The following is a 44,404-nucleotide window of genomic DNA, read 5'->3' as shown; positions in this document are numbered from 1 at the left end:
AGACATTCCTGAATCAATAATTGAGATCAATATTATTGATTATAACATTTAACACATAATTTCAGGAATGCAAATCCAATATCGAATATTTTGCGATTTTTTAAGAAAATACTGCAAATACAAAAAAGAGCATTCAGCCGCCCAAAAAACGCCCCGAATACCGCCGGATGCCCCATTCTCTGCAGGAGCCTGAACTGAAATTACATGAAAACATCAATTTCAACTAAAAAAATACAAGCTTGAGATTGCAAGATTCATGCTTATGTGTTATCTTGTAAAAAGAAACCATCTTCTTAAATAAGGAATAAAATCTCTATGCGGCTGGGTGTTCTTGAGCGATCGGCGGATAATCCTGCTCTGCAGTATCGGGAATACCGCCGCGTCAGGAACGAATGGGTGGAGCAGGAGGCGCCCGGCAGCACTCGCCCGGAGGAACCGGATTTTCTCTGCTTTCTGACGCATTCCCCCAAAACAGTGGTTTATGATATTTCCCTGCCGGCTTCGCTGAGGCGGAGTGCGGAGCGCGAGGTGCTGTTCGGTGAGCTGGCGGCGCGGCTGCCGGTTCCGGCGGAATCGGTCTGCTGGTTTTACCGGAATTGCGGCAACGGCCTGTATCGTGTGTGTGCCGTGCACCGGGAGGAGATCGTCCGGCAGCTTGAATTCGCGGCCTCCCGGTCGCTGAAATTCGACGCGCTGATACCGGCGGCGCTGGCCGATACGCCGGAAACCATTCTGCAGGCGATTCCGGGAGAAGCACTGCCGGGAAAGTACCGGCCGGCTCGCTGCCGCAACCTGAAAAAGCTCTACTTCGCTCTGCTTGCGCTGACGGTCGTGCTCCTCGGCGTGAGCGTCTTTCGCCGCTATGACGATTTTGCCGGAGAACGCAGGAAACTTGCCCGGATTCGCTCCCTGTGGGAGAAGGAGCTGCGCAGTGAACGGCGGCGGTTCGGAGAGCTCTCTTCCGACCGGGAGCTTCTTGCTGCGCTGCGTGCCGCGAAGCTCAATACGCCGCCGGTTTCTCCGGTACTCACCCGGCTGACCGGCGAACTGCCGAAAACGATGTGGGTGACCAGTTATTCGCAGAACTACGACTCCGCCGACCTGACGCTCTCCGCATCGAAGGACGAACCGGGACTTTACAACCAGATCGGGGAAAACGGAAATTACGCCATCGTGAACCTCCGCAAAAGCCGCGGTTACAACGATACGGTATCCTTCTTCGTCAAACTCAGGATCAAGCACTGATGGACGCGCTTCCGCAAAATTGGAAACCATACCGGCCGCTGATTCCGGCGGCGGCGCTGCTGGCTGCGGGAGGCTGGCTGCTCTTCGGCTCCGGCGGGGAACTGCCGTTCACGTCGGAAGTGATCGGCAGTGAATGCCGTCGGCTCGAAGTTCTGCGGAAAAACATTCTCGAGCTGCGCGAACAGAACCGGCAGCTTGAGGCGGAAATCCGGCCGCTGGCGGCGATCCGCGCCGGAGCGGCGGCGGGAAAAAAGGAGGCTGCCGCCGAAAAGCTGCGCGAGTCGGTCGAACGGATCGCGGCGGCTTCCGGAGCAACGGTCAGTTCCCTGCGCGAGATCCAGCATCTGCCGGCGGCGGAGGTCTGGAATGTCTGCATCCTGAGCTTTTCCGCGGAGTGTTCGATTTCCGGTTTGCAGGAGTTTCTGGCCGGTGTCGACAACCATGAACCGCGTCTCTACTGGAGGAACCTGACCTTACGCCCCGACAATACGAATGCACCCGCCAAAGTCATGCTTGACGGGCAGCTTGCCCTTCTGCATATACCGGAGGAGGAGGAATGAAAACCCGCTGGATCGTCCTTCTCGCCGACGGACTGCTGGCGCTCGCGCTGGCGTTCGCTCTGCTGGCACTGGCCTCCGGCAAACCCGCTCGCACGGGTGAAACATTCGAACTGCCGGCTTCTCCGGCCACGGCCGGCGTCGGACGCCACGGCCCCATCGCCGCGGAACTGTCCGGCGGCAACCTGTTTCATCCGCTGCGCGGGGCCGCGGTTCCGGCGGAGCAGGAGAAAGCCGCGGCCAAACCCTCGGCGCGTCCTCCGGCGGCGGGGAAGTTCGAGTTGACCGGGATTTTTTCATTCGGGGATGCGCGTGGAGTGATCATTACAGGGGCGGAGCAACCGCAGGCTGCCGGCAAAAAGCCGGTCAAGCCGAAGCAGCTCTACCGGGAAGGTGATCCGGTCGGCGGCGGTTATGTGGTGCGGAAGATCGAAAAGGATCAAGCCGTCCTGATGCGGGGAAGTGAAAAGACAGTATTGCTTTTACATAAGAAACAGGAGAAAAAGCCTTGAGCAGATTCAGGAATGCAGTTTGCCTGCTGCTGTGCTACGCGCTGATCGGTCCGTTGTTCTGGGGATGCGCGACTTCCCCGAAAGATCCTTCCAGACAGGAGCGGGAGAAGCGGGAAGCTGAAAAACGGCGGAAAGAGTGGTTCAGAAACGCGGACGGCAAGCCGATTTCGGAACAGCGTTCGATCGAACACGAACTGCTGACGGAAGATTCGTCCGCCTTGTCGGACCGGAAAAAGCCGGAGAATCCCTATCCCATTTACACGGAGCGTGAAAAAACGGAGGAACCTCCTGTCACGCCGCCGGAGGAGCGTTTCGACGGCCGGGAGAAAATCAAGGCGGAATTCGACTTCAACGGCGCGGCGGTTGCAGACGTCATTCCGGTCTTTGCGGAACTGCTGAAGTTCAACTACCTGCTCGACGGCAAACTGAACGGCACGGTGACGCTCTCTTTGAAGGACGAGCTGACGCGCCGGCAGCTCTGGGAACTGTTCCGGCAGGTGATGCAGACGTCGAACATCTACCTGACAAGGCAGGACAACATGATCCATTTCCGCCCGGTGGAGGCGATCGCGCAGGCAGCGGCGGGGGATGGCGTGAGTTCCGATGCGGAAGTCGCGCTGTTCCGGCTGAAGAACATCGGGGCCAAGGAGACCGCTTCGCAGATCGGGCAGTTCCTTTCGCCGGGGTTGAAGCCGGTGGAGCTTGAGGAGCGCAATCTGCTGCTGGTGGTCGATACGAAGGAGAATCTGCGCAAGGTGCGGCAGATCGTCGCGCAGCTCGACCGTCCGCTGCGGCAGGGGTGGGCGAAGATGGTGATTCCGTGCCGGAACATCGATGCTTCGCGTCTGGCGAAAGAGGCGGCTGACGTGCTGCCGGTGCTCGGTTTCCCGGTCGCGCTGAACAGCGACAAGCCGCGCCCGGAGGAGATTCAGCTTACGACCGTGGAGCGGCTGCAGATCATCGTCGCCTCGGCCGCGAACTATGAGGCGCTCGAAGAGCTGGGCCGCTGGATCAACATCCTCGACCAGTCGGAGACGGGCGACCAGGAGCGGATGTTCATCTACAACATCCTGAACGGCAACGCCGAGGAGCTGGTCAAGGCGCTGGCGGTGATGTTTCCGGTCGAGGGGGAAACGCTGACGGCTTCGACCGGCAGTTCGGGCGGTTCATCGTCAAGCGGGAGCGGCGAACTCTTTTCGTCCTCCGCTTCCGCCTCGACTTCCCAAACGACGACGCAGTCCGGCTCCGTGAAATCCGCCGCGAAAACCGGCTCCAAAGAAGAGGGGCCGGCCAATCTCTTCGAGGTTCCGGTCAAGGTGTTCGCGGATGCGGTGAACAACCGGCTCATCATCCGCACGAAGCCGCGCACCTATACGATGATCAAGGCGCTGCTCGGCAAGATCGACACGATTCCGCCGCAGGTGCTGTTTCAGGTGCTGGTGGTGGATGTTTCGCTGAACGATTCGGTCAAGTTCGGCGTGGAGTTCATGATGAAGGGCGGTACCGGGAACGTCACGACGCAGGGCGGCACGAATTTCTCCGGACTCGCGCCCGGCAGCGGCCAGGACTCCCAGAGCGGCGGGAAGTTCTGGGTTTACAATCCGAAGAACCCGAATCAGAAATTCGGTTACATCAACGCGCTGGCCGGCAAGACCAACGTGAAGGTCATTTCGAGTCCGCAGGTGCTGATCGCATCGAACAACGAAGCGAAGATCAGCGTCGGCAGCAAGGTGCCGATCGTGAATTCGGAGATCACGAATACGCAGTCGATCATTACGAACAACACCGACGCCTCGACGAACCTCGTCCGCAACATCCAGTATCAGGACACGGGCGTGATCCTGAAAATCACGCCGAAAGTCACGCGCGGCGGCCGGATCGCGATCAAGCTCGCGCAGACGGTTTCGGAGGCGGATTCGAATACGGTTTCCGACATCGATTCGCCGGTGATCAAGGAGCAGATCATCGAAACCGCGATGTCGCTGCGCGACGGGCAGACCATCATCTGCGGCGGCATCATCAGGGAGAAAAGCACCGACAACCTCTCGACGCTGCCGGGTCTCGGAGGAATCCCGTTCCTGCGCAGACTGTTCGGCGACACCGACATCTCGACCGACCGCACCGAAATGATGATCCTGATCACCGGTTATATCGTCAGCGAGGATTCTCACCTCGAGGAACTCGTCAAGCGGTATGAACAGGCGGTCGATGCGCTGATCGATTTTCAGACTCCCGCCGGGCAGCGGAAGCGCAAGATCGATCAGAACAAGGGGCTGGTGGAGTCATGGTTCATCGAATAGAGGAACTGAAACGGGCCATTCAGGAACGCTGTCCGGAGTACGGCGAACTGTTGGCGGAGGGCATGGCCCCCGCCGATGCCGACCGGACGCTCGCGGAACGCGGCGCGGTCAGCGAAAACGACCTGCTGGCGATCTACAGCAGAGTTCTGGGCGTGGAGCCGTTCGACGAAGAGAACTTCCGGCAGCCGGAGCGGTTCGACGGCATCAGCGAGGAATACCTTGTCAATCAGGAGCTTCTGCCGTACCGCTGGGACGATGAAACGTTCGAGCTGCTTGCCGCATCGCCCTACGAGTGGGAGCGTCAGGCGTATGAGCTCAACGCATTTTTCGGCCGGCAGGTCACCTTCAAGCTCGCCCGCCGCAGCCTGATCGAGCGGATGACCGCGAAGGTCTATCAGGAGGCGGAGGAGGAAGAGGGGCGGCACTTTTCCGGCGACGACGAACACAAGCTCCGGCAGCTGGCCGGGGAAGCGAAGATCGTCCGGCTCGTGAACGAAATGCTGTCGCAGGCGCTCGAACGCAATGCGAGCGACATCCATGTGGAGCCGGAGGAGACGCAGCTGGTGATCCGTTTCCGCATCGACGGCGTGCTGCATGAGTACCTGAGTCTGCCGCTGTCGGACTACCCCGCGATCGCGTCGCGCATCAAGCTGATCGGCGCGCTGAACATCGCCGAAAGCCGTCTGCCGCAGGACGGGCGCACGAATTTCCAGATCGGCCGCCGCGAGATCGACATCCGCATCAGCACGATTCCGATCATGAACGGCGAGAGCATCGTGATGCGCCTGCTGCGCAAGGATGCGATGAAGTTCGACCTGCGCGAGCTCGGCATGAACGAAACGCTGCTCGGAAAGTTCGAGGAACTGATTTCGATTCCGCACGGCATCCTCCTCGTGGTCGGGCCGACCGGTTCCGGCAAGACCACCACGCTTTACAGCGTGATGCAGCAGCTGAACGACCGCAAACGCAAGATCATCACGGTCGAAGACCCGGTCGAATACCAGCTTCCCGGCCTGAGCCAGATGCAGGTGAATCCGAAGATCGGGCTCTCGTTCGCTTCCGGGCTGCGCCACATCGTGCGGCAGGACCCGGATGTGATCCTGGTCGGCGAGATCCGCGACCGTGAAACCGCCGATATCGCGATCAATGCGGCGCTGACCGGGCACCTCGTGCTTTCGACGCTGCACACGAACGACGCGGTCGGCGCGATCACGCGGCTGTCGGATATGGGCGTTGAGGGATTCCTTGTCGCTTCGGCGCTCTTCGGCGTGCTTTCGCAGCGGCTGGTGCGGCAGGTCTGCCCGCACTGCCGCGGCGCCGGAAGCGGGCCGGCCGGGCGCTGCCGCAACTGCGGCGGCAGCGGCTACCGGGGACGGACCGGCATCTACGAACTGCTGCGGATCGACGACGAGCTGCGCGGCGCGATCGTCGCGAAGCGTCCGAGCGGCGAAATCAACGAGATCGCGCGCCGCAACGGCATGATCCCGCTGCTGGAGGACGGACAAAGCAAGGTGGAACAGGGAATTACAACCGAGGCGGAACTACTCCGCATCGCGGCGGGGGTGTAGCGCGATGCCGAAACTGCGTTATGCCGTCCTGACCGCCGGGGGAGCCCGGAAAGAGGTCGCGGTCGATGCCGCCGACGATGCCGCGGCGCGCCGCCGGCTGCGGCGGCAGGGGCTGATCGTGGTCCGCGCCCTCGGGGAGTCGGCAGGGAAAGCCGGGCGTTTCCGGCTGCGGCGCACACCGCGCTTCGACGTCTACATATTTACGAGCCGCCTTTCCCCGCTGCTGGCGGCGGGGATTCCGCTGGAACACGGCCTCGCGGTGCTGGAGGAAGGCGGCCGCGAGGAGGAGCGCAATGTCGTGCAGCGGCTGCGGCGCGGCCTTCACGAAGGCAAAAAGTTTTCGCAGCTCACGCGCGAGATGCCGGAGTGTTTCCCGCCGCTCTTTTCGGGACTGATCGAAACCGGCGAGGAGTCCGGCTGCCTGCCGGAGGTCACGCGCGAGCTGCGCCGTTTCCTGAAAGAGAGCAAGGAGTTCCGCGAATTTGTGCTTACCAGTTCCATCTATCCGTCGATCGTTGTTTCGGTGACGCTGCTGGTGATCGTGCTGCTTTTCACGGTGTTCATTCCGCGCTTTGCGAAAATTTTCGAGGAACTCGGGCGTGAAATGCCGTTCCTGACCCGCACGATGCTCGGAGTCGGCAACTTCATGCAGTCGGTCTGGTGGATCTGGCCGCTGCTGATTTTCGGGCTTGTGCTCCTGTACCGGAAAAGCCGGCGGCCGGGGCGGCTGAAAACCGCGAAGGATCGGCTGCTGCTGCGGTTGCCGCTGCTCGGCGGAATCATCACGGCTATCCAGACCGGTCGTTTCCTGCGCACGCTCTCGATCATGGTCAAAAACCACGTGCAATTGCTCCCGGCGGTGCGCATTTCACGCAAGGTGATCGAAAACGACCTGATCCGCGACAGTTTCGCGGCGGTGGAGGACCGCCTGCGCGGCGGCAGCCGGCTGTCGGCCATTCTCGGCGCGAGCCCGTATATGCCGCAGGGGAGCATCGCGATGCTGAAGATCGCCGAGGAATCCGGCGAGATCGGCGAAATGCTTGAACGCATCGCCGAGGAGTCGGAGGAGGATATCCGGGTGCGGGTCAAGCGGCTGCTCGCCTTCCTCGAACCCGGAATCATCCTTGTGCTGGCCGGGGTCGTGCTGCTCGTGGTGCTTTCGATCTTTCTTGCGATCATGGATATGAATGTCATCAAATAAAGGAGGTATCTCTATGAATTCCAAATGTTTCACCATGATTGAAATGGTCGTCGTGATCGTGATCATCGCGACGCTGGCGGCGGTCGCGACGCCGATGTACTTCAACTATGTGAAAAGCTCGCGCGCCGGCGCCGCGAAGATGCAGATCGGCATTTTCGAGCAGTGCATTTTCGACTACCGCGTCCATATGAAAAAGCTCCCGGCTTCGCTGGAGGATCTGGTGAAGAACAACTCCGGCAGCAAGCGCTGGAAGGGGCCGTACCTGAAAGGCGGCGTGATTCCGCAGGACCCGTGGGGTAACGACTACATCTACAAAAAGCCGGGCGACCACGGCGAATTCGACATCATCAGTTACGGCGCGGACGGCCAGCCCGGCGGCGAGGACGAGGACGCCGACATCGGCAACTGGACCGTCGTCGAGGAGGAATAACCCGTTGCGCCGCAATCGCTACACGCTTGTCGAGCTGGTCACCGTCACCGCAATTCTGCTGGTCGTGCTGGCGGTCGGAACCGCGCGGCTCAGCGTCGAGCTGCTCGACGGCGGGCCGTATCAGAAGGCCGAACAGCTCCGGCGCATCGCGGCGCTCTGCCGCCGGCAGGCGGCCGCGACCGGCAAGACGTGCGCCGTCGAGTTCGATCCGGCGAGGCGGAGGCTGTTTTTCGGGAAGGAGCAAGTCACGTATCCGCAGGAACTTCGCATTCTGCGCAACGGCGAGGAACTTCAGGAGCCGGGCGTTGTGCTGCGCTTCTTCCCGGACGGCGGCGCGGCGGAGACCGCGCTCGCTTTCGAGCGCGACGGCGAAACGGCGACGTTGCGGATTTCCCCCCTGACCGGGAGCATCGTGATCGATGAAACGGAATAAGTTCACTCTGCTTGAGGTGCTTGTGGCGCTGGTGATCCTGACGCTCGGCATCGCGGGACTGCTCTGGCAGTTGTCGATTGCGGCGAACCGCGCGGCGCGCAATGCCGAAACCTGGGAGCTGACGCACGACCTGACCTCCGCCGCCGAATATCTGCTGCTGCACGGACCGGAAGCGGGGCTGAATGAGACGCTGTTCTCCGGCGAATTTGAAATCGCTTACCGTTATGAAGATCCGCGCCTTCCGGCCGATACGGAAACCCGGTTCGGGCAGAAGCGGCTGCGCACACTGGTCGTCGAAGCGTCCCGGGAGGGGGAAGTACTTGATTCGCTGCGGCTTGACTGCTGGGTAAAGGAGCGTTCCGATGGCCGTTAAGCGAACTTTCACCCTGCTTGAGATCGTTCTGGCGCTGGCGATTTTTTCGGTGATCGCGACGCTGGCCGGTTCAATCCTCTTTTCGAGCCAGCAGGGGTGGAGTGTGGTCCGGGAGAGTTCGGCGGAGCTGGAGACGCTGCAGCGGCTCGACCGGATCGCCGACACGGCGTTCCGCAACGCGATTCCGTTCCACTGGCCGGACGAAAACAACCGGAATGTGCAGCTGTTCCGCGGCAAGCCGGCCTTTCTGCGCCTCGCATATCTGCACCGGGTGAACGACCCGGCGGAGGGCGGGCTGCGTTTCCTCGAACTCAGCCGGGAGGAGTCGGAGCTGGTTGCGCGTTACCGCCGTTATCCGATCATCGCCGACCATGACGGAGAGTGCCGGCGCGAGGTGATCGCCTCCGGGGTGCGGCGCCTCGCGTTCTCCTATGCGTTCCGCGAAAACGGCGAAATCGCATGGCAGCCGGAATTCGATGCGGAGGCGGCCGAAACGATTCCCGCCGCGATCCGCATGGATGTGGAGTTTGAAAATGGGAGAAAGGTCAGTTTCCTGCGCCGGACCGCCGGAAATTCCGCGGTTTCAAGTTACGGCAAATTCCGGGAGGAAACCTATGGCAGGCGGTAGGAAACGAAGGGAACGCGGCGTCGCGCTGGTCACGGTCATGGCGCTGATCGCTTCGGTCGGCGTTCTGGTCGCCTCCGCCGTCGCGATCAGCCAGTATTCGGCGGCGGAAACCGATACCTTTGCTTCCTTGCAGCGTTCCGCGCTCGAAGCGGAAAGCGCCGCCAACCGGACGCTGTGTCTGCTGCTGGCCGACCGCGCGAAGAACGCCGACCGCAGGCTCGGGGCGGAAACCGACGGGACCGCAGAGCGTTTTCTCGCCGACGGGACGGAACACACCGTCACGGCGGGCGAACGGACGGTTTCGGTGCGGATTTTCGACGCGGTCGCCGGACTTGACCTCGCCGGGCGCAATCCGGCGCGGCAGCTCACGAATCCGAAACTGGCCAAGGACGAACCGCGCGAAGAGTTGATCGCCCGGCTTGAAGATTACGCCGACTCCGACGATCTCGCGAAGCCCGGCGGCATGGAGTCGCAGCACTACCGCAGTGCGGGCGTCCCGGTGCTGCCGCGCAACCGCCCGCTGCAGTTCCGCGAGGAGCTGCTGTGGCTGCCGGGAGCCGGGAAGCTCTATTTGCCGTCCGAAAACGGCGTGCTCGACGCGATCCGCCTGATTCCGCCGGAAAAGCTGCGCGCTCTCACCGGGCGGCCGAACCTCTACGCAACTCCGGCCGCCGTGATCGCCGAGCGGTGCGCGCTGACGGCTGAGGAATCGGAACAGCTTCGGAATGCGCTGGATCTGTGGCGCAAAAAACGGCTGCCGCTTGCCGAAAGCCTGCCTCCCGGCCTTGCCGGAAAGCTGGAGATGAACTTTTCGACCCGCGAGAGCGGCGCCTATACGATTCAGGCCGACGCCTCGTCGCCGGAAAATCCGGGCGTGCGCCTCAGAGTGACCGTCCGCCCGGTGACGGGAAGCCGCAGTTTCGAGTATTACGAATTCTTTTCCTATTAACAGCTCGTAAGGAGTGTAACATGATGAAATGGATGCCTTCTGCAATAGCCGCGATTCTGGCGGCTGCGGCGGCAAACGCACTGGAGATTCCCGCCGAAGTCCGGCTCCTGTACGCCGACGAACGGCGGCAGAATCCGGGGATCTATGAGGTCGTGCCGAAATTTGAATTCCCGGAGCGGAACGGATTGGTCCGGGTCGATGTGCTGGTCTCGAGCAAGACGGAGGATGGGCGCTGGGTTTTCCGCAACCGGCTCGACCGCATCTTCCTGAAGGATGGAAAAATCGATGCCGTGCGCAGGCCGGGGGCTCCCGGCGACTTCTGGAGCGCGGCGCTGGCGGCGGAGAAGTTCCTGTACGCCGACTCCGGCGAGCAGGGAAAGAAGCTGTCGTTTTCCGAACTGGACGGCACGCCGTGCGCTCCGCCGGCGGGAAACGGCTGTCAGGCTGAAATGCGTACTCCCGGACGCTATCTGTTTCCGGTTCCGGGCGGCCGTCCGCTGTCGGGAATCTCCCCGGAAACCGTGGAGAAATTTCGCCGCCTCCCGGCGCGGGAGGAGGCCGCCTGGCTCCGGGAGCGTTTGCGCACCCTGCCGCCTCCGGCGGAAGCGGTCAGCTTGCTGAAACGGCTTGACGCCGTTGGAGAATTCTCCTATCCGTTAACTGCCGGAGAGCGCGAGGGATGGCGGAAACTGCTGCTTGAGGAACGGCTCGGAGTCATGCCGCGCCGGTTGCTCCAGCAGCGGTTGTTCCAGGCGAATTTCCTGCCGCACGAGGAGTTCGCGGCGGAACTGCTGGCCGATCCGCTGCTCGGCAGCAGGACCGCCGAAGCCTTCGCGGAACGCAATCGCCCGGCTTTTGAAACATTGATCCTGAGGTGGAGCAGCCAACCCGATAAACAGGAAACGGCGCTGCGGTATTCGGAGTATATGGCCGACAACGCGGATTACCGGAACCGGATGCTTTCCGCCTTCCGGGAACCTGCTCCGGAACAGCTTTCGCACCTCATCCCGCTCTATGCCGGAAAACCGGCCGCAGACGGGAGCCCGGAACTGAAAAAGCTGTTGCGGGAAACGCCGTATTCGGGGAATTTCCGCCTCCTCTGCCGGGTTGCCGAATGGTGCCTGAAAACCAGGCCCGCCGCCTATGCGCCGGAGATCAAAGCCCTTCTGCGCCGGGAACGCAACAATCCCGACCTGAAGCGCAGCGTGCTCTACCCGCTGCTGCTCGCCTCGCTCTGCAAGGCAAACGACCCGGAAGGCGCCGCAGAAGCAATCACCTACCTGAAATCGCTGAAAGATCCGGCGCAGATCGAAAACGCCAAACGCATCTGGGGAAAAGGAATGACCGGTCCCGTCACCCTCGACCGCATCATCCGGGAACTTCAAAAGAAAAGGAGTTTACTTTGAGAGATTCTCTTCCGCAGTTTTTTACAGCAACTGGAAATGTATTACGGTTTCTACTGTATGTTAAATAGTTTGTGTACGGCGTAAAGGATGATTTGCGCAAACTGTCGGTGAATGGGAAAATCAATTATAAAAAGCCGTTTGGCCGGTCTTTCGGTTATTTCTGTCATTTGATATTCGTGGAGTAGCGATAGGTTCTGAACAACAGAAATAAAGTACAGATTTTCCGGTGTATTTTGAGATGCAGCAGTATCGTGCGAAAGTACGCCCAAATCTGCCGGACGACAGATGCGTCCGGCAAATTCAGGCGTTCAATTCTCTTTCGCAACAACGCGAAATTCAAAAATTCACCGGGATCATTCCTGCAAATTGAAGTGTTCACAGTAGCGGTTGAATAAATGCCGGGCAGCCTGGTAACATGAATTCGGACTCATAAAGTGCGAGAATTCAAAAGTAATGGCTTTTGCAATTCCGGCAGCTTGAGCGGCCTTTAACTTCAGCAACATTTTCTCCCATTTGATCGGCAGGAATTTGATCGGCATGTCACGATCGAAGGATTCACAATTGGTCCAACATTGCATCCCGTGAAGATCAGCCAGCTCCCGATTGGCACTCAGAAAATCTTTCAACTCGGAAAAATCGCAATATCCATCCTGAAATGCAAGAATATCAACCGCATCCTGAATTCCGGAAAGAATATCGTTCCACTCTCTGGCATGTTCTTCAACCGAAATGCTTCTATCCTTGCGGATAATATCGCTGTTGAAAGCACTGATCGATTTCATTCCGTCAACGTAAGGAGAGATCATCACCGGCAAATTGCCGGAGAGTTCCTTGCACAGTCTGCCGATCTGCGCATAAATGTCAACGGTTCCACACATTTTTCGGCTGATTTCCTGGGTCAGATACCAGCCTTGAAACGCTTTGCGGTGTCCGTATTTCTCCCAAACTTCATTGATGACGGCGCGATTGATTTCCTGTTCCCGGAACGGGTCGCCATTTTTCCAGTAATATCCGGAATCGTACGTTCCCATGAAAAACTTCATCCCGTAACGTTCCGCCAGTTCCAGGAAAAGATCCACCAGATCCAAAGGCGGCAAATACCCCAGGCACTCACGGGCCAGCACTTGCGATGGATAAGTCATCCATCTGCGAAGACCGCAGCGGATCAGAATTACCGTGTCGATTCCAATCGAATGCATCCGCTGAAAATCAGCCTCCCACTCTTTCCTGCCCCAATTCTGATGCGGGATATCGTATGAAATTTCATCGAGAAAAGTTCCAGTTATTTTCATATTCGTCTTTCTTCTTGTGTTGAGAAATTTAAATTTATGATCCCATGTTTCATAAATTCCGGTATATTCGGTTTCGTGTAAGCTGGTTCAATACGGGACCGAAAAATCGTTTCCGGCCCCATAGCGGAACACATTAAGACGCCGGGCCGTACGATTGAGTGCAACCATACTCCAAGCCTGTTCGCCGGCTGTGCCGAAACGCCGTTCCGGTGCTTCAGGACTGTTCCGGTAACAGAGTGAGGAGAGGAACGATACTTCGGGATAGCCGTGATCAGAATGAACAGCATCAATATGTTCATGCCCGCAGAGCAGTGCGATTAGTTCTCGAGGTCCCTGGCGAGAAAAATCCGCCTCAATTTCATGGATCAGATCATTCGGATCAAATAGAAAGGCTTCCGGCAAAACGTCCTCAGCTCCAGTCCGACAGCGTCCTCCCGTTTGAAATGCGTGAAAAATCTTCATCAATGCCGGCCCGTTTAAAACGAAACCAAGCGCCATATGGCTGACCGCCAATATGCCCCACTGTTCAGAATCCGGCACATTCGAAAAGTTAAGTGCTTTATGGACAATGAACTCAAGTTGAGCCTCGGAAAAACCATGGTGGTTGATGCTGTAATATTTAAGTTTTCCGTTCGGACCTGTTTCGAGTGGAAGATCAATGGCGTTCAGAATCAACAATCGTACTTTCTGATCCGGAAAATCCAGATAATAGCAATTGCTGACTTCCGGAGCAGCAATTGCTCCTGCCGGCAACCCGTCCGGTTGAACAAGATTTTGCCATTCCGGACCGGAAATTGCTTCACTGCCATCCGGAGCATTGTCTCGACAGAAATAGGTATTGTCATCGTGATTGCCGATCACGAACAGTACCGGGAGCCCCGAACTGCGCAATGCTTCCGCACTCAGAGCAGCTTCGCGGCGACTCTGTACTTTAGGGCGATTGCCATTGCTCATATCACCGACGTGAAGCAGAAACCGTGCGTTGCATGATTTCCCAGCCGCAGCAAAAGCATGCATATGCGCAAGTGCATTCGCACCATATTCGGCCAAGTTGTTCTTCTCTTCGAAGTGGGTATCGGCGATCAGACCAAACAGTAACGTGTTGTCATTTCCGGTATTTTTTCGTACCCGGCTGCAGAACTCATTCATATCGTTTTTCCCATTATTCAACCACTGCTTCCGAATATACAAAATCGGCGAGGTTTCCGCGATGATCGGAGGACCATCTCCCGTCTTTCGGGCTTGAGACCGGATCGGCGGTTGGAGTAAGGTCCCGTTCCCCATGTTTGATCATTCCCTGTGGCCCAAGCAGAATTACACGTTCAAGCTTCAGCTTCCCGGGATGGTAGAAAATAAAGTCGATCCGATCGCGCTCATCTGCCTCCGGAGCCCAGGAAAGCCGGCCTGCACTGACCGCAGAGTTGTCACAAGGATAGGTAAATCCCGGGTGTGTTACGGGATTGGGATATAATTCCCGGTAGGAATCACGAAAACCGTTTTTTTCCAATAAAGCGGTCGAATGCCAGGAGATTACAGTTCCATTGTGGTCATATAAGTTCTTCGTTTCCTCTCCCCAATCCCGCCAAGAGGGTTCATTAAAATCCCCTCCCAGAACAACTATGTCTCCAGCCGCAATGTGTGCCCGGGCATCGGCTGTAATCGCCCGGATCGCCTCCGGACGACCAGAAGCAAGATTCATCGCAACAATTTTTTCCAGATCGGTCACCGGTTCGAACAACTTTTTCCAAGTTTCGCCGCTGTATCCTCGCGGCAGATAACAGGCGTAGTTGCGGTAATTCAGATGAACACTGTAAGCGACGATTTTTTGTCCATTGTCAGGATTCAGCACGGCTTTGTACGCGGATGGAAGCAATGCCTCCTGAACAATTGGAAAGCGTGAGATCACCTGATTGGCCCCATCGAGGCGGCTGCCGTAATATTGAAGGTCTGCACTTTTCAGTTGTGCGAGCAGATCGTCAACAATCCGATCTTTCACGCATTCACAGAGAAAAACGATGTCGGGGCGATGTTTTTTGATCTCATCGCCAATCATTACGCGAGCGCCGGGTACACCGTAGCCGCTGTTCCAAACATTCAATTGCATGACGCGCAGTGTCTCTGCCCCAACAGAAAGCATCTGTGCCATCAGCAGGATGCACCAGAATTTTCGCATTGATAACCCATAAAATACTTTTACCATGGATAATCCGTTTTTTTATCTTGCCGCCTTTTCCCGGAGCGTTTTTTCGATCGCAGCATGAAGGTCGCTTCCGCGATCTTCATGCTGTTCCCGATAATCAGCACCTTTCCAAATTCTCCGGCTCCAACACCCGCCGCAAATAGAGCGGCTCAAACCAGTAACAGCTACGTTCCAAGCATGCTTCCTTCTTGTTATCACATAATACAAAACGACTTTCGTTTTTTATTTTTCGTTTTGCCGCATGTATTTTAACAACACGCGCCTGCGGGGCGTATCTCCGATTCGCGTTCTGTCATTTTTGTCAGAACCAATTTCAGCGTCCCAACCATTGTATTCGCGATAAGCATGATAAGTCCAATCCCAGCCGTTTTCTTCAAAAATCGAAATAACGTCTTCAAGCCACTTTTCCGCATTCGGCGCCCAGCGAGCGACACCAAATTCGCCAACATAGATCGGTACATTATATTTGTTCTGGAAGTCGATAACCGGCTGCATGATTTGTTTGAGCTTCTCCCGGTTCCACTCCTCTCCGGCAATGTGACCGGGATACAGAACGCCATCCGGTTTGCCCACCACTCCCTGATGCGTGAACGTGTTCGGATAGTAGAAGTGGAAGCTGTAAATCATATTCGGCTGGTTGATCGGCACCAGCGTCCGGAATCCTTCCGGTCCACCCCAGTCGGTCGATTCGACAATAATGGGAGTCTCGGGATCTACTTCACGGATTGCTGCTGCAATTCTGGCTGCAAGTCGATTCCAGTCGAGGCCGCCGTCGGTTTTGTAGACGTAATTTTCATCTCGTGGTTCATTCAGCAGATCGTACCCCCAGATGACCGGCTCTTTGCCATATTTTGCCGCAATTTCCCGCCAGATGTCGACGAGAAGCTGCTGATCTTTCGGTTCCCAGCTCAACTGATTACGCAACAGTACATCTGTACTGGTTCCGGGACCGACGTGCATGTCAATCAGAATCTTGATCCCGTATTTGCGGGCAAGCGGAATGAGTTTTTCCAATTCAACGAGTTTGTTTTCGACAATTTTTCGGAATCCTGCTTCAGTCGTGTGATCCAATCCGTTGTTCAGGCCGATCTGGAAGCGGATCAGATTCGCATTCCAGACTTCTTTCAACTCCCGGATCGCTTCTTCGGAAAGATCATTGCCGGACATGACACCGCGATATTGCGTCCGCTTCTGCCGTGGCAACTGTTTTTCAAGTCGTGCCGGAACCTTCAAAGCCGGAGTGAGAAGCACCCGTACCTCATCAATCCAGACAGTGCCGGTCGTCCCCTGCAGACCAAGATTCAGATACGCCTTCGTTGCCGTGGCCGGAACATGCCAGTAGCGTGAGAACTTCTCCCAGTTGTAGGTCCCGTATTTCTTGGTCTGATCAGGATAGGAAGTCGTTCCGTCATGGGTGACGGAAAGCATCAACTTGGGCCCCAGGTAGCTGCGTGATGATTCCTTGACCTGATCTGCTTTCATCCAGCCTTCGACCACTACGCCACGTCCTCGAAGTTTGTTAATATCAAGCGGTATATAGGTCAAATGATTTCCATTTGGATCCGTACTATGGAATTTCAAACAGCCGGAATTATTGATTCCGCCATCGGACTGCCAAGTCATATCCGGATTTTTGCTCCATTTTGACACCGCGTCCTTGCGATTGAAGTCTGCCTGGAATACGACTTCTTCGACAGCGCAAGAGAGCAACGCCGAAAAAACAGCCAGAACAAGCAGTATTTGTTTCATTTTTCTCCTCAGTAATTACCGTAGAAGTTCCAGGAAAACAGCGCATCACGATCCCACCAGTAGCGCTGGACATCTGCTCTTTGCACCCATGCAACATGACCGTCAAAAAAACCGGCATTCAGACCGTCGCCATGACGATAAGCTGCGTTTCCGGTACCTACATTATTATAATTTTCCCCTGTATAGCCGTCGAATTTGTACACCATCGAATCAATGGCATCCATCCAGGCGGCAGATTTGGTCGGAGACTTTAAACGCGCGAGATTCCAAGCTTTTCCCTGTGCCATTTCGCCAGACGGATAACAGGTAATGCCATAAGAAGCGGCCGGGCAGTGTTTCGTCCAGTTCTCAACCGGTCCCAGTGCTGCGACCGAATCCGGACAGAGCAGCCCCGTAGAAAGTGTCTGATCCATGGAAACATTGCTGTTGGCACTTTCCGGTTCCGTCGTTCCACCCAATATTCCACGCCATTCGATAACCCGATACCAGCTCGGGTTTGCGACAGGTACCCAGTAGTTATTGTTGTTCATGGAGTACTGGATTCCTGCTTGCGTATACTGTTTGAGTACGCCGACACAAGTTATTTTCTTGGCGGTGGCCCGCGCCTTATTCAATGCCGGAAGCAGCATCGACGCAAGAATCGCGATAATGGCAATCACCACGAGAAGCTCGATCAATGTGAACGGTTTGCGCATAATACCGGGTATGTGAAATGAAACAGCATTGCCGCCCGGTGAAAAAAGCGCGGTATGCGCCGCGCAGCGGATGTGAACGGACTGCACGGTTCGGCGGCAGCCGAAGCGGGCAGCGAGGAGCAAGTGCGACGAAGGTGAACGCAGCGGAGCGAAGGCCCTCTGCCGCAGCCCGCGAAGCGGGCGGTGAAGAGTTGGCTGCCGCAGGCGGACAAGTAAGGAGGACAAAGTCCTCCGCCGCGGGCGGTAAGGGCGCAACCCACGGGAAATGAAAGCCCGGCACAGAGTAAGAAATGGGGGTGCGGGGGAAATGTATTTCCCCCGCGAATCCCGCGACAATGCAGACGGACGAGTCCAGGAAACAAAAACGGAACAATTCTGCCGCCAGAGGCCGAATAAATTCATTCAACAAAAAGGAATTATATCATGACAGACCATACAAGGAAACTTCACATACCCGGTATTATGCGTAATTACAGTCATATTGTGGCATATTCACCAGAAGTTCGATCAGAATAAAAGGCCTGCATTTCATTTTCTTCTCCAGCGGTCTTCGCATTTCCTCCGAAAAATATCCTTCAGAAAGATTTTATCCGGCATTAACGACGCTGTCTTCCGATGCGAAGCTCCACGGCAGCAGCAGCGGCTCTATCAGCTGGACCGGTTGCGCAGGAAATTTCCCCGCAGTAAAATCAAGCATGGTCCGGAAAACCCGGTCGGCTATCTCCTCAACCGGGTGGCGCAGCGAAACGTGAAATTTTTCGTCCTTGAGAACGGAAGCCATCCCGTCAACACCGGCGGAACGGTAAAATCCGGGTTCGCGCGGCGCAACCTCCTCCAGCCGGCGCCGGACCTGAATCGCAGTGAAGTCGACCACGTGCCAGACCGTATCAAGCTGAGGCTGCTCCTCCAGCAACTTCAGCAGAGCGGCGCCATACGCTTCAGTTGCGATATTTTCATCCTCGGAATTGAACAGAACCAGAGGTTTCTTTCGTTCCGCAAACCGATCGATAATTCCCCGTGTGCGGTCATGAAAGCCGCGGTAAACCGTACAATTGCCACTGACGCAGGCAATGACGTTACGATTGCGGTCAATCAAATAATCGGCAGCCATGCAGCCGGCCAGATAATTATCCGTACAGATCGTACAGGCGGCCGGCGAGTCTCCGATATCGTCAATCTCTATCACATTCGGCATTGCCCGAAGCCGCCGGTCCAATGCGGGAATAATCGTCGCACTGCGGACTCCGGCCAGGAGTATTCCGTCAAAAGAATCGAGAACCGAAAGCACCCAGTCTTCCTCCCGGGGATCAATCATCGGCATGAAAACCAGATTGGCGTTGATTCTCATCATCATACGTTGCAGAGTATTGAAAATTTCCAGATAAACGGGAGTGGCCCCGGCGAAAGGATCCCGGCTGATCCAGGCGAACCGGAGTGTGCGTGTACGCTCCGGAACGGCGGCGACATTTACAACACTGCGCCTCCCCTGCTGCTTGACGATAATGCCGAGCCGGCTGAGCTGCACGAGAGCCTGACGGACAGTAACGCGCGAAACACCGGCCTGCGCAGCCAGCTCCGCTTCCGACGGCAGCGGCGTTCCATCCGGATAAATGCCGTTCTGAATATCTCCGGTAATCCGTCTCGCCAACTCTTCATATTTCGGAAGAGAACCCATCTGCTCTCCTTCTCAAAACAATACAAGTAAAATACAAGCTCCGATATAAGTATGAACAATTTCTCATGAAATGTCAATAGGCGGAAAGAAAATTTCGGCTTTTTTCCGCAGCCAATCAGTTCCGGCCTCCGTTTTCGATCATCGGCACGCTTTTCCGGTGAAACCGGCATGAGGGAAGAAACCAGAGCAGAAGGGAAACCGAGAAAACAGCAGAAAAAAACGACGCCCGGTCAGCGCGTCCGGCGGACGTATTCGAGCAGTTTCCGCAGGCCGTGCCGGTCGGCATAGGCCTTCACTTCGCGGAAGCCGGCGCCGTAGACAGGATCTTCGTTCTTCTCCATGCGGAGATTGCGCGACCCGTTGCCGTGCCGGAGGTTGACGAGACTTGCGACATATTCCGGGAACCCTTCGCTCCAGGAGGGCGGCAGGAAGCGGCCGTGATGATTCAGCCAGTCGTGCGCGGCCTCGTGCGCGGCGACCTCGATGAACTGGTCGCGCGGCAATGCGTCCAGAATCAGGATCGTGCAGCGTTCGGAGACGATTTCGGGCTTGCGGCCCGGATAGGTCCGCGTCCGATATTCGTAGTTGCAGCGGCCGAGCTCATACTTGCCGCCGGGCACGATTTCCCGCCCGCGGTTCAGGGTGGCGAGGTCGCAGAGGACGAATCCGGTCCGGCCGCAGCCGGGCGAACCGAGCAGCTCGGCAACCTCTCTTTCGACTTCGCGGAAGAGCTTTTCGGCCTCGGCCGGATCGGTGACCGCCGTCGCCAGGCAGCTGCCGCAGAGCGTGCGCCCGTCCGGCAGCTGCTCTCCGCGGCACGGCAGGTCGCAGGCGAAGCAGCGCGGCAGCTTTGCGCACTCCATGCAGAAAAGCCGCTTCTCCGCGCCGGTGTCGATAACCGTGTAGCGCCCGGCAAGCGGAGAGTCGCAGACCGAACAATGCGGCAGCAGCTTCTCCCAGCAGCCGGGCGAACAGACGATTTTCCCTTCGGTCCGCAGGTACTGCCCGTGAATCTGCCGCCCGCACACGGCGCAGGAGAGCGCCTGCGCCGCCGCCGGCAGCAGCAGCAGAGACAGCACCGGCAGCAGCCGGCAGAGCCATTTGCCGACCCCGTTCATGGCAGCAGCGCGTCCTCCGTCACGCGAGAATCGCGTCGATCCGCGCCAGCTCCGCGGGAGTCAGCGGAGCCCCCGAAAGCCCGGCGACCACATCACGGATCTGGGCCGGACGGCTTGCGCCGATCAGCGCCGAAGTCACGCCCGGGCGGGCGAGCAGCCAGGCGATCGCCATTTCGGCCAGCGTCTGGCCGCGGCCGGATGCGATCCCGTTCAGCTTCCCGATCTTCGCCAGCAGTTCCGGCGTCAGCGCCTCCTTCTTGAGGAAGCCGTTGCGGGCGACCCGCGAATCCTGCGGAATTCCGTCGAGATATCGATTGGTCAGCAATCCCTGGGCGAGCGGCGAAAAGACGATGCCGCCGACTCCCTCCTGCTCGAGCAGCCGGAACGAGCCCTGCACTTCATGGCCGCGATTCAGCATATTGTACGGGATCTGGTGCAGGACGAACGGCGTCCCGAGTTCGCGCAGAATGCGGAACGCCTCGGCCGCCTGCGCCGGCGGATAATTCGAAATCCCCGCGTAGATCGCCTTGCCGGAACGGACGATCTGGTCGAGAGCCCGCATCGACTCCTCGATCGGAGTTTCCGGGTCGCAGCGGTGGTGATAGAAGATGTCGACATAATCGAGCCCCATACGCTTCAGGCTCTGGTCGCAGCTCGCGATCAGGTACTTGCGCGAGCCCCAGTCGCCGTAAGGCCCCGGCCACATCGTGTAGCCGGCTTTGCTCGAAATAATCAGCTCGTCGCGGAACGGCATCAGGTCCTGCTTCAGGATGCGCCCGAAGGTCAGTTCGGCCGAGCCAGGTTCCGGCCCGTAGTTGTTCGCAAGGTCGAAATGCGTGATTCCGAGATCGAACGCCGTCTGCACCATCGCACGGGCGTTGTCGTAAACATCGACGCTGCCGAAATTGTGCCAGAGTCCGAGCGAAACGGCAGGAAGTTTGAGGCCGGTCTTCCCGCAGCGGCGATAACTCATTTCCTTGTAACGATTTTCATCCGGTTTATAAAACATCCTTTTTCACTCCTTCATCTGGCTTGTTCGGGAAAACGGTACAGGACTTCGTCGAGCCGGCCCGTCACGCCGAGCTCCGCGAGAAAACGGAAATGCGGCAGAAAGAAGCCGACTTCATAAAGATTGTGCGAATCGCTTCCGAGCGCGATCTTCACCCCCTTCTTCAGACATATTTCAAAAAACTCCGGCTCCGGATCATTCTGGTGAAAGTTCACTTCGGCCGCGACGCCGCAGCGGCGCAGCAGCTCGGCGACCGGTTCGTAAAGCTCCTTCGGCTTCGCCATGCCGGACCACGGAAAGATCCGGAACGGATGCGCAAGAATGTGAACGCCGTATTTCAGCAGCGCCTCGGTGCAGAACAGGAACTGCCTCGATGCGATGTGCGCATCATACTTCTCGGCCATATGGTGATATGCGCCGAGCCGGACCTGCGCGAACCGCCGGTCGGGTTCGTCGAGAATGATGTCGCCGTTGCGGTCCACATCGAGCTCGAAGCCGTTCAGGAAGGCGCCGGAGCGCCGCCCCTCGCGGATCGTCTCCTCATAGCCCGGCATGCGGCAGACCGCGGGACAGCCGTCGGCTTTGCCGCGCGTCTTCCAGACATAGCGCCCGGCCCAGTAGTCGTCCACATCGAAATAGAGCTGCCCGGAGTGTTCGATGAAGGCGACCGTTTCGATGTTCGACAGCTCCGCCATCCGGAGCGCCTTCGGGATATCCATGTTTTCACAGCAGTAGGCCATGCGGGTGTGCACGTGAAAGTCCGTGACGCCCGGAAGCTTCTCAACCGCCATCGGCACCCGTTCCGCCCGGATCGAGCCGTCGGCGCCGACATCGGCCAGCACCGCCTCGAACGGAGCACGGCAGAAGTCGGGCAAGCCGCCCGCAGCCAGGCGAATGCGCTCCACCAGCGCAGCCGGGGACTCCGGCACACCGTTCACGTCAACTTGTTCCGGCGCCTCCGGCAGCGCCGCGCCTTCCTGGCGCACCAGCCAGAGCGGAGCCAGCGGCAGCCTGCGCCGCTCGACCGACAGAAACAGATCCTTCAGGAACCCCTCCTCCGGTTCGCCGAGCTCGCCTTCCACAATCAGCAGGTCGGCCGGAACGAACTTGTTGAACGTGTGCACCGCCCGCAGCAGCAGGTATTCGATCATATCCCCGGCCCGGTGGCGCGGATTCGAAACGATCGCGACTTTCATAGAACAGATCCCTCTTTTCCTTGATACCGCCGGGCGCCGGCCCGGAACCGTTTATCTTTTCGATAATATATCTCATTATTTGCGCGACGCAATCGATTTTCAGCGAAAAGCCGCGAATCTCTTCCGGAACGGAGTTGCAAAAAAAACCGGCCGGAGATATGGTAAAAGCATGTGCCGAATCGACAATGACAATCAAAAGGGAAAGACGGTCCCGGCCTCCTCCCGGAACGCCTCACGCTCCTCCGACCGGATTCTCGCGCTGCTCCTGCTGCTTCTGCTCGCCGGAGCGGCAACTTATGTATGCCTGCGCTACCGGGCGCTCGCCGTAAACCGCGACTTCCTCACCGCCAGAACGCCGGAACGGCTCGTCAAAGTCATCTCGAAATACGAAGCCTCCCACCCCGAGGCGGTTGAAGAGGCCCGCATCCGGCTGGCGGATCAGTACATGAACGCGAAGCGGTTCTCCGAAGCGCGGGCCGTCTATGCGGCGATCATCGAAAAGGCGACCTATCCTGAAATCCGCCGCCTTGCCGCCTTCAACTCCGCCTCGGCTTATGTTTTCGAAGGGGATCACGCCAATGCCGCCGCCGCGTTCACCGCGCTCCTGGCAGAACCGCAGCTGCCGCTGGCGATGCGGGCCGAAGCAAGCTTCGCGCTCGCGGGGGAGCTCCGGAAGGCCGGGCGCCCGGAAGAGGCCGTCCCGGTGCTCGCACGGCTTTTCGAAACGGCGCGCACGAGCGGAGACCCCGAAGCGTCCGCCGTCCGGAAAGCCGCCGTCGCCGCCCTCAAAAAACTCCATGAGGAGATCAGAACACCATGAAGCGGCTCTGGGAAAAGTACTCCGGAATCCGCCCGTGGTTCTGGTTCTTCGGCTATCTGCTCGTCTTCCCGGATCTGACGATCTGGATCGCCAACTGCCGCGGATTGCATATGTTCGACCTCGAAAATCTCCTGATCGCCGCGCTGCTGACCGTATCCGGATTATTCCTTTTCGCGGTGTTCGGCTGCTTCGGCTCCCCGCGCTTCGGGCGGACGGTCATGCTCGCGGCCTGTGTGCTGGCCGGAACTTTTCATTTCCTGGATCTCTTTTTCTTCGTGCATTTCCAGAGCCAGACACGGCTCTCCTTCTGGTTCCTGGCCCGGGCGACGAACTGGACGGAGGTGCTCGGCTTCATTCATTTCTATCTGCTGAACGGGAAAACGGTTCTGCTGCTCCTCGCCTATCCCGCGAGCGGCCTCCTTTTCGCTGTGTTCCTGAAGCGGAAATTCGTCGCGGCCGGATTCGCGGCGTGGATTCTCGCCGGGCCGCTCCTGCTGAATTTCGCCCTTTCGCTCCGGCCGGACGCGGAGAACAACCGGTACGGCGTCATGACGCTGCCGGTCCTCATCGACCGCTTTCTCGAAGAGAAGCTCGACGCCGAATTCATGGCGGACGATCTCGCGGCCGCCAATGCGGAGCTGAAAGCGGTCAGCCGCGAGGAGTCCGCCGTCTACGTCCTCGTCATCGGCGAGTCGCACTCGAAATACCACAGCTCGCTTTACGGCTACCCGCGCCGGACCATGCCGCGCATGGAGGAGCTGGCGGCCCGGAACGAGCTTTACGTATTCCGGGACGTGACCGCGCCGAACTCCTTCACGAACAATGTCCTTCCCAAGCTCCTGAGCTTCGAGGCGCACGACGTGGATGAAAAGTTCTTCGAAGTGCCGAACATCATCGACCTCATGCGGGCCGCCGGATTCCGGACCTGGTACCTGAGCAACCAGGCGAACGCCTCCGAGCTCGGGCTGACCTATATGGCCATCGCCGCCCGCGCCGACGTGTTCCGCAACACCATGACCGTCTGGAAATCAAGCCCCGACGAAGCGCTTCTGCCGCTGTTCGACGAAGCGCTCGCCGACCCGGCTCCCCGGAAATTCATCATCCTGCACCTGATCGGCAGCCACAGCGGTTACGAAGCGACCTACCCCGCGTCATTCCGCCGGTTCCCGCTCGACGAAGCCCCGGAATTCTTCAACGCCCAGCAGAAACAGAATCGAGAAATCGTCAACCACTACGACAACTCCGTGCTGTACAACGACTTCATTCTCGACACCCTGATCGGCAGACTGCGCCGGGGCAATCCGAACGGTTTCCTGCTCTATTTGCCGGACCACGGCGAAAACCTTTATGAAGAAAAAGATACGATTCTCCATATGGAATTCATGCCGACCCGGCAGACCGTCGAAGTCCCGATGCTGCTCTACCTGACCGATGCCTATCGGGCCGCCATGCGGCCGGGAGAAGCGGACGAAATCGCCCGCGGCACCGCCCGTCCCTGGAGCAGCGAGGACCTTCCGTTCCTGCTGCTCGAACTCGGGAGAATCGAATACGACGGATTCCAGCCCGAAAAAAGTCCGATCAATCCGCAGTTCCGCCCCAAGACCCGTATCGTCTCGAAATGCCGCATTCTCTACGACAAACTGAAGAACGCCACCTGCGAGGAACGCATTTCAGCCCGGGATTTGCGTTAAGAGCTTATTCTGGGATAAGCTCCAGGCCGCCGGTTCAGTGCATGCGCCGCGGACCCCGGAGAGGAAACAACGGTAAGAAAACCGCCGCGCTGTTCCACACGCCGCGGCGGCTTTCTTTTCCGCGAAACCTTTTATTTCAGAATCAGTTCAATCACCGGAATCTCGCAACCCTGTTCCGGCAGGAGCACCGGCAGCTCAAGCGTCAGCGCGTTCTCCGGCGTGCCGCTGTTCAGGTTGTCGCCCTGCGACTCGCGCATGCGGATCTCGCTGCCGTCGGCCAGAAGCTGCGCATACCTGACCTTGCCGCCCAGGCCGTGCAGATGAATATGCTTGAACGGCCAGGCGAAGCAGTGCAGATAGAGCCGCTTCGTCTCCGGATTCCAGGTGAACCGGCAGTCCTCCGGGGCCGCAAATTCAGCCGGGGCCTGTCCGCAGCCGTAGATCGAACGCGAGTTGTACCGCATCCACGCTCCGTAGGCCGCCAGCCGGTCGAGCGCCCGCTTGTCGAGATAGCCGCGCGAAGTCGGGCCGACGTTCATCAGCAGATTCCCGCCGCGCGACACGTGGTTGATCAGCATCTCAAGACACATGCGCGGCGATTTCCAGGTCGCTTCGTCACGGTGGTAGCCCCAGGAGCCGGAGAAGGTCTGGCATCCCTCCCAGACGACCGGCCTGCCGTCCGCATCGACCATGCCGCGGTCGGGCGTATACTGCTCCGGCGTCACGATATCGGCCGATTCGGGCAGATCGAGCCGGTTGTCGACGATGATGCCGGGCTGCAGGCGCTGCACAAGCTCATACAGCTTTTCGGACTCCCAATCCTCATGCCCCTTGCCGTTTTCGCCGGGATACGAGAAGTCGAACCAGATGATGTCGATTTTCCCGTAACCGGTCAGGAGCTCGGTCACCTGATCGCGCATATACTGCGCGTAACGCTTCATGTCGCGAGGCGCGTTCAGCTTCGCAATCTCCTCCGGCGGCAGGTCGCGCAGCGGATGAATCCGGTCGATCGGGAAATCCGGATGGTGCCAGTCGATCAGCGAATAGTAGAAGCCGACCCTCAGCCCCTCCGCCCGGAACGCATCGACGACCTCGCGCAGCAGGTCGCGTCCGGCCGCGGTGTTCGTGACCTTGTAATTTGTATATTTCGTATCCCATAGGCAGAACCCTTCATGGTGCTTCGTCGTAATGACGAAATACTTCATGCCGGCCTCCCGTGCGGCCCGCGCCCACGCCTTCGGGTCGAAAAGATCCGGGTCGAACATCTCAAAATAGATTTCGTAATCTTCGTTCGGAATCCGCTCGATGTTGCGGATCCACTCATGCCGCGCGGGGAGCGCATAAAGTCCCCAGTGGATGAACATTCCGAACCGGTCGCGAACAAACCATGCCGTGTTGCCTTTTCCCATTTTTTTCTCCTTTGCCGTTTGCAAAAACATCGAAGGCTGCATATATTGTACCCGGGAATATGTATTTTTGCAACACTTCTCCTATGAAGAAAGTGCGGGCAGATATGACGAAAACAAACATTCTTCTGCCCGCGGGGCGGCAGTTGCGGCTCGACGGCGTCTGGCAGGCGCACCTCGGCAGCTTCTGGAACCACTTCCATCTGACCGGCGGCTACTGGCGGCTGTACCACCATGACGGCCCGGGCGCCGGAGTGTACCGGAACGGAACCCGGATCGAACTGCTGCCCGACGCCCTTTATCTGCTGCCGCCGTACCCGGAACTCGTCACCTGGCGCGAACGGCCGGTCTGCCAGTATTACATCCACTTCGAAGCCGCCTCCTTCTTCGGCAACCCGGAATACCGGCTGAACCGCATCGAACTGACGCCCGACCTGAAAGCGCTGGTGGACGAAGGGCGCCGGCTGGTCGACGAGGGGCAGTCCGGAGGCCGGACCGACCTGATCGGGCTCGCCCTCGCCGCCTCGGCCCTCGCCCGTGTTCCGGCCGAAGCGCTCTGCGAGCTCGACCGCGACCGGCGCATCACCCGCGTCTGCGACTGGATGCGCAATCATCCGGCCAGGGAACTCGATATCCCCGAGCTGGCCGCGCGCGCCGGATTCGTTCCGAATTCATTTATCCGCCGCTTCCGCGAAGTGACCGGCAGCACGCCGCACCAGTATCTGCTGAACCTGCGCTACACGCTCGCGGCGCGGCTGCTCGAATCGACCGATCTGGAAATCGATGCCATCGCCGCCGAAATCGGCGTAAAGGATCGTTTCCACTTCTCGCGCACCTTCAAGCGCCTGTTCGGTTCTCCGCCCGCGACCTACCGCAACGCCTCGCAAAAACCAGGCTGACCCCTTCATGCGCAACGAGCCCCGGAGGGAGCAATTCGTCTCTCATTCCGGAAAAGGAGTGCGTATTGTTCGTTTAACCGCGACAGCACCAGAGAAAGGTATATCATCATGAAACTCGATTTCGCTTCTTTGACAAGCCTGGAACCGGCTCTGCTCCGCCGATGCCCGGAAAATCCGATTCTGACCACAGAAGATATCCCCTACAGCTGCAAGCGCGTGTACAATCCCGCCGCAACCCGCTTGAACGGCCGCTATGCGCTGGTAATCCGGGTGGACAGCCATGAAGGCGAACAGATGCTGGGACTGGCGTTAAGCGATGACGGCATTCATTTCACCGTGGAACCGGAGCCGATATTGCGGCCGGACGCTTCGGAATGCGGACACCTGAATGATCCGCGCATCACGATGATCGACGGCGAATATATTCTGACCTACTGCTCCGATCCGCAGGAGGACAACTTGCGGGAGGAAGGAATTTTTCTGTGCATTGCCAGAAGCCGTGACCTGCGCCATTGGGAAAGAATCTACCGCTCTTTGCCGGATAACCGCAACGCTGTTGTTTTTCCTGAAAAGATCAACGGAAAATTTGCGCGGCTGGAACGCCCGTTCCGCCGCGCTTACCGCCCGGAGAATGGTTATGATATCTGGTTTTCCGACTCTCCGGACCTGGAGTATTGGGGAAATCACCATCTGGTGCTCTCCTATCTGGATGTCGCCTGGGGGAGTCATAAAATCGGCCCCGCCGCCCCGCCGATTAAAACCGGGGCAGGATGGCTGACCTTCTTTCACGGTGCATTCGTTCCGGAAGAGTGCACTGCGGACGGCTGGAAAATCTGGCCTCCCGAGGGGGGAAAGGTTTATTGCGCCGGCCTGATGCTGCTTGATCTTCAGAAACCGTGGCTGATCCGGGCGCGCTGCCCATTTCCCGTGCTGACGCCGCGGATGGAATACGAACTGGCCCCCCGCTACCGCCCCAACGTCGTATTTCCATGCGGCATCATCCCGGAGCCGGACGGTTCGGTGAAAATCTATTACGGAGCGTCAGACATCTGTATCGCCATGGCAACCGCCCATATCGACCAGCTGGTCGAATACTGCATGACTCATTCGACCGATTCTCTGAAACAATGAGAATTTGCCCCTGATGAAAGAAACTGCATGATGCCGCCGAAAAACAGTCATTTGCCGAGAATCCGATTGGCCGACCTGTTTGTTGAAACGATATCCGGAAATGATGAAAAACCCTCAAAAACATTACTTTCCCGGGAGGGGGATGCCAGTTGGAAATCCCCCCGTATCCCCTCCATTCCAGAGGAGAATCGGCCCCCGCTTCTCTCCCGGCCGGTTACTCCGCCGGCTTCACCATGGCGCTGACCGTGTAGGTCTTGCCCGGTTCGACCTCGAGGACGCGGTAGAAACGGTTGTCATGGTTCGTGCGGATCGCCGCCTTGCCGTCGGGACCGGCGCCCGGCACAATCTCGGAAACTCCGGCCAGCCAATAGCCGGACGGCATGGTCCTGCCATTGCCGGCTTTGTAGGTTTTCGCATAATCCGAATTCGGCAGAACCTCTCCGTTGACCTTGACGGGCCCGACCAGGACCCATTCGCGAGCATCCTTGTTCTGCGCCCACTGGCCGCCCATCTCAAGAGTGACCCTGCCGCCGTCGGCGGCCCTGAACGAGAAGGTGCATTCAGTCCATTCCCCGGCCTTCAGCGGCGCGGCGGAATAAGCGGTCACGTAGTTGACCCGCTCCGCTTCCGGGCGGAACGACGGCGCCATGACCTTCATCTGTTCGCCGGCGACCGGCTCAAGCCGGACCTTTCCCTCCTTCCGCGCGCCGTTCACATCGACCCGGAACGCCGGGGCGGCAAACACGGCGGCGCCTGCCGCCGCAACCAGCATGACTCCAATCAGCTTCTTCATGATATTCTCCCATGTTCCCCAAAAAGCGCCTCCTCCGCCCGCAGGCCCGGGGTCTTTCGGACCAAGTGCCCAAAAGCTTCAGCTACTTTTCGGAAGCCCCCTCTCTCGAAGGAGACCGTGCCCGACACTGCGTATCGTGCTCGTCTCAAAAGACCGTGCCCGACACTGCGTGTCGTGCTCGTCTCAAAAGACCGTGCCCGACACTGCGTGTCGTGCTCGTCTCCGGCGCTTCGTGCGGCTTCACCGCACTACCTCCGCGAGAAAGGCATTGTTAATGTTTCGATGGTATTGATATACCGTCCCCTTGATTTCCGGCAAAACGGGCCCTCCCCGCCTCCGGCGGTTATACACTACCCCCGAATCGGCGGCACATCAAGGCGGCAACGGCAGATTTTCAAAGTTTTCCGCCGGGCACTGCCGGTCCGGCAGGGACGCAAAACCGCGCAATTCAGTGCAGACGACCCCTCCGGCAACTTGAAAAAATACATTCCCGAAGCTATTTTATACTATTTATTCGGGAGTCAAAACAAGCGATCATGCGGAACCGTATTCTGAACGACTGGAACATCTTCCTGCCCGGGCGCGGCGTCCGAAACTTCTTCGCGGGCGTCCTGATTTACGGCATCGCCTACAACTGTTTTTACGGAGTGCTCAACAACTATCTCGTCGACATCCAGCACTTCACGGAGTGGCAGCGCGGCGTGCTCGAATTCTTCCGGGAGCTGCCGGGGCTTTTCCTGATCGTGATCCTCGCGTTGATGCACCGGGCGAGCGAGTGGAAAATCCTGCGCATCGGGGCGCTGATCGCGCTCGCCGGCGTCGTCGGACTGCTCTTCGTCGGCTCCAGCCACGCGCTGCTCATATTGCTGGTCATGATCTGGAGCGCAGGAGAGCACATCTTCATGCCGGCGCGGAACTCGATCGCCATGCACATCGCCCGGCACGAAAAAGCGGGCGCATCGCTCGGCCTCACGTCAAGCGCGGGCTTTCTCGGCCAGGTCGCCGGCGGACTCTTCGCGGCCGGGGTGTTCTTCTTCGCCCGGCGGCATTTTCCGGAGATTCCGCAGAAAACGCTCTATAACTTCATCTGGATCGTCATCATCGTCCTGCTGGCCGCCATGTACCTCGCCAGCTTCCCGAAACTGACCGAGTCGCAGCAGGTCAGGCGGCCGCGGCTCTACTTCAGCCGGAAATTCCGGAAATTCTACATGCTCGAAATCTTCTACGGCGCGCGCAAGCAGATTTTCATCACCTTCGCCCCGTTCGTGCTGATCCTGATTTACGGGCTCGACACGGCGGAAATGGCGCTGCTGGTCGGCATCTGCGCCGCGATCAACATCTTCGGCGGCACGCTGATCGGGCGGCTGATCGACAAGGTCGGCTACCGGAACGTCATGATCTACGACACGGTCGTGCTCTTCTTCGTCTGCCTGATCTACGGGTTCGCCGACAGACTGTTTCCGCCCGGAGTCGCCGTCTGGGCGGTCATGATCACCTACGTTTTCGACGCGATCATCTCGACGGCGTCGATGGCGTCGAGCATCTATGTGCGTGAAATCTCCGACTCGACCGAGGAGGTCACGGCGACGCTGACCACAGGAATTTCGGTCAACCACCTGATCAGCGTGCTGGCCGCATTGCTCGGCGGCTGGCTCTGGACCAGCTTCGGCGTCGGATTCCTCTTCATCTTCGCGGCGGTGATGGCGCTCTGCAACACGGCATATGCGCTCACGCTCCCGAAACCGAAGGAGGCACAGTGACTTTTTACCGGAAAAATCTCATTTGCGATTTGCGCAGGAAACGAAAACAATTTATATTCTTTTCCACAGGAGCCAAATACAGTTTGAAACAAGAGGTGAATTCATGAAGATACAGAATGGAGCGGTTTCCGCCCTGCTCGGCGGCGCGATTCTTCTGGCGGCCGGCTGCGAAAGCACATCCGGCCAGGCGGAGGACGCCCGCATCTACCGCACGGTCGCCGCACAGCTGGATACCGGCGGCACCTACTATCAGATCATGAATCCGCGTTATGTTTTCGAGGCGGCCGACCGGATCGGCGTTCAGCTGTTCAACAGCTTCACCTCCATGCCGGAACCGCCGGAAAACTTCACGGAAATCATGGATGCGTCGCTCCATATGGCGCTGGCCTACCGGCTCTCCGGCCTCGAGGATATTCAGGGCTGCGGGTCCAGTTCCGTGCGCGTTTCGGATGACCGTGAACCGCTCCTCTTCCGCAACCGGACTTTCCTCGCGGTCAGGCCCGAAAGCAAAGGGTTCCTCTGGGCGCTGCCCGGCACGGAGAACCGGCCGCTCGCGGCTTCGTGGAACGCATTGCCCGCCGATGTCGATTCGGCCTTCGAATTCGAGCTCCGGCCCGATGCGGTCTACCGGGTATTCGCGCAAAGCGAAAAATTTTCGCAGTATCTGCATGACGAGCGGATTGCGCTCTTTGTCGGCGAACCTCCGGAGAAGCTGCTGGCCGGCCTCTCCGGCGTCGTCGGCTTCGCCTCCATCGCCGCCGAGGGCTCCGATGAAGCGCTTTCCGGCAACCATCTGATGCTGTCGCTGCCGGACGGCGAAGGCAAGCTCGCCGGGCTCCTGCGCAAAGTCGTGCTCTTCCTGCCCGGAACCAAAGTGGAGAATGAGCGCATCGAATTCGGCACGGTGCTCGGGGAACACGCTCCGAAAGCCCGGCCCGTCGCCATGCTGAAAGAGGGCCGCATCACCCTGTACAGCAGCCTCGCCGCCGAAAAAGCGTTTACCGCCCCGGAGAAAAAGCTAGCGGCGACGGAAGCGTTCCAGCGCCTTTCCGCCGGGCTGCCGGAATCCGGCATCGGCTATCTCTACAACAATGAAAGCTATGCGAAAGTCTTCAACCTGCTGATGGAGGAGTTCGAACTCTCCTTCCGGGTGAATCCGGACAGCTGGACTCCGTCGCAGCTCACCGTCCTGACCCGTGACGGCAACAACTTCCTCGCCACAGGGAACAGCAGTCTGGACAGCAACCAGAGCAAACTCGTCAACCAGCTCGTCCTGCCGGTCGCCGTCGGCAGCATGGCCGCCAAAGAGTACCTGAAGCGGAACGGCGGCCTCCTTCCGGGAGCGGAAGAGAGCGCCGAAGCGCCGGATACGACCGGAGAGTGCCAGATCAAGCTCGAATTGTTCAAGGATGCGCTGGCGCAATACGCGGAACGGCACGGCGGCGCCTACCCGGAGAAGGAGAATATCGAAGGAATCCGCGCGCTTCTCGCCGGAAAATTCCTGCCGCTCGAAGCGACGGTCTGCCCGGGCGCTTTCGGTGAGGACGAGCCGGCCGAAAGCCCGGAGCTGTTCGATATCGGCAACTGCTCCTTCATCTATTTCGGCGGTTTCACGACGAAATCGAATCCGAAGCTTCCGCTCGTCGCCGACTGGCCCTTCAACCACAGGGGGGCGGTCAACGTCCTGCTCGTGGACGGCACGATCGAAAAGCTCGAACTCGAAACCGACAACTGCAAACGCATCGTCAGCAAGCTGCAGACGATGTACCAATACAATGAAAAAGAATTCCAGAATCTGATCCGGCAGGCGGACAAACTCGACAAGATGTTCGAGCTGGAATGATTGACAGGTTGATTAAACGATGAAAAAAATCAGCGACGACATTGCCCATGCCCTCGACAAATGCGCGGAAGCGCTGTCGATCAACGAGCTTTCGAGAGTCACCGGCGTACGGATCGAACTGCTCCGGAGGTTCATCACCAGAAAGACGCGCCATGTGCGCGGAGAGACCTGGGACAGGATCTACCCGGTGCTCCGCCCTTATCTGGCCAGCGCCGAACCGCCGCCGGAGAAGCCCCCGATCCGCATCGGCCGCGCCTACCGCCGTCACCCCGACCTGGTCGAAATGTTCAGCGACCAGAAAATTCTGCTCGACGCATTCGACGTGCTGCCGGATAACGGCAAAAAAAATCTCGTTGACGAACTGCTCCGGGAAGCGGCCGAAAGCAGGCCGACCGCCTATACGGCGCTCTCTCCCGTCGAAAACCAGCTGATGGGCCGCTTTCTCCAGCTCGATGCCGAAGGCAGGAAACGGCTTCTTGAACGCATGCTCGAAATGGCGACCGCCGAAGTGCGGGAACGCCGGAAACAACTTTTTTAAGGAAACCAGAGAATGTCCCAGACTATTTCCATCATGCCGTGTCTCGACATGCAGAACGGGCGCGTGGTCAAAGGCGTCCACTTCGTCGACATCGCCGATGCGGGCGACCCGGTCGAGTGCGCCCGCGCCTACTGCGCCGCCGGAGCCGACGAGCTTGCCATGCTTGATATCACGGCGACGGTCGAAAACCGCCCGACGCTGGCGAAAGTCGTCCGCGAAGTCGCGGCGGTCTGCACGGTGCCGTTCACCGTGGGCGGCGGCATCAACGACATCAGGGCGGCGGCGAATGTGCTCGAAGCCGGAGCCGACAAGGTCTCCGTCAGCAGCGCCGCCTACCGCCGGCCGGAGCTCATCACGGAAATCATCCGGGAATTCGGTCCCGACGCGCTCACGGTGGCGATCGACGTCGATGTGAATCCGGCCCTGCCCTCCGGTTACGAAGTATATATCGACGGCGGACGCACCGCGACCGGCACCGACGCGCTCGAATGGGCGAAGCGCGTCGACGGCTGCGGCGTTCCGGTGATTCTGCCGACCAGCAAGGCCGGGGACGGCGCGAAAACCGGTTATGACCTGCCGGTCATCCGCGCCATGGCCGATTCCTGCCGCGCAAAGATCGTCGCTTCCGGCGGCGCAGGCAAGCTTGAACACTTCCTCGAAGCGGTCGAAGCCGGCGCTGAAATCCTGCTGGCCGCCTCGGTCTTCCACTTCCGGATGATCGAAATTCCGGCTCTCAAAGCCTATCTGAAAGAGCACGGCGTCCAAGTCCGCTGATCCTCTTTCCCGCAACGCCGCGGAGTTCGGAGGGAATCCCCTCCGAATCCCGCCCGCGGTCAGGCAAACGGAATTGCGGGGCTAAAGCCCGAGCAGCTTCGACGCGTTGCGCACCGCCGCCATGGCGTCGGCGCCGTATACCGCGCCGATCGATTCCGCAAACGCCTCGTCCACCGCGGCACCGCCGACCAGAATCGGAATATCGAGCCCGCGCTCCCGGGCGAGGTCGATGACCACCTTCATCTGAGGCATCGTCGTCGTCATCAGGGCCGAAAGCCCGATCAATGCGGCCTTCTCGCGGACGGCCGTATCGATGATCGTCTCGGCCGGAACGTCCTTGCCGAGGTCGATGACCCGGAAATTGTGATTCCTGAACAGCAGCGATACGATATTCTTGCCGATGTCGTGGATGTCCCCCTTGACTGTGGCCAGCACGAAAACCGGGCCGTCCGAGCCGCCGCCCTCCTTCCGGAGCAGCGGCTCGAGCTTTTCCATCGCCTTCTGCATGGCCGCCGCACTCTGCATGAGCTGCGGCAGGAAATACTCCTTCCGCTCGAAACGTTCGCCGACTTCGGTGATGGCGGGAATCAGAATCCGGTTGACGATCGCGCCGGGGTCGGCATTCGCGGCGATAAGTTCATCAAGCAGCTTCAGCGCCGTCTCCTGGCGGCCGCGCAGCACGGCGTCGAACATGCGCTCTTCGGGAGGACGGACGTCCTGCTCCGCCGGGCCGCCTCCCCCCGCCGGTGCGGCCGGCTGATTGCCGAAGCGTTCGAGAAACCGTTCGAGCCGCCGGTCGCGGCAGCCGAGCGCGTCCCCGGCCGCAATCGTATCCATAATGCCCGGCGCAGCCGGATTCGCAATGGCCGAAGTGAGTCCGCGCCCGAGCGCCATGCCGAGAAAGGTCTGGTTCACGACGGCGCGGTTCGGCAGCCCGAAACTCACATTCGAAAGTCCGCAGATCGTATTGATTCCGGCCTCCCGGCGGCACTTCTCGATGAAATCAAGCGACACTCCGGCCGCCTCGGGATTCGCGGAAATGGTCATGATCAGCGCATCGGCGACGAAATCCGCCGAAGTATAGCCGTACTTTCGCGCATGCTCGACGATCCGGCCGAGCACGGAAAGCCGGTCGGCTGCCGTGGCGGGAATCCCCTCCTCGGTCAGCGGCAGCAGAACGAGCATCGCGCCGTATTTCGCCGCGATCGGCAGGATCGTGTCGATCCGCTCCTCCTCAAGCGAAATCGAGTTGAAAAGAGCACGCCCCGGATAAATCCGCAGCCCGGCCTCGACCGCTTCGGGATTTGTCGAATCGATGCACAGCGGCGTATCCGTCGTCAGCACGAGCTCGCCGACCGCACGGCGCATGGTCGCCGCCTCGTCGATGCCGGAGAGGCCGAAATTCACGTCGAGAAGCGCGGCCCCCTGCGCGGACTGCTCGCGGGCAAACTGCCTGACCAGATCGAGGCAGCCGGCCCGCAGCTCGGCCTGGAGCGCCTTCTTGCCGGTCGGATTGATCCGCTCCCCGATCAGCGCGAACGGCTCGTCGGCCGCGATGCGGCGGAAACGCCCCGGAGATGCGACGATCCCGCGCTTCTCGGCCGAAACCGGCCGCGGGCGGCTGCTGCCGATCGCTTCGGAGAGGAGCCGGATATGCTCCGGCGTCGTGCCGCAGCAGCCGCCGATCAGGCTCGCTCCCGCACCGACCAGCGCGGCGGCCGAGGCTGCAAACGCCTCCGGACCGAGGTCGAACCGGGTCTCGCCGTCCACCAGGTGCGGCATGCCGGCATTCGGCTTGGCTGCAAGCGGAATCTTCGCGTAAGGCTTGACGGAGCGGATAATCCCGGCCATCGCCTCCGGCCCGGTCGAGCAGTTGCAGCCGAACGCATCCGCACCGAGCCCCTGCAGCGTCACCAGCGCGGAGACGGGGTGGACTCCGGTCAGTGTGCGTCCGCCCGGCTCGAAGGTCAGCGTCACGAGGGCGGGCAGCTCGGAGAGCTCGCGGACCGCGATGAGCGCCGCGCGCGCCTCCTGCAAATCCATCATGGTTTCGATCGCAAACCCGTCGATGCCGCCGCTTTCGAGCAGCGCGCGGATCTGGCGCTTGTAAATCTCCACTGCTTCGTCGAACGCCAGCTCCCCATAAGGCTCAATCAGTTGCCCGGTCGGCGCGATATCGGCGAAAACGAACTTGTCCGGAACCGCCCGGCGCGAGAGCCTGGCGAGTTCGCGGTTGATCTCCTCCGTCCGGTCCGCAAGGCCGAACTCCGCGAGTTTAAGCGGGTTGCCGCCGAACGTCGGAGCATAGACGATATCGCTTCCGGCGGCGGCGTAACAGCGCTGCACGTCGATGATCGCATCGGGATTGTCGAGAATCCACGCTTCGGGACAGACGCCGGGCGGCATGCCGCGTTTGGCCAGCTCGGTCCCGGTCGCGCCGTCGAGGCGCAGAATGCGTTGGATGGCGAGGGTTTTGAATTCACTGCGTGTCATGCGTATCCTTACGGTAAAAATCCTGTTTCCATTTATTAAAATACCGCGGAATCGCCGAAAAAGCAATCAATTTCGATTGAAACCTTCGCGGAGAAGGGTATATATTATGCAGACCGGACAAAAAAACATCCTTAATCATATATGGAGTTGATCTATGACAGACGCAGAAAAGCCGCAGGGAATCTTCGCCCCCGGGAGTGAATTTTTCGTCGGCTGCAACTACTGGGCCAGCCATGCCGGGACCGCAATGTGGCGCGACTGGCGCCCGGAGGTCGTCGAAGCCGACTTCCGGCTGCTGGCCGAAAACGGCGTTGAGGTCGCGCGGGTGTTCCCGCTCTGGCCGGATTTCCAGCCGATTCAGGCACTGACGGGCGGCGGCCAGTCCTTCGTCGAGATGCGGTTCGGCGAGCGGCCGCTGCCGGATACGCCGGCCGGGCGCGCCGGCGTCGACGAGGTCATGGTCGAACGGTTCCGCGAGCTGTGCCGCGTAGCCGAGGCGAACCGCATCAAGCTCATCGTCGGGCTGGTGACCGGCTGGATGTCGGGCCGCATGCATGTGCCGCCGGCTTTCGAGCGCGTGAACGTCATCACCGACCCGACGGCGATCAGGTGGCAGGTCCGCATGGTGCGTTATCTGGTTCGCGAACTGCGCGGCTGCCCGGCGATCGCGGCGTGGGACCTCGGCAACGAATGCAACTGCATGGCCTGGAGCGACTCTCCGTCGGAAGCCTGGTGCTGGAGCAATGCGATCACGTCGGCGGTCCGGGTCGAAGACCCCGATCGTCCGGTCGTCTCCGGCATGCATTCGCTGCAGTGCGAACGCGGAGCATGGACGATTCAGGATCAGGGCGAAGTGACCGACGTGCTCTGCACGCACCCGTACCCGCTTTTCACGCCGCACTGCGGGACCGATCCGGTCAATACGATGCGGAACGCCTTCCATGCCGCGGCCGAAACCCGGCTTTACGGCGACATCGGCGGCGTTCCGGCCTTCGTCGAAGAGGCCGGCAACCTCGGGCCGTCGCAATCGAGCGATGAAGTGGCCGGCAACTACCTGCGGAACATGCTCTGGAACTGCTTCGCGCATGACTGCCGCGGGCTCCTGTGGTGGTGCGCGAACGATCAGACCCGGCTCGAACATGCGCCGTACGACTGGGCCGCCGTGGAGCGCGAACTCGGCCTGCTGCGGGTCGACCGCACCCCGAAACCGACGATCCGGGCAATGAAGGCGTTCGGGGAAATCCTGGACCGGACCGGGCTCCGCCGGCTGCCGGCCTTCCGGCGCGACGCCGTCGTGATTCTGACCCAGAGCCAGGATCAGTGGGGTGTCGCCTACGCGAGCTTCCTGCTCGCGAAGCAGGCCGGTTTCGACGTCGAATTCCAGTACGCGGGCCAGCCGCTCAAGCCGTCGAAATTCTACATCATGCCGTCGGTCAGCGGAACCCATGTGATTCCGGCCCGCTGCTACCACGCGCTGCTGCGGGAGGTCGAAAACGGCGCGACGCTGTTCGTCAGTTCCGACGGCGGTTCGCTCGAACCGTTCGGCACGGTGTTCGGCATCGACATCGCGACCCGCTGCAAGGCGGTTGCGGAGACGACGATCCGCTCCGAGGAACGGGAGTTCGACGTGCGCTGCCGCGCCGAATACCAGCTCAATCTCGTGAACCGCCGCGCGGAGGTGCTGGCCGTCGATATCGACGACGATCCGATCTTCACGCTCTGCGGTTACGGCCGCGGCAAGGCGCTGTTCCTGGCGGCTCCGATCGAACGGGCCGCCACCGAGACGCCGCGCGCATTTTTCCCGGAGGCGCCGGAGCTCTACCGGCTCTACGCGACGGCGGCCGAAGCCGCCGGCGTAACCCGCCGCGTGTTCCGCACGAATCCGCTCCTGACGCTGACCGAGCATGAGCTCGATGCGGATACGCTGCTCGTGATCGCGGTCAACAACACGCCGTCGCCTCTGACCGATGAAATCACCTCCGCGCCGGAGTGGGTTTTCGATTCGATGGTCTGGGGCGAGCCCCCGGTCGAACACGGCTTCACGGTGCAGGGAAACGCGGGCGCGATCCTGAAATTCCGCAGAGCGAGGTGAGCCGTTGCGTCATCCGGTCAAGGCCGTTCATTTCCAGCTGACCGGCCGCTGCAATCTCGCCTGCAGCTTCTGCGGGCAGAACAAGGGAATGCTCGGTACCGGCCGCGAAGAGCTGCCGGTCGGTTTCTGGCTGCGCTGCGCGGAAGAGACGGAACCGGACGCGCCGGTCACCTTCTGGGGCGGAGAACCGCTGCTGTATCCGGGCTTCGAGGAGCTGGCCGAGCGCCTCTCCGCGAGCCGGCATCCGCTTGAGATCGTGACGAACGGCACTCTCGCCGGCCGCCATGCCGAGACGCTCTGCCGCCGCTTCCGCCGGATCTTCATCTCGGTGGACGGCCCGCGCGAGCTGCATGACGCGGTGCGCGGCAAAGGAGTATTCGACCGCGTCCGCGCCAGTCTTGAAAAACTGCGGGAGCGGCGCGGCCGGCTGGTTTTCCTGACCACCGTCTCCGACGCGAACGTGGAACGCATGGCCGAACTGCCGGAACTGCTGGCTCCGCTCGGACCGGATGAAATCATCCTGCAGCAGCTCATGTACCTCACAGGAGCAGAGATCGCCGCCTACCGGAACTACAGCCGTACGCATTTCGGGTGCGACTATCCGGAGCTCGAAGCGTGGCGCCGCGACGACGATGCGGCGTACCTGGCGCGCCTGAAGGAACAGACCGCGCTTGTCCGGCAGCGGCGTCATCCGGTAAAGGTCACGGTGACCGGGCACCGCTATCCGTCCCTTCCCGCCGACACTCCGCCCTGCCAGGCTCCCGGCTGCCGCCTTCACATCCGGCACGACGGAGAAGTCGGTTTCTGCACCGACTACTTCGGTTTTTCGATCGGAAACGCGCAGCGGCACCCGCTGCCGGAACTGATTGAGGGGGAACGCGCCGGACTGTGGCGCAAAGCCATACAGGATAAAGCGCTGCCGGTCTGCGACCATTGTGCGTGGCGGCTGCAGGTCCCGTACGGCGGCTGACCCCGTCTCTGCGGAGTCAGTCGAGAGCGGCGATGTGCGGCAGATTCCGGTACAGCTCGTCGGCGTCGAGCCCGTAGCCGACCAGATAGCGCGTGCCGGTCACGAATCCGGTCCAATCGGCATGGGCGAGACCGTTCGGCCGCGGCAGCCTCTTTTCGACCATGACGGCGGTACGGACCCCGGCGGCGCCGCGTTTCCCGAAATAGTCGCAGACGCATTTCAGAGTGGTTCCGGAGTCGAGCACTTCGTCGAGGATCAGGATTTCGCGCCCGGCCGGATCGAGCTTCAGCATCGAACGGAACTCAAGCTCTCCCGTGCTCCGGCACCCCCGGTAGCTGGCCACCGCGAGCGAATCGATCCAGAGCGGCAGGTCGATCGCGCGCGCCAGATCGGCGGCGAAACAGAGTCCCCCGGTCATCAAAGTGACGAGCGTCAGCTCCTTCCCCCGGTAATATTCGGTGATTTCAGCCCCCATCGCGGCGATGCGCCCGGCGATTTCATCGGAGCGGTACAGTATTTCCATAGCAACAGGTCCTTTGTCAGTTGCGGAAAATATAGCGTCTCTTTCCGGTGCTTTCAAGTTGCATTCGGCACGGAACGGTGCTATTTTGAGTCCAGAATCAGGAGGTTCCGAAATGTATGACTGGCGATTGCTCGAAAACGGGCTCGAAATTCCGGCGGTGACTTACGCCGATCAGCCCTATATCATCCGCTGCAATGACGGCGCATGGCTCTGCTGCGTGACGACCGGCTCCGGGGAGGAAGGCGCGCCCGGGCAGCACGTCTCGACCTGCCGCTCGACAGACGGCGGGAAAAGCTGGGAGAAACCGGTTCCGGTCGAGACGCCGGGCGACGTGGAAAACTCCTACGCGGTCCTGCTGAAAGCTCCGTCGGGACGCGTTTTCGTCTTCTACAACCGCAACTCCGACAACGTCCGTGAGATCCTGAGCCACGACAGACAGGAAGTGATCACCCGGGTCGACAGCCTCGGACACTTTGTGTTCAAATACAGTGATGACAACGGAGGGAGCTGGAGCCGGGAGCGTTACGACATCCCGTTCCGCCTCTTCGAGTGCGACCGCGCGAACGTCTACGGCGGCAAACTCTGCTTTTTCTGGAACGTGGGGCGCCCGTTCATCCACAATGGAACGGCTTACGTGACGCTGAACAAAGTCGGCGAAATGGGGCGCGGATTTTTCCAGCGTTCGGAGGGATGCCTTCTGGCGAGCCCGAACCTGCTCACGGCCGGCAATCCGGCCGATGCGGCCTGGGAGACGCTGCCGGAGGGCGAGACCGGCATCCGTCCGCCGGAAGGCGCCGGACCGGTCGGCGAAGAGCACTGCGTCGTGCCGCTTTCGGACGGCAGCTTCTACGATACGTTCCGCACCATCGCGGGCCACCCGGCCGAGGCATACAGCCGCGACGGCGGGAAAAGCTGGCAGCCGCCGCAATTCATGCGCTATGCGGACGGCCGCCCGGTCAAACACCCGCGCGCGGCGAATTTCGTCTGGAAGTGCGAAAACGGGAACTACCTCTACTGGTTCCACAATCACGGCGGCCGCTTCATCGCCCTCGACCCGTATGTGACCTACGAGGACCGCAATCCGGTCTGGCTGCTGGCCGGAATCGAGGCCGATTCGCCGGAGGGCAAGGTGATCCGCTGGGGCGAACCCGAGCTGCTGCTTTACAGCGACGACCCGATGATCCGCATCAGCTATCCCGACCTCGTCGAAGAGAACGGCCGCTATTTTGTGACTGAGACCGAGAAGAACAAGGCGCGGCTGCACGAAATCCCGGCGGAATTCCTCGCAAAGATGTGGCGCCGCTCCGCCGGGGAAACCGTCGAGCCGGAGGCGGAGGAGCTCGACTGGCGCGCGGAGGAGTTCCGCTTCCCGCCGTTCCTCGACCGGAACTGCGAAGCGGTCAACCGCCCGTCCGTCCGCACCCGGAACGGCTATGCGCTCCGCTTCGAGCTTGAGGCGTTCGCCGCCGGAACGCTCTTCGACCACACCGGGCCGGACGGCCGCGGCGAGCGGGTCGAGCTTCTGCCGGACGGGCGAATCGCTTTTTATCTGTCCGACGGCTGCGGCGGTTCGACCGCGGTCAGCGAACCGCTGCCGGACCGCAACGCCGGAAGACTGACCGTCAATGTGGACGGCGGCGCCGGAATCGTCAGCTTCGTCTGGAACGGCCGTTTCCTCGACGGCGGCGACTTCCAGCAGTTCGGCTGGCGGCGATTCGATCCGCAGCAGGTTCCGCGCCCGAATCCCGCCCGTGCGGCGACCGGGGCCGGGGTCGCCTCGCTCCGCATCTATGCGCGGCCCCTGATGACCTGCGAATCGTGAGGACGCCATGAAGCTTGAATTCCTCCGGGGCGACATCACCACGCTCGCCGTCGACGCGATCGTGAACGCCGCAAACTGTTCGCTGCTCGGCGGCGGCGGAGTGGACGGCGCGATTCATCGCGCCGCCGGGCCGGAACTGCTCGAGGCGTGCCGCCCGTTCGGCGGCTGCCGGACCGGGGAAGCGGTCATCACGCCCGGGTTCCGGCTGCCGTGCCGCTTCGTGATCCACACGCCGGGACCGGTATGGCACGGCGGGAACCGCGGCGAAGCGGAGCTGCTCGGGGCCTGTTACCGCAACAGCCTGCGGCTCGCCGCGAAAAACGGCTGTGCGTCCATCGCGTTCCCGGCCATTTCGACCGGCGTCTACCGCTATCCGAAACGCGAGGCGGCGCAAATCGCCGTCGAAACCGTCAGGGCATGGAACGAAACGCTGCCGGAGCGGGTCGTCTTCTGCTGCTTCTCCGCCGAAGACCTTGCCATTTACCGCCAGGCCGCAGGAGAGTGAAGTCCATGCTTTATCTGGGTTATATCCTCCTCATCACAATAGCGGCCGCCGCGGCGGGCCGGGGCGCATCGCGCTCCCGCCTCTCCCTGACGGCAAAGAGCGAAACGCTGCTTCTGCGCTGGATGGTTCTGCTGTTTTTTCTGAGTTATTTCATCCTCGGCCTTTACAAGATCGAAGCGATGCAGGTGGGCAACTGGGACTTCGGCATCTACGACTCCATGCTCCGCAATGCCGCCTCCGGCAACGGCCTGATGCTGGATTACCGCGGCAGATTCGACCACTTTTCGCCGATAATGATGCTGTTCGCCCCGCTCTATCTGCTTCGGGACTCCCCGATCTGGCTGCCGCTGATCCAGTCGGCGGCGCTCGCATTTGCCGCCCCGCTGCTGTACCGGACCGCGAAACGTTATTTCCGGACGGGTCCGGTTCCGCTGCTGCTCACGGCAATGTACCTCTTCAACCCCTATTATTCGCGGCTGGCGCTGTACGACTTCCACGCCGAATGCCTGTTCCCGCTCTTCCTCTTCGCGGCATTTTACTGTTACAGCCGGAAACGCATGCCGTATTTCTTTCTGTTCCTCGCACTCTCGCCGCTGATCAAGGAGGACTTCGTGATTCCGGTCGCCGCGGCGGGGCTCTGGCTGATGACGCAGAAGCGGAAACGGCTCTGGGGAGCCGCCGCAATCGCGGCTGCCGCCTTCTGGACGCTGTTCGTCCTGAAAATCTACTACCCGCTCCTGCTCGGCGAAAATTACTGGCACTACGGCCGTTATGCGCTTCTTGCGCCGACCTTCACGCAGACGCTGATGAATATCTTCGGAATGATCGCGGGGCTGTGGAATCCATTTGTGCCCGGCGTGGTGGTGAGTGTCCTCGTGCCGTTCGCGTTCCTGCCGGCTGCAAACTGGAAAATGTGTCTTCTCTTCTGGCTGCCCACGCTTGGAATCCAGCTGGTTTCCACGAGCATTCACCAGCAGCTTCTCTTCAGCCATTACAGTTCGGCGCTGATCGCGGTTACGCCGGTCGTCGCCCTCTGGGGAGCGCGAACGCTGCGGGTGCTCCTGCGGCGCCGAAAACCTTCCCTCCGGCAGCAGCGTGCCGGAATCGCTTCCGCCGCGATCCTGATGCTGGCCGTCCACCTGCTCTTCTGCGACCTGCCGCTGACCCGGTATACGAATTACACCGTCGAACCGGAGTTCACCTACTCCGGCGGAGTACTGTCGCTGCCGCTGCGTCCGGCCTACTGGCAGGAGATGATCCGCCTGCTGCTTCACGCCGACGAGGTTCGGGCAGTCACCGACCTGCTGCCGTATCCGCCCGGAACGACGATGATCTGCCAGAATGAGGTCGGGCCTGCTTTCCTGCGCCGCGGCACGGTCTACGACTTCCCGGAACTCGGCATCGGTCTGACCCGGCCTGATCGGGTTGACTATTTCATTCTGGACCGCGGCAACTATCACAACAACGGCGACCTGACCGCAGTCAACCGGCTTTTGAGCCAGCTTGCGGAAGATCCCGAATACCGGGTCATCAATCATCCCTCGGGGCTGCTGATCTTCGCGCGCCGAAAGCTTTTTCCGGAAGAAGCGCCCGGAAGCCCCGCCTCCTTTCTCCGATGATGTCGCCGGGATCTACCGGGAGCGGTAGATCCCGCTTCCCCAGCGGTCGAGGTCGGCCGTCAGGACGAACATGCCGCCGGTGCGGAACGGCTCTCCGGCGTTGTACAGCCGGTGAAACGCGCGCCGCAGCGAAGTATCGGCCGGATACGACGCAAAATCCCCGTCGCTTCGCCCGAAAACGAAAAACAG

General features: G+C 60.0%; 39 protein-coding genes (1 of these 39 cut by a window edge). 25 read left to right on the top strand and 14 right to left on the bottom strand.

Annotation, left to right across the window (positions count from 1 at the left end):
* The first annotated feature begins 315 nt into the window (after positions 1 to 315).
* From FYJ85_RS10980 to FYJ85_RS10925, 12 genes are read left to right on the top strand one after another with little or no spacing between them, the layout of a single operon-like run.
* Complete coding sequence (locus FYJ85_RS10980) at positions 316 to 1,245, top strand: hypothetical protein (RefSeq protein ID WP_154418480.1); 930 nt, start codon at positions 316 to 318, stop codon at positions 1,243 to 1,245.
* On the top strand, positions 1,245 to 1,805 hold the full coding sequence (locus tag FYJ85_RS10975; RefSeq protein WP_154418478.1) for a GspMb/PilO family protein: 561 nt from the start codon (positions 1,245 to 1,247) through the stop codon (positions 1,803 to 1,805). Before FYJ85_RS10980 ends, FYJ85_RS10975 begins: the two co-directional genes overlap by 1 nt.
* A complete protein-coding gene (locus FYJ85_RS10970; protein ID WP_154418476.1) occupies positions 1,802 to 2,314 on the top strand; it encodes a hypothetical protein in 513 nt (170 codons plus the stop codon). The genes FYJ85_RS10975 and FYJ85_RS10970 overlap by 4 nt, the downstream gene beginning before the upstream one ends.
* Positions 2,311 to 4,614 carry a secretin N-terminal domain-containing protein gene (locus FYJ85_RS10965; RefSeq protein WP_154418474.1) on the top strand — a complete coding sequence of 768 codons (2,304 nt, stop codon included), beginning with the start codon at positions 2,311 to 2,313 and terminating at the stop codon, positions 4,612 to 4,614. Before FYJ85_RS10970 ends, FYJ85_RS10965 begins: the two co-directional genes overlap by 4 nt.
* On the top strand, positions 4,599 to 6,182 hold the full coding sequence (locus FYJ85_RS10960; RefSeq protein WP_154418472.1) for a GspE/PulE family protein: 1,584 nt from the start codon (positions 4,599 to 4,601) through the stop codon (positions 6,180 to 6,182). The genes FYJ85_RS10965 and FYJ85_RS10960 overlap by 16 nt, the downstream gene beginning before the upstream one ends.
* Positions 6,183 to 6,186: 4 nt before the next feature.
* A complete protein-coding gene (locus FYJ85_RS10955) occupies positions 6,187 to 7,383 on the top strand; it encodes a type II secretion system F family protein (protein WP_154418470.1) in 1,197 nt (398 codons plus the stop codon).
* Between the two features lie 13 nt (positions 7,384 to 7,396).
* Positions 7,397 to 7,813, top strand: a complete 417-nt coding sequence (gene gspG, locus FYJ85_RS10950) for a type II secretion system major pseudopilin GspG (protein ID WP_158703746.1) — start codon at positions 7,397 to 7,399, stop codon at positions 7,811 to 7,813.
* A 4-nt stretch (positions 7,814 to 7,817) separates the two neighbouring features.
* Positions 7,818 to 8,246 (top strand): hypothetical protein, encoded by a 429-nt coding sequence (locus FYJ85_RS10945; protein WP_106052173.1) that lies wholly within the window; start codon positions 7,818 to 7,820, stop codon positions 8,244 to 8,246.
* A complete protein-coding gene (locus FYJ85_RS10940; RefSeq protein ID WP_154418468.1) occupies positions 8,233 to 8,619 on the top strand; it encodes a type IV pilus modification PilV family protein in 387 nt (128 codons plus the stop codon). Before FYJ85_RS10945 ends, FYJ85_RS10940 begins: the two co-directional genes overlap by 14 nt.
* A complete protein-coding gene (locus tag FYJ85_RS10935) occupies positions 8,609 to 9,247 on the top strand; it encodes a prepilin-type N-terminal cleavage/methylation domain-containing protein (RefSeq protein ID WP_106052175.1) in 639 nt (212 codons plus the stop codon). The genes FYJ85_RS10940 and FYJ85_RS10935 overlap by 11 nt, the downstream gene beginning before the upstream one ends.
* Positions 9,234 to 10,196, top strand: coding sequence for a type II secretion system protein GspK (locus FYJ85_RS10930; RefSeq protein ID WP_206213116.1), 963 nt, complete (start codon positions 9,234 to 9,236; stop codon positions 10,194 to 10,196). The genes FYJ85_RS10935 and FYJ85_RS10930 overlap by 14 nt, the downstream gene beginning before the upstream one ends.
* A 20-nt stretch (positions 10,197 to 10,216) precedes the next feature.
* A complete protein-coding gene (locus FYJ85_RS10925) occupies positions 10,217 to 11,602 on the top strand; it encodes a hypothetical protein (protein WP_154418464.1) in 1,386 nt (461 codons plus the stop codon).
* 353 nt (positions 11,603 to 11,955) lie between these two features.
* Here the strand turns inward: FYJ85_RS10925 and FYJ85_RS10920 are convergent, their stop codons facing one another.
* The 9 genes from FYJ85_RS10920 to FYJ85_RS10880 form a co-directional block, all read right to left on the bottom strand.
* A complete protein-coding gene (locus FYJ85_RS10920) occupies positions 11,956 to 12,894 on the bottom strand; it encodes a DUF4434 domain-containing protein (RefSeq protein WP_106052179.1) in 939 nt (312 codons plus the stop codon).
* A gap of 87 nt (positions 12,895 to 12,981) precedes the next feature.
* Entirely contained in the window at positions 12,982 to 14,043 is a 1,062-nt protein-coding gene (locus FYJ85_RS10915) for a metallophosphoesterase family protein (RefSeq protein ID WP_177995632.1), read from the bottom strand.
* Between the two features lie 13 nt (positions 14,044 to 14,056).
* Entirely contained in the window at positions 14,057 to 15,094 is a 1,038-nt protein-coding gene (locus FYJ85_RS10910) for an endonuclease/exonuclease/phosphatase family protein (RefSeq protein WP_154418460.1), read from the bottom strand.
* A 222-nt stretch (positions 15,095 to 15,316) separates the two neighbouring features.
* Positions 15,317 to 16,843 (bottom strand): glycoside hydrolase family 5 protein, encoded by a 1,527-nt coding sequence (locus FYJ85_RS10905; protein WP_154418458.1) that lies wholly within the window; start codon positions 16,841 to 16,843, stop codon positions 15,317 to 15,319.
* An 8-nt stretch (positions 16,844 to 16,851) separates the two neighbouring features.
* Positions 16,852 to 17,625, bottom strand: a complete 774-nt coding sequence (locus tag FYJ85_RS23110; protein ID WP_206213115.1) for a prepilin-type N-terminal cleavage/methylation domain-containing protein — start codon at positions 17,623 to 17,625, stop codon at positions 16,852 to 16,854.
* A gap of 499 nt (positions 17,626 to 18,124) precedes the next feature.
* The gene (locus FYJ85_RS10895) at positions 18,125 to 19,213 is read right to left on the bottom strand and encodes a GntR family transcriptional regulator (RefSeq protein ID WP_154418456.1); all 1,089 of its coding nucleotides are present in this window, start codon (positions 19,211 to 19,213) and stop codon (positions 18,125 to 18,127) included.
* A 230-nt stretch (positions 19,214 to 19,443) separates the two neighbouring features.
* Positions 19,444 to 20,331 carry a protein DA1 gene (locus tag FYJ85_RS10890; RefSeq protein ID WP_154418454.1) on the bottom strand — a complete coding sequence of 296 codons (888 nt, stop codon included), beginning with the start codon at positions 20,329 to 20,331 and terminating at the stop codon, positions 19,444 to 19,446.
* A gap of 19 nt (positions 20,332 to 20,350) precedes the next feature.
* Positions 20,351 to 21,340 (bottom strand): aldo/keto reductase, encoded by a 990-nt coding sequence (locus tag FYJ85_RS10885; RefSeq protein WP_106051929.1) that lies wholly within the window; start codon positions 21,338 to 21,340, stop codon positions 20,351 to 20,353.
* A gap of 14 nt (positions 21,341 to 21,354) precedes the next feature.
* Entirely contained in the window at positions 21,355 to 22,536 is a 1,182-nt protein-coding gene (locus tag FYJ85_RS10880) for a hypothetical protein (protein WP_154418452.1), read from the bottom strand.
* Between the two features lie 169 nt (positions 22,537 to 22,705).
* Here FYJ85_RS10880 and FYJ85_RS10875 point away from each other — a divergent pair, with 169 nt between their 5' ends.
* Positions 22,706 to 23,356: a hypothetical protein gene (locus FYJ85_RS10875; protein ID WP_154418450.1), complete on the top strand. Its 651-nt coding sequence runs from the start codon at positions 22,706 to 22,708 to the stop codon at positions 23,354 to 23,356.
* Positions 23,353 to 25,047, top strand: a complete 1,695-nt coding sequence (locus tag FYJ85_RS10870) for a phosphoethanolamine transferase (RefSeq protein ID WP_154418448.1) — start codon at positions 23,353 to 23,355, stop codon at positions 25,045 to 25,047. The genes FYJ85_RS10875 and FYJ85_RS10870 overlap by 4 nt, the downstream gene beginning before the upstream one ends.
* Positions 25,048 to 25,178: 131 nt before the next feature.
* Here the strand turns inward: FYJ85_RS10870 and FYJ85_RS10865 are convergent, their stop codons facing one another.
* Positions 25,179 to 26,486, bottom strand: a complete 1,308-nt coding sequence (locus FYJ85_RS10865; RefSeq protein ID WP_154418446.1) for an alpha-L-fucosidase — start codon at positions 26,484 to 26,486, stop codon at positions 25,179 to 25,181.
* Between the two features lie 74 nt (positions 26,487 to 26,560).
* Here FYJ85_RS10865 and FYJ85_RS10860 point away from each other — a divergent pair, with 74 nt between their 5' ends.
* Both FYJ85_RS10860 and FYJ85_RS10855 read left to right on the top strand, forming a co-directional pair.
* Positions 26,561 to 27,352 carry an AraC family transcriptional regulator gene (locus tag FYJ85_RS10860; protein ID WP_158703716.1) on the top strand — a complete coding sequence of 264 codons (792 nt, stop codon included), beginning with the start codon at positions 26,561 to 26,563 and terminating at the stop codon, positions 27,350 to 27,352.
* A 108-nt stretch (positions 27,353 to 27,460) separates the two neighbouring features.
* Entirely contained in the window at positions 27,461 to 28,483 is a 1,023-nt protein-coding gene (locus FYJ85_RS10855) for a glycoside hydrolase family 130 protein (RefSeq protein ID WP_154418444.1), read from the top strand.
* Positions 28,484 to 28,697: 214 nt separating this feature from the next.
* On the opposite strand, the gene FYJ85_RS10850 is transcribed toward FYJ85_RS10855, so the two are convergent.
* Positions 28,698 to 29,276: a hypothetical protein gene (locus tag FYJ85_RS10850; RefSeq protein ID WP_154418442.1), complete on the bottom strand. Its 579-nt coding sequence runs from the start codon at positions 29,274 to 29,276 to the stop codon at positions 28,698 to 28,700.
* Between the two features lie 536 nt (positions 29,277 to 29,812).
* On the opposite strand from FYJ85_RS10850, the gene FYJ85_RS10845 reads away from it, so the two are divergent.
* The 4 genes from FYJ85_RS10845 to hisF all read left to right on the top strand — a co-directional run bounded on the left by FYJ85_RS10845 (position 29,813) and on the right by hisF (position 34,191).
* Positions 29,813 to 31,036 carry an MFS transporter gene (locus tag FYJ85_RS10845; protein ID WP_154418440.1) on the top strand — a complete coding sequence of 408 codons (1,224 nt, stop codon included), beginning with the start codon at positions 29,813 to 29,815 and terminating at the stop codon, positions 31,034 to 31,036.
* A gap of 103 nt (positions 31,037 to 31,139) precedes the next feature.
* Positions 31,140 to 32,879: a hypothetical protein gene (locus tag FYJ85_RS10840; RefSeq protein WP_154418438.1), complete on the top strand. Its 1,740-nt coding sequence runs from the start codon at positions 31,140 to 31,142 to the stop codon at positions 32,877 to 32,879.
* 19 nt (positions 32,880 to 32,898) lie between these two features.
* Positions 32,899 to 33,417, top strand: coding sequence for a hypothetical protein (locus FYJ85_RS10835; RefSeq protein WP_106051948.1), 519 nt, complete (start codon positions 32,899 to 32,901; stop codon positions 33,415 to 33,417).
* Positions 33,418 to 33,429: 12 nt separating this feature from the next.
* A complete protein-coding gene (hisF, locus tag FYJ85_RS10830; protein WP_106051950.1) occupies positions 33,430 to 34,191 on the top strand; it encodes an imidazole glycerol phosphate synthase subunit HisF in 762 nt (253 codons plus the stop codon).
* 81 nt (positions 34,192 to 34,272) lie between these two features.
* Here hisF and FYJ85_RS10825 read toward each other — a convergent pair whose 3' ends face one another.
* The gene (locus tag FYJ85_RS10825) at positions 34,273 to 36,684 is read right to left on the bottom strand and encodes a homocysteine S-methyltransferase family protein (protein WP_154418436.1); all 2,412 of its coding nucleotides are present in this window, start codon (positions 36,682 to 36,684) and stop codon (positions 34,273 to 34,275) included.
* A 154-nt stretch (positions 36,685 to 36,838) separates the two neighbouring features.
* On the opposite strand from FYJ85_RS10825, the gene FYJ85_RS10820 reads away from it, so the two are divergent.
* A complete protein-coding gene (locus tag FYJ85_RS10820; RefSeq protein ID WP_154418434.1) occupies positions 36,839 to 38,776 on the top strand; it encodes a glycoside hydrolase 5 family protein in 1,938 nt (645 codons plus the stop codon).
* Between the two features lie 4 nt (positions 38,777 to 38,780).
* A complete protein-coding gene (locus tag FYJ85_RS10815; protein WP_154418432.1) occupies positions 38,781 to 39,746 on the top strand; it encodes a radical SAM protein in 966 nt (321 codons plus the stop codon).
* 16 nt (positions 39,747 to 39,762) lie between these two features.
* On the opposite strand, the gene FYJ85_RS10810 is transcribed toward FYJ85_RS10815, so the two are convergent.
* Complete coding sequence (locus FYJ85_RS10810) at positions 39,763 to 40,269, bottom strand: phosphoribosyltransferase (RefSeq protein WP_106051958.1); 507 nt, start codon at positions 40,267 to 40,269, stop codon at positions 39,763 to 39,765.
* Between the two features lie 112 nt (positions 40,270 to 40,381).
* Here FYJ85_RS10810 and FYJ85_RS10805 point away from each other — a divergent pair, with 112 nt between their 5' ends.
* Genes FYJ85_RS10805 through FYJ85_RS10795 form a run of 3 tightly spaced genes read left to right on the top strand, consistent with a single transcriptional unit; the run spans position 40,382 to position 44,215 of the window.
* A complete protein-coding gene (locus FYJ85_RS10805; RefSeq protein ID WP_206213113.1) occupies positions 40,382 to 42,091 on the top strand; it encodes a sialidase family protein in 1,710 nt (569 codons plus the stop codon).
* Positions 42,092 to 42,098: 7 nt separating this feature from the next.
* Positions 42,099 to 42,596 carry an O-acetyl-ADP-ribose deacetylase gene (locus FYJ85_RS10800; protein WP_106051962.1) on the top strand — a complete coding sequence of 166 codons (498 nt, stop codon included), beginning with the start codon at positions 42,099 to 42,101 and terminating at the stop codon, positions 42,594 to 42,596.
* A gap of 5 nt (positions 42,597 to 42,601) precedes the next feature.
* Positions 42,602 to 44,215 carry a DUF2079 domain-containing protein gene (locus tag FYJ85_RS10795; RefSeq protein WP_154418429.1) on the top strand — a complete coding sequence of 538 codons (1,614 nt, stop codon included), beginning with the start codon at positions 42,602 to 42,604 and terminating at the stop codon, positions 44,213 to 44,215.
* Positions 44,216 to 44,227: 12 nt separating this feature from the next.
* Here FYJ85_RS10795 and FYJ85_RS10790 read toward each other — a convergent pair whose 3' ends face one another.
* On the bottom strand, positions 44,228 to 44,404 hold the end of the coding sequence (locus FYJ85_RS10790) for a hypothetical protein (protein WP_154418427.1). Its footprint extends 1,050 nt past the window's final position; only the last 177 of its 1,227 coding nucleotides appear in the window; the start codon falls outside the window, past its right edge; the stop codon is at positions 44,228 to 44,230.

The sequence above is a fragment of the Victivallis lenta genome (assembly GCF_009695545.1).
GTDB classification, from domain to species: domain Bacteria; phylum Verrucomicrobiota; class Lentisphaeria; order Victivallales; family Victivallaceae; genus Victivallis; species Victivallis lenta.
Note: the sequence above shows the minus strand (reverse complement) of the source record. Positions and strands in the feature narration are given on the sequence as shown.

Bases quoted from the DNA above. Each gene is read 5' to 3' on its own strand.
- FYJ85_RS10860 (WP_158703716.1), top strand. From the start codon at position 26,561: ATGACGAAAACAAACATTCTTCTGCCCGCGGGGCGGCAGTTGCGGCTC.
- FYJ85_RS10835 (WP_106051948.1), top strand. From the start codon at position 32,899: ATGAAAAAAATCAGCGACGACATTGCCCATGCCCTCGACAAATGCGCG.
- FYJ85_RS10800 (WP_106051962.1), top strand. From the start codon at position 42,099: ATGAAGCTTGAATTCCTCCGGGGCGACATCACCACGCTCGCCGTCGAC.
- FYJ85_RS10865 (WP_154418446.1), bottom strand. From the start codon at position 26,486: ATGTTTTTGCAAACGGCAAAGGAGAAAAAAATGGGAAAAGGCAACACG.
- FYJ85_RS10855 (WP_154418444.1), top strand. From the start codon at position 27,461: ATGAAACTCGATTTCGCTTCTTTGACAAGCCTGGAACCGGCTCTGCTC.
- hisF (WP_106051950.1), top strand. From the start codon at position 33,430: ATGTCCCAGACTATTTCCATCATGCCGTGTCTCGACATGCAGAACGGG.
- FYJ85_RS10960 (WP_154418472.1), top strand. From the start codon at position 4,599: ATGGTTCATCGAATAGAGGAACTGAAACGGGCCATTCAGGAACGCTGT.
- FYJ85_RS10795 (WP_154418429.1), top strand. From the start codon at position 42,602: ATGCTTTATCTGGGTTATATCCTCCTCATCACAATAGCGGCCGCCGCG.
- FYJ85_RS10820 (WP_154418434.1), top strand. From the start codon at position 36,839: ATGACAGACGCAGAAAAGCCGCAGGGAATCTTCGCCCCCGGGAGTGAA.
- FYJ85_RS10870 (WP_154418448.1), top strand. From the start codon at position 23,353: ATGAAGCGGCTCTGGGAAAAGTACTCCGGAATCCGCCCGTGGTTCTGG.
- FYJ85_RS10825 (WP_154418436.1), bottom strand. From the start codon at position 36,684: ATGACACGCAGTGAATTCAAAACCCTCGCCATCCAACGCATTCTGCGC.
- FYJ85_RS10890 (WP_154418454.1), bottom strand. From the start codon at position 20,331: ATGAACGGGGTCGGCAAATGGCTCTGCCGGCTGCTGCCGGTGCTGTCT.
- FYJ85_RS10850 (WP_154418442.1), bottom strand. From the start codon at position 29,276: ATGAAGAAGCTGATTGGAGTCATGCTGGTTGCGGCGGCAGGCGCCGCC.
- FYJ85_RS10895 (WP_154418456.1), bottom strand. From the start codon at position 19,213: ATGGGTTCTCTTCCGAAATATGAAGAGTTGGCGAGACGGATTACCGGA.
- FYJ85_RS10940 (WP_154418468.1), top strand. From the start codon at position 8,233: ATGAAACGGAATAAGTTCACTCTGCTTGAGGTGCTTGTGGCGCTGGTG.
- FYJ85_RS10980 (WP_154418480.1), top strand. From the start codon at position 316: ATGCGGCTGGGTGTTCTTGAGCGATCGGCGGATAATCCTGCTCTGCAG.
- FYJ85_RS10875 (WP_154418450.1), top strand. From the start codon at position 22,706: ATGTGCCGAATCGACAATGACAATCAAAAGGGAAAGACGGTCCCGGCC.
- FYJ85_RS10810 (WP_106051958.1), bottom strand. From the start codon at position 40,269: ATGGAAATACTGTACCGCTCCGATGAAATCGCCGGGCGCATCGCCGCG.
- FYJ85_RS10910 (WP_154418460.1), bottom strand. From the start codon at position 15,094: ATGGTAAAAGTATTTTATGGGTTATCAATGCGAAAATTCTGGTGCATC.
- FYJ85_RS10885 (WP_106051929.1), bottom strand. From the start codon at position 21,340: ATGTTTTATAAACCGGATGAAAATCGTTACAAGGAAATGAGTTATCGC.
- FYJ85_RS10970 (WP_154418476.1), top strand. From the start codon at position 1,802: ATGAAAACCCGCTGGATCGTCCTTCTCGCCGACGGACTGCTGGCGCTC.
- FYJ85_RS10880 (WP_154418452.1), bottom strand. From the start codon at position 22,536: ATGAAAGTCGCGATCGTTTCGAATCCGCGCCACCGGGCCGGGGATATG.
- FYJ85_RS10840 (WP_154418438.1), top strand. From the start codon at position 31,140: ATGAAGATACAGAATGGAGCGGTTTCCGCCCTGCTCGGCGGCGCGATT.
- FYJ85_RS10905 (WP_154418458.1), bottom strand. From the start codon at position 16,843: ATGAAACAAATACTGCTTGTTCTGGCTGTTTTTTCGGCGTTGCTCTCT.
- gspG (WP_158703746.1), top strand. From the start codon at position 7,397: ATGAATTCCAAATGTTTCACCATGATTGAAATGGTCGTCGTGATCGTG.
- FYJ85_RS10955 (WP_154418470.1), top strand. From the start codon at position 6,187: ATGCCGAAACTGCGTTATGCCGTCCTGACCGCCGGGGGAGCCCGGAAA.
- FYJ85_RS10915 (WP_177995632.1), bottom strand. From the start codon at position 14,043: ATGAATGAGTTCTGCAGCCGGGTACGAAAAAATACCGGAAATGACAAC.
- FYJ85_RS10845 (WP_154418440.1), top strand. From the start codon at position 29,813: ATGCGGAACCGTATTCTGAACGACTGGAACATCTTCCTGCCCGGGCGC.
- FYJ85_RS10920 (WP_106052179.1), bottom strand. From the start codon at position 12,894: ATGAAAATAACTGGAACTTTTCTCGATGAAATTTCATACGATATCCCG.
- FYJ85_RS10935 (WP_106052175.1), top strand. From the start codon at position 8,609: ATGGCCGTTAAGCGAACTTTCACCCTGCTTGAGATCGTTCTGGCGCTG.
- FYJ85_RS10925 (WP_154418464.1), top strand. From the start codon at position 10,217: ATGATGAAATGGATGCCTTCTGCAATAGCCGCGATTCTGGCGGCTGCG.
- FYJ85_RS10930 (WP_206213116.1), top strand. From the start codon at position 9,234: ATGGCAGGCGGTAGGAAACGAAGGGAACGCGGCGTCGCGCTGGTCACG.
- FYJ85_RS10975 (WP_154418478.1), top strand. From the start codon at position 1,245: ATGGACGCGCTTCCGCAAAATTGGAAACCATACCGGCCGCTGATTCCG.
- FYJ85_RS10805 (WP_206213113.1), top strand. From the start codon at position 40,382: ATGTATGACTGGCGATTGCTCGAAAACGGGCTCGAAATTCCGGCGGTG.